Annotated in this window: 44 protein-coding genes, 1 other RNA gene, 1 pseudogene and 1 other annotated feature; of the genes and pseudogenes, 19 read left to right on the top strand and 27 right to left on the bottom strand. The window is 54.3% G+C overall.

The features are described from left to right. Positions 1–280: 280 nt before the first annotated feature. From clpB to rluD, 3 genes are all read right to left on the bottom strand, one after another. The gene (gene clpB, locus RT120_RS19680; RefSeq protein ID WP_312985275.1) at positions 281–2,854 is read right to left on the bottom strand and encodes an ATP-dependent chaperone ClpB; all 2,574 of its coding nucleotides are present in this window, start codon (positions 2,852–2,854) and stop codon (positions 281–283) included. 130 nt (positions 2,855–2,984) lie between these two features. Then, positions 2,985–3,716 (bottom strand): purine nucleoside phosphorylase YfiH, encoded by a 732-nt coding sequence (yfiH, locus tag RT120_RS19675; RefSeq protein WP_312985273.1) that lies wholly within the window; start codon positions 3,714–3,716, stop codon positions 2,985–2,987. After that, positions 3,713–4,693 carry a 23S rRNA pseudouridine(1911/1915/1917) synthase RluD gene (gene rluD, locus RT120_RS19670; protein ID WP_312985271.1) on the bottom strand — a complete coding sequence of 327 codons (981 nt, stop codon included), beginning with the start codon at positions 4,691–4,693 and terminating at the stop codon, positions 3,713–3,715. The genes yfiH and rluD overlap by 4 nt, the downstream gene beginning before the upstream one ends. A 136-nt stretch (positions 4,694–4,829) precedes the next feature. Here rluD and bamD point away from each other — a divergent pair, with 136 nt between their 5' ends. From bamD to pheA, 4 genes are all read left to right on the top strand, one after another. Further along, positions 4,830–5,567, top strand: a complete 738-nt coding sequence (bamD, locus tag RT120_RS19665) for an outer membrane protein assembly factor BamD (RefSeq protein ID WP_312985269.1) — start codon at positions 4,830–4,832, stop codon at positions 5,565–5,567. Positions 5,568–5,830: 263 nt separating this feature from the next. Continuing rightward, on the top strand, positions 5,831–6,163 hold the full coding sequence (gene raiA, locus RT120_RS19660) for a ribosome-associated translation inhibitor RaiA (RefSeq protein ID WP_125294798.1): 333 nt from the start codon (positions 5,831–5,833) through the stop codon (positions 6,161–6,163). Positions 6,164–6,260: 97 nt separating this feature from the next. Beyond that, positions 6,261–6,386: a sequence feature (Phe leader region), on the top strand. Next, entirely contained in the window at positions 6,262–6,309 is a 48-nt protein-coding gene (gene pheL / locus RT120_RS19655; protein WP_125294913.1) for a pheA operon leader peptide PheL, read from the top strand. It overlaps the preceding feature by 48 nt. 21 nt (positions 6,387–6,407) lie before the next feature. Beyond that, positions 6,408–7,568, top strand: a complete 1,161-nt coding sequence (pheA, locus tag RT120_RS19650) for a bifunctional chorismate mutase/prephenate dehydratase (RefSeq protein WP_312985267.1) — start codon at positions 6,408–6,410, stop codon at positions 7,566–7,568. A gap of 38 nt (positions 7,569–7,606) precedes the next feature. Here the strand turns inward: pheA and tyrA are convergent, their stop codons facing one another. Together tyrA and aroF are read right to left on the bottom strand one after the other, a co-directional pair. Then, positions 7,607–8,728: a bifunctional chorismate mutase/prephenate dehydrogenase gene (tyrA, locus tag RT120_RS19645; protein ID WP_312985266.1), complete on the bottom strand. Its 1,122-nt coding sequence runs from the start codon at positions 8,726–8,728 to the stop codon at positions 7,607–7,609. A 9-nt stretch (positions 8,729–8,737) separates the two neighbouring features. Continuing rightward, complete coding sequence (gene aroF / locus RT120_RS19640; protein ID WP_312985264.1) at positions 8,738–9,808, bottom strand: 3-deoxy-7-phosphoheptulonate synthase AroF; 1,071 nt, start codon at positions 9,806–9,808, stop codon at positions 8,738–8,740. A 220-nt stretch (positions 9,809–10,028) separates the two neighbouring features. Here aroF and RT120_RS19635 point away from each other — a divergent pair, with 220 nt between their 5' ends. The 4 genes from RT120_RS19635 to RT120_RS19620 all read left to right on the top strand — a co-directional run bounded on the left by RT120_RS19635 (position 10,029) and on the right by RT120_RS19620 (position 12,872). Further along, positions 10,029–10,460: a DUF2799 domain-containing protein gene (locus tag RT120_RS19635; protein ID WP_312985263.1), complete on the top strand. Its 432-nt coding sequence runs from the start codon at positions 10,029–10,031 to the stop codon at positions 10,458–10,460. A 173-nt stretch (positions 10,461–10,633) separates the two neighbouring features. Continuing rightward, positions 10,634–11,158, top strand: a complete 525-nt coding sequence (locus RT120_RS19630; protein ID WP_312985262.1) for a YfiR family protein — start codon at positions 10,634–10,636, stop codon at positions 11,156–11,158. Then, positions 11,151–12,371 carry a diguanylate cyclase DgcN gene (dgcN, locus tag RT120_RS19625; RefSeq protein ID WP_312985260.1) on the top strand — a complete coding sequence of 407 codons (1,221 nt, stop codon included), beginning with the start codon at positions 11,151–11,153 and terminating at the stop codon, positions 12,369–12,371. Before RT120_RS19630 ends, dgcN begins: the two co-directional genes overlap by 8 nt. An 18-nt stretch (positions 12,372–12,389) precedes the next feature. Next, positions 12,390–12,872: an OmpA family protein gene (locus RT120_RS19620; RefSeq protein ID WP_312985258.1), complete on the top strand. Its 483-nt coding sequence runs from the start codon at positions 12,390–12,392 to the stop codon at positions 12,870–12,872. 3 nt (positions 12,873–12,875) lie between these two features. On the opposite strand, the gene RT120_RS19615 is transcribed toward RT120_RS19620, so the two are convergent. From RT120_RS19615 to RT120_RS19605, 3 genes are all read right to left on the bottom strand, one after another. After that, positions 12,876–14,255, bottom strand: a complete 1,380-nt coding sequence (locus RT120_RS19615) for a PepSY-associated TM helix domain-containing protein (protein WP_312985257.1) — start codon at positions 14,253–14,255, stop codon at positions 12,876–12,878. A 60-nt stretch (positions 14,256–14,315) separates the two neighbouring features. Beyond that, positions 14,316–14,735: a DUF2946 domain-containing protein gene (locus RT120_RS19610; RefSeq protein ID WP_312985256.1), complete on the bottom strand. Its 420-nt coding sequence runs from the start codon at positions 14,733–14,735 to the stop codon at positions 14,316–14,318. A 152-nt stretch (positions 14,736–14,887) separates the two neighbouring features. Continuing rightward, positions 14,888–15,070 carry a hypothetical protein gene (locus RT120_RS19605; protein ID WP_312985254.1) on the bottom strand — a complete coding sequence of 61 codons (183 nt, stop codon included), beginning with the start codon at positions 15,068–15,070 and terminating at the stop codon, positions 14,888–14,890. A 148-nt stretch (positions 15,071–15,218) separates the two neighbouring features. On the opposite strand from RT120_RS19605, the gene RT120_RS19600 reads away from it, so the two are divergent. Continuing rightward, on the top strand, positions 15,219–15,521 hold the full coding sequence (locus RT120_RS19600) for a hypothetical protein (protein ID WP_312985252.1): 303 nt from the start codon (positions 15,219–15,221) through the stop codon (positions 15,519–15,521). Positions 15,522–15,600: 79 nt separating this feature from the next. On the opposite strand, the gene rplS is transcribed toward RT120_RS19600, so the two are convergent. From rplS to ffh, 5 genes are all read right to left on the bottom strand, one after another. Then, positions 15,601–15,948 (bottom strand): 50S ribosomal protein L19, encoded by a 348-nt coding sequence (gene rplS, locus RT120_RS19595; protein ID WP_002437770.1) that lies wholly within the window; start codon positions 15,946–15,948, stop codon positions 15,601–15,603. A gap of 115 nt (positions 15,949–16,063) precedes the next feature. Continuing rightward, positions 16,064–16,882: a tRNA (guanosine(37)-N1)-methyltransferase TrmD gene (gene trmD, locus RT120_RS19590; protein ID WP_312985250.1), complete on the bottom strand. Its 819-nt coding sequence runs from the start codon at positions 16,880–16,882 to the stop codon at positions 16,064–16,066. Between the two features lie 30 nt (positions 16,883–16,912). Then, positions 16,913–17,461 (bottom strand): ribosome maturation factor RimM, encoded by a 549-nt coding sequence (gene rimM / locus RT120_RS19585; protein WP_312985249.1) that lies wholly within the window; start codon positions 17,459–17,461, stop codon positions 16,913–16,915. An 18-nt stretch (positions 17,462–17,479) separates the two neighbouring features. Next, positions 17,480–17,728 carry a 30S ribosomal protein S16 gene (gene rpsP / locus RT120_RS19580; protein WP_002437767.1) on the bottom strand — a complete coding sequence of 83 codons (249 nt, stop codon included), beginning with the start codon at positions 17,726–17,728 and terminating at the stop codon, positions 17,480–17,482. A gap of 264 nt (positions 17,729–17,992) precedes the next feature. Continuing rightward, positions 17,993–19,354, bottom strand: coding sequence for a signal recognition particle protein (gene ffh, locus RT120_RS19575; protein WP_312985247.1), 1,362 nt, complete (start codon positions 19,352–19,354; stop codon positions 17,993–17,995). Between the two features lie 168 nt (positions 19,355–19,522). Between ffh and RT120_RS19570 the strand changes: the two genes are divergently transcribed. Both RT120_RS19570 and RT120_RS19565 read left to right on the top strand, forming a co-directional pair. Continuing rightward, the gene (locus tag RT120_RS19570; RefSeq protein WP_125294814.1) at positions 19,523–20,314 is read left to right on the top strand and encodes an inner membrane protein YpjD; all 792 of its coding nucleotides are present in this window, start codon (positions 19,523–19,525) and stop codon (positions 20,312–20,314) included. Between the two features lie 13 nt (positions 20,315–20,327). Continuing rightward, positions 20,328–21,614, top strand: coding sequence for an HlyC/CorC family transporter (locus tag RT120_RS19565; RefSeq protein ID WP_312985281.1), 1,287 nt, complete (start codon positions 20,328–20,330; stop codon positions 21,612–21,614). Positions 21,615–21,661: 47 nt separating this feature from the next. Here the strand turns inward: RT120_RS19565 and RT120_RS19560 are convergent. After that, positions 21,662–22,083, bottom strand: a pseudogene (locus RT120_RS19560) (transposase domain-containing protein); the annotation flags it as partial. A 115-nt stretch (positions 22,084–22,198) separates the two neighbouring features. Beyond that, positions 22,199–22,789: a nucleotide exchange factor GrpE gene (gene grpE, locus RT120_RS19555; RefSeq protein ID WP_312985245.1), complete on the bottom strand. Its 591-nt coding sequence runs from the start codon at positions 22,787–22,789 to the stop codon at positions 22,199–22,201. 120 nt (positions 22,790–22,909) lie between these two features. Here grpE and nadK point away from each other — a divergent pair, with 120 nt between their 5' ends. From nadK to RT120_RS19535, 4 genes are all read left to right on the top strand, one after another. Further along, the gene (nadK, locus tag RT120_RS19550; protein ID WP_125294817.1) at positions 22,910–23,788 is read left to right on the top strand and encodes an NAD(+) kinase; all 879 of its coding nucleotides are present in this window, start codon (positions 22,910–22,912) and stop codon (positions 23,786–23,788) included. Positions 23,789–23,873: 85 nt separating this feature from the next. Next, on the top strand, positions 23,874–25,535 hold the full coding sequence (gene recN / locus RT120_RS19545; RefSeq protein WP_312985243.1) for a DNA repair protein RecN: 1,662 nt from the start codon (positions 23,874–23,876) through the stop codon (positions 25,533–25,535). A gap of 219 nt (positions 25,536–25,754) precedes the next feature. Beyond that, entirely contained in the window at positions 25,755–26,093 is a 339-nt protein-coding gene (bamE, locus tag RT120_RS19540; RefSeq protein ID WP_312985279.1) for an outer membrane protein assembly factor BamE, read from the top strand. A gap of 48 nt (positions 26,094–26,141) precedes the next feature. Further along, complete coding sequence (locus RT120_RS19535) at positions 26,142–26,645, top strand: ClbS/DfsB family four-helix bundle protein (protein WP_312985242.1); 504 nt, start codon at positions 26,142–26,144, stop codon at positions 26,643–26,645. A gap of 5 nt (positions 26,646–26,650) precedes the next feature. On the opposite strand, the gene RT120_RS19530 is transcribed toward RT120_RS19535, so the two are convergent. Next, complete coding sequence (locus tag RT120_RS19530) at positions 26,651–26,941, bottom strand: RnfH family protein (protein WP_144130593.1); 291 nt, start codon at positions 26,939–26,941, stop codon at positions 26,651–26,653. Next, positions 26,931–27,368, bottom strand: a complete 438-nt coding sequence (locus RT120_RS19525; RefSeq protein WP_203124251.1) for a type II toxin-antitoxin system RatA family toxin — start codon at positions 27,366–27,368, stop codon at positions 26,931–26,933. Before RT120_RS19525 ends, RT120_RS19530 begins: the two co-directional genes overlap by 11 nt. A gap of 142 nt (positions 27,369–27,510) precedes the next feature. On the opposite strand from RT120_RS19525, the gene smpB reads away from it, so the two are divergent. Continuing rightward, complete coding sequence (gene smpB, locus RT120_RS19520) at positions 27,511–27,993, top strand: SsrA-binding protein SmpB (RefSeq protein WP_312985240.1); 483 nt, start codon at positions 27,511–27,513, stop codon at positions 27,991–27,993. A 35-nt stretch (positions 27,994–28,028) separates the two neighbouring features. On the opposite strand, the gene RT120_RS19515 is transcribed toward smpB, so the two are convergent. The 5 genes from RT120_RS19515 to RT120_RS19495 all read right to left on the bottom strand — a co-directional run bounded on the left by RT120_RS19515 (position 28,029) and on the right by RT120_RS19495 (position 45,066). After that, positions 28,029–29,198 (bottom strand): HlyD family efflux transporter periplasmic adaptor subunit, encoded by a 1,170-nt coding sequence (locus RT120_RS19515; protein WP_312985239.1) that lies wholly within the window; start codon positions 29,196–29,198, stop codon positions 28,029–28,031. 9 nt (positions 29,199–29,207) lie between these two features. After that, positions 29,208–31,340, bottom strand: a complete 2,133-nt coding sequence (locus RT120_RS19510; protein WP_312985237.1) for a type I secretion system permease/ATPase — start codon at positions 31,338–31,340, stop codon at positions 29,208–29,210. A 23-nt stretch (positions 31,341–31,363) separates the two neighbouring features. Continuing rightward, on the bottom strand, positions 31,364–32,719 hold the full coding sequence (locus RT120_RS19505; RefSeq protein ID WP_312985235.1) for a TolC family outer membrane protein: 1,356 nt from the start codon (positions 32,717–32,719) through the stop codon (positions 31,364–31,366). Between the two features lie 99 nt (positions 32,720–32,818). After that, positions 32,819–44,362: an Ig-like domain-containing protein gene (locus RT120_RS19500; RefSeq protein ID WP_312985277.1), complete on the bottom strand. Its 11,544-nt coding sequence runs from the start codon at positions 44,360–44,362 to the stop codon at positions 32,819–32,821. Between the two features lie 29 nt (positions 44,363–44,391). Next, on the bottom strand, positions 44,392–45,066 hold the full coding sequence (locus RT120_RS19495; protein ID WP_312985233.1) for a BapA prefix-like domain-containing protein: 675 nt from the start codon (positions 45,064–45,066) through the stop codon (positions 44,392–44,394). Positions 45,067–45,684: 618 nt separating this feature from the next. On the opposite strand from RT120_RS19495, the gene ssrA reads away from it, so the two are divergent. The 3 genes from ssrA (at position 45,685) to RT120_RS19480 (ending at position 48,530) form a co-directional block, all read left to right on the top strand. Further along, positions 45,685–46,048: a transfer-messenger RNA gene (gene ssrA, locus RT120_RS19490) on the top strand. Positions 46,049–46,232: 184 nt separating this feature from the next. Continuing rightward, the gene (locus RT120_RS19485) at positions 46,233–47,426 is read left to right on the top strand and encodes an integrase domain-containing protein (RefSeq protein WP_312141877.1); all 1,194 of its coding nucleotides are present in this window, start codon (positions 46,233–46,235) and stop codon (positions 47,424–47,426) included. 72 nt (positions 47,427–47,498) lie between these two features. Next, positions 47,499–48,530, top strand: a complete 1,032-nt coding sequence (locus tag RT120_RS19480; RefSeq protein ID WP_312985230.1) for a DNA cytosine methyltransferase — start codon at positions 47,499–47,501, stop codon at positions 48,528–48,530. A gap of 39 nt (positions 48,531–48,569) precedes the next feature. Here the strand turns inward: RT120_RS19480 and RT120_RS19475 are convergent, their stop codons facing one another. The 5 genes from RT120_RS19475 to RT120_RS19455 form a co-directional block, all read right to left on the bottom strand. Then, positions 48,570–49,298 carry an MAE_28990/MAE_18760 family HEPN-like nuclease gene (locus tag RT120_RS19475; protein WP_312141881.1) on the bottom strand — a complete coding sequence of 243 codons (729 nt, stop codon included), beginning with the start codon at positions 49,296–49,298 and terminating at the stop codon, positions 48,570–48,572. Between the two features lie 2 nt (positions 49,299–49,300). After that, the gene (locus RT120_RS19470) at positions 49,301–50,359 is read right to left on the bottom strand and encodes a DUF262 domain-containing protein (protein ID WP_312985227.1); all 1,059 of its coding nucleotides are present in this window, start codon (positions 50,357–50,359) and stop codon (positions 49,301–49,303) included. Between the two features lie 531 nt (positions 50,360–50,890). Beyond that, complete coding sequence (locus RT120_RS19465; protein ID WP_312985226.1) at positions 50,891–51,466, bottom strand: phage polarity suppression protein; 576 nt, start codon at positions 51,464–51,466, stop codon at positions 50,891–50,893. Between the two features lie 18 nt (positions 51,467–51,484). Next, positions 51,485–51,721 (bottom strand): ogr/Delta-like zinc finger family protein, encoded by a 237-nt coding sequence (locus RT120_RS19460; protein WP_002437740.1) that lies wholly within the window; start codon positions 51,719–51,721, stop codon positions 51,485–51,487. Between the two features lie 3 nt (positions 51,722–51,724). Beyond that, positions 51,725–52,474, bottom strand: a complete 750-nt coding sequence (locus tag RT120_RS19455; RefSeq protein WP_312985276.1) for a capsid protein — start codon at positions 52,472–52,474, stop codon at positions 51,725–51,727. Positions 52,475–52,672: the final 198 nt, after the last annotated feature.

The raw sequence follows: 52,672 nt of genomic DNA, 5'->3' as shown, positions 1-52,672 counted from the left end.
GGGTGCGTATATTACGACTTCCCGCTTCAGAGTCAAGCGTTAATTTTCGCTTTTCTCTGCCGAAATCCCCGAAGGAACCTCGCTGACCGGCCGGCTTATTCGCCGTTGTTCCGTGTCAGTGGAGGCGCATTATAGGGAGTAATCAGAATCTGACAAGCCTAAAATTCAAAAAATTTTCCGTTCGCTCACATTTCAAACAAAACCCATCTGAAATGGCTCATTTTGGTTGCTTTATAAACAAAACGGGCTCATGAGAGCCCGTTTTTGTGACTAACACCACTTATTGCACCGCAACGATGCGCTCATCTTTTACGGTCAGCTCAATCGGTTTACCCGGGATGAGCTCACCAGAAAGAATCTGCTGAGCAAGCGGGTTCTCGATTTGTTGCTGGATAGCCCGTTTAAGCGGACGCGCGCCGTAAACCGGGTCATAGCCATTTTCGCCAAGCAGCCGCAGCGCGTCTTCGGACATCTCAACCTGATACCCTCGCTCTTCCAGCCGTTTGTAAAGCCGTTGCAACTGGATCTGCGCAATCGAGGCGATATGTTTCTGGCCCAGCGGGTGGAATACCACCACTTCATCGATACGGTTAATGAATTCCGGTCTGAAGTTTTGGCTTACCACATTAAGGACCAGATCTTTCATATGGCTATAGTCGAGCTCGCCAAAGCGCTCCTGGATCAGATCCGACCCCAGGTTGGAGGTCATAATCACTACTGTATTACGGAAATCAACCGTACGCCCTTGCCCATCGGTAAGGCGTCCATCGTCCAATACCTGCAGCAGAATGTTGAACACATCCGGGTGTGCTTTTTCCACTTCATCCAGCAGGATGACGGAGTAAGGACGACGGCGCACCGCTTCGGTCAGGTAACCACCTTCTTCATAGCCGACATATCCCGGAGGCGCGCCAACTAAACGCGACACGGAGTGTTTCTCCATAAACTCGGACATATCGATACGCACCATCGCGTCATCGCTATCGAACATAAAGTTCGCCAGCGCCTTACACAGCTCCGTTTTCCCTACCCCGGTCGGACCAAGGAACAGGAACGAACCAATTGGGCGGTTAGGATCGGACAAACCGGCGCGGCTACGGCGAATGGCGTTAGAAACCGCTTCAACCGCTTCATCCTGGCCAATCACCCGCTGATGCAGGTCTTGCTCCATGCGCAGCAGTTTTTCCCGCTCGCTTTCCATCATTCGTGCAACCGGAATGCCGGTCCAGCGCGCCAGCACTTCTGCGATTTCTGCATCAGTGACTTTATTACGCAGCAGGCGCATGGTTTTGCCTTCGCTTTGCGTCGCGGCGGCCAGCTGTTTTTCAAGCTCAGGGATTTTCCCGTACTGCAATTCTGACATGCGGGCCAGATCGCCCACACGGCGCGCTTGCTCAATGGCGATTTTGGCCTGTTCCAGTTCCGCCTTGATAGTTTGAGTGCCGGAAAGTGAGGCTTTCTCCGCCTTCCACTCTTCTTCCAGTTCCGAATATTGACGTTCTTTATCAGAAAGCTCTTCATTCAGCATATCAAGACGCTTTTTGCTGGCCTCATCAGACTCTTTCAACAGCGCCTGCTGTTCCAGTTTCAGCTGAATGATGCGGCGGTCGAGCCGGTCCAGTTCTTCCGGTTTCGAGTCTATCTGCATACGAATGCTGGATGCTGCTTCATCGATCAGGTCGATGGCTTTATCCGGCAACTGCCGGTCAGCAATATAGCGGTGCGACAGCGTTGCCGCTGCCACGATCGCCGGGTCAGTGATCTGTACATGGTGGTGCAATTCATAGCGTTCTTTCAGACCTCGCAGGATCGCGATGGTATCTTCTACAGTTGGCTCGGCGACAAACACCTTCTGGAAACGGCGCTCCAGCGCGGCGTCTTTTTCAATGTACTGACGATACTCATCAAGCGTCGTCGCACCCACGCAGTGCAGTTCACCACGCGCCAGCGCGGGTTTCAGCATGTTCCCGGCGTCCATCGCACCATCGGCTTTACCTGCGCCGACCATGGTGTGCAATTCGTCAATAAACAGAATGACGTTACCTTCCTGCTTCGAGAGATCGCTAAGCACGCCTTTTAAGCGCTCTTCGAATTCACCACGGTACTTCGCCCCTGCCACCAGCGCGCCCATATCCAGCGCCAGTACGCGGCGGCCTTTTAAGCCTTCCGGGACTTCGCCATTGACGATGCGCTGTGCCAGCCCTTCGACGATAGCGGTTTTACCCACGCCGGGCTCGCCGATCAGGACCGGGTTGTTTTTAGTACGCCGCTGCAATACCTGGATAGTGCGGCGGATCTCTTCGTCACGGCCAATCACCGGGTCAAGCTTGCCCTGCTCGGCACGCTCGGTGAGATCGAGGGTGTATTTTTTCAAAGCCTGGCGCTGATCTTCAGCCCCCTGATCGTTCACGCTTTCACCTCCACGCATTTGCGTAATCGCCTGAGTAATATTCGCGGTATTGGCGCCCGCTGCCTTTAATAAGTCGGCGAGGGTGCCGCGCGATTCAAGCGCCGCCAGAACAAACAGTTCAGACGAAATAAAGTTGTCGCCCTGCTTTTGCGCCAGCTTGTCGCAAAGATTCAGGACGCGGACTAAATCCTGTGACGGCTGTACGTCGCCGCCGGTGCCTTCTACCTGCGGTAAACGGCTTAGCGCCTGATCGATATCAGTGCGCAACTTGCCGGCATTAATGCCCGCCGAGGTAAGTAAAGGACGAACGGAACCCCCTTCCTGATTCAGCAAGGCGCTCATAAGATGTAAGGGTTCGATGAATTGGTTGTCGTGCCCCAGTGCCAGCGACTGGGCATCGGCAAGAGCAAGCTGGAATTTATTGGTAAGACGATCCAGACGCATAACTCCTCCCATAAACAGGTCAAATTTGCTACTGGAGATTAAATGAGGTCATCCCTCAATTATTCAAGGTGAATGACCTGAATTATGTGAAAAGAAAACAACGCGTTCTGGATCGTCTTGATTCGCTAGGTTATATCAGCCAAATGAAACTTGCCATACGGCCCGTGATTCTGTCACGGCGGTATGAGAAAAAATCATCTTTTTCAGTAAAGGTACAGCGGTCGCCGCCATAGATTTTCATCACGCCAGCCGCCGTTAAACGCTGACGCGCAAGCTGATAGATATCGGCGAAATACTTTTCGTCTGCCGGACGAAACGCGCTGGCGGCCTGGCCGTCTTTAGCGATAAACGCATCACGTACATCATCGCCCACTTCAAATGCCTGAGGGCCAATCGCCGGGCCTAACCACGCCATGACGTTTTCTGGGCGATCGTTGAAACTCGCGAGGGTCGCTTCAAGCACCCCATCGCATAATCCCCGCCATCCCGCATGTGCGGCAGCCACTTCGCTGCCCGCCTGATTACAGAATAGCACCGGCAAACAGTCTGCGGTCATAACCGCACACACGGTACCCGGCGTATCGCTCCAGGAGGCATCGGCGCGTTTAGTGGCGTACGGTTCGCCGGTCAGGCGTAATACCGCATTGCCGTGCACCTGTTCCAGCCACACCGGTCTGGAAGGCATCTGTGCGGCAGCGAACAGCCGACGTCGATTTTCCTCGACGTCGTCCAGGTTGTCGCCGCAGTGCGCGCCCAGATTGAGCGAGTCATACGCCCCGGCGCTCACGCCGCCGATGCGGGTGCTGCTACAGGCCGCAACGCCCGGCGGCAACGGCCAGTCGGGGATGATCAGTTTTGTCATAACCAGTCAACGTCGTCTTTATGCGCTTCAAAGTCAGCACGCAGCGCATCGATGAGATCAACCATATCCTGTGGGATCGGCGCATGCCATTCCATCTGGATACCGGTAATCGGGTGGTACAGGCGCAGCATGGTAGCGTGCAGCGCCTGGCGGTCAAACTGACGCAGCGCCTGAATGAACGCCTCAGAGGCCCCTTTCGGCGGGCGCGGACGGCCGCCGTACAGCTGATCGCCCACTAGCGGATGAGTAATATGCGCCATATGTACGCGGATCTGGTGAGTACGACCGGTTTCCAGGCGTAAACGCAGACGGGTATGAATCCGAAAATGCTCCATAATCCGGTAGTGTGTGACGGCCGGTTTACCCATCGGATGAACCGACATATGGGTGCGTTTGGTCGGGTGGCGGCTGATGGGTTCTTCCACCGTTCCGCCCGCCGTCATATGGCCGATAGCCACCGCTTCATACTCACGGGTGATCTCGCGCAATTGCAGCGATTCCACCAGACGGGTTTGCGCCGGAATGGTTTTCGCCACCACCATCAAACCGGTAGTGTCTTTATCCAGACGGTGCACGATACCCGCGCGCGGCACGTCGGCAATCGGCGGATAATAGTGCAACAGCGCGTTAAGCACCGTGCCGTCAGGGTTGCCCGCGCCGGGATGCACCACGAAATCGCGCGGTTTGTTGATCACTAAAATATCGTCATCTTCATAAACGATATTCAGCGGGATATCCTGGGGTTCAAAGCGGGCGTCTTCTTCGATTTCTACATCGATAACCACGTTTTCGCCGCCGAACACTTTTTCTTTTGGCTTATCGCTAATCTTGCCGTTGAGCTGGACGCGCTGGTCTAAAATCCACTCTTTTATGCGCGATCGCGAATAATCAGGGAACATTTCGGCCAAAGCCTGATCTAAGCGTTGACCGAGTTGAGATTCGGACACCGTTGCAGTGAGTTGTACTCGTTGTGCCATATACTGCTTCTTCGTTTACGTTGGGATTTACGGCTTCGCCGTATAATATAGTGTGCTATTGTAGCTGGTCTTAACCGGGAGCAGGAACTGTCATTCTCCCGTACAAGTAAAACATTCTGAGGAAAGTCAAAACGTCATGACGCGCATGAAATATCTGGTGGCTGCCGCCACGTTGAGCCTGGCTTTGGCGGGTTGCTCCGGTTCTAAGGAAGAGGTCCCTGATAATCCGCCATCTGAAATTTACGCGACTGCTCAGCAAAAACTGCAGGACGGTAACTGGAAAGCGGCAATAACGCAACTGGAAGCGCTGGATAATCGTTATCCATTCGGGCCGTACTCCCAGCAGGTTCAGTTGGATCTGATCTATGCGTACTACAAAAACGCCGATCTTCCGCTGGCTCAGGCTTCCATCGATCGTTTTATGCGTCTGAACCCGACTCACCCGAACATTGACTACGTGATGTATATGCGCGGGCTGACCAACATGGCGCTGGATGACAGCGCGCTGCAAGGTTTCTTCGGCGTCGATCGTTCTGACCGCGACCCGCAACATGCGCGCGACGCTTTCCGCGATTTCGCGAAGCTGACCCGCGGCTATCCACAAAGCCAGTACGTCACTGATGCGACCAAACGCATGGTATTCCTGAAAGACCGTCTGGCGAAGTATGAGCTTTCCGTCGCACAGTACTATACCAAACGCGGCGCGTATGTTGCCGTGGTTAACCGTGTAGAAGGGATGCTGCGCGATTATCCGGATACCCAGGCCACTCGCGATGGCCTGAAGTTAATGGAAAACGCCTACCGCGAAATGCAGATGAATGCGCAGGCGGATAAAGTTGCCAAAATCATCGAAACCAATGGCAGCAACACCTGACCGTTATTAATGAAAAAAGGCAGCCTGGCTGCCTTTTTTTATGCCCGCAACCCGGAGATGCCGGGATTTAGCGCGAAGTCATCCCATCAAATATGGCCCGAAAACGGCTGTCCGACAAGTGAAAAATGCCCTCTTCCTGTCCTGCCTCACAAAACAGTTTCCTTGACAAAAAGTGACAAAATTACGTGATTTACATCACACATTTTGACACTCATGGCGTTATGCTGGAATCACCAAGACGGGAAAGACGAGAGGTAAAATTTATGACAATGAACATTACCAGCAAACAAATGGAAATCACCCCGGCTATTCGCCAGCATGTCACAGACCGTCTCGCTAAACTGGATAAATGGCAAACTCACTTAATTAATCCGCACATAATCTTATCCAGAGAACCTCAAGGCTTCGTCGCTGACGCCACCATGAATACGCCAAACGGCCATCTCGTCGCCAGCGCAAAACACGAAGATATGTATACGGCTATTAACGAACTCATTAACAAACTGGAGCGACAACTGAACAAAGTGCAGCACAAAGGGGAAGCGCGTCGCGCAGTACCTTCAGTTAAAGACGTTAGCTTCGCAGAAGAAGAGTAATCACTTACAGCCTAACAACGCGCCTCCGGGCGCGTTTTTTATTGACAGAGCGAAAACACTACGGGTAGTGTAATCCCTACATTTTCAAGGAACATGTTATGAAACAACTGCCGTTCTTCTTCGCATTCTTTTTTACCTTCCCCTGAACGGGAGGCTTTTCGTCATGTGATAAAGAATGCGAAGACGAACAAACAGGCCTCCCACATCGGGGGGCCTTTTTTATGACAATAAAAAAGGTAGCGTTATGACAGCGGAAAACCCTTTACTGGCTCTGCGGGATAAAATCAGTGCGTTGGATGAGAAGTTACTGGCACTATTAGCCGAGCGTCGTACCCTGGCGGTGGAAGTCGGCAAAGCCAAGCTCGCCACGCATCGCCCGGTGCGGGATATCGACCGCGAACGCGATCTGCTGGATAAGCTGATTACGCTGGGCAAAGCCCATCATCTTGATGCGCACTACATCACTCGCCTGTTTCAACTGATTATCGAAGATTCCGTGTTAACCCAGCAGGCGCTACTCCAGCAGCATCTGAATCAAACCAATCCGCACTCGGCGCGCGTGGCGTTTCTTGGCCCGAAAGGCTCTTACTCGCACCTGGCGGCGCGTCAGTATGCCGTTCGCCATTTTGAGCAGTTTATTGAAAGCGGTTGCGCAAAATTCCATGAAATTTTTAACCAAGTGGAAACCGGCCAGGCGGATTACGCAGTGGTACCACTTGAGAACACCAGTTCCGGCGCGATTAACGACGTTTACGACCTGCTCCAGCACACCAGCTTGTCTATTGTCGGTGAATTAACGATTCCTATCGATCACTGCGTACTGGTATCAGGCTCTACCGACCTTGAAAACATCGAAACCATTTACAGCCATCCGCAGCCTTTCCAGCAGTGCAGCCAGTTCCTGAACCGCTACCCGCACTGGAAAATTGAGTATTGCGAAAGCACGTCCGCCGCGATGGAAAAAGTGGCCCAGATGAAAACGCCGAAAGTGGCGGCATTAGGAAGCGAAGCTGGCGGCGCGTTGTATGGTTTGCAGGTACTGGAGCGCAATCTGGCAAACCAGACGCAAAACATCACCCGATTTGTCGTGCTGGCGCGTAAAGCAATTCATGTTTCCGATCAGGTACCGGCGAAAACCACCTTACTGATGGCCACAGGCCAGCAGGCTGGCGCCCTGGTGGAAGCATTACTGGTACTGCGTAATCACAATCTGATTATGACTCGCCTGGAATCACGACCGATTAACGGCAATCCGTGGGAAGAGATGTTCTACCTCGATGTGCAGGCCAATGTTCAACAAGAGGAAATGCAGCAGGCGCTGCGCGAACTTACTGAAATTACCCGTTCCATGAAAGTGCTGGGCTGCTATCCCAGTGAAAACGTGGTGCCGGTCGATCCGGCGTAACCCATAAAAAAGCCAGCGAGTTCGCTGGCTTTTTTAGTTCACTGGCGGCTGTCGTTCGCCTGGCGCAGCAGAGTACGGCTTTCGCTTTGAAAGCGTTGTGCATAATCGCCAAACCAGTGTTCAACTTTGCGGAAGCTGTCGATAAACGCCTGCTTATCGCCCTGCTCCAGTAAGCCAATTGCCTCGCCAAAGCGCTGGTAGTAACGCTTAATCAGCGCCAGATTATCTTCCGATGACATAATGATATCCGCATAAAGCTGCGGGTCCTGAGCGAACAGCCGCCCGACCATCGCCAGTTCCAGCCGATAAATGGGCGATGACAGCGCCAGCAGTTTTTCCAGCTGTACGTTCTCTTCAGCCAGATGCAGACCGTAGGCAAAGGTCGCGAAGTGACGCAGCGCCTGGATGAACGCCATATTCTGGTCATGTTCAACAGCGCTACTGCGATGCAGTCGCGCACCCCATACCTGAATCTGCTCCAGAAACCACTGGTACGCTTCCGGCTGACGCCCGTCACAGTAGACCACCACCTGTTTTGCCAGGCTGCCGCTGTCCGGGCCAAACATCGGGTGTAAGCCCAGCACCGGCCCACGATGGGCATTCAGCATTGCCTGTAACGGACCATTCTTCACTGACGCGAGATCGACGAGAATACAGTCATCCGGCAGACGCGGCAGTTTGGCGATAACCTGCTCGGTCACGTGGATTGGTACGCTGACGATCACCATCCCGGCGTCGGCAACGAGCGCCTCCGCCTGTGGCCAGTCGTACTGTTCAAGGATACGCACCTGGTAGCCAGACAGTTGCAGCATCTTTTCAAACAGACGTCCCATCTGCCCTGCTCCGCCGACGATCACCACCGGGCGCAACGCCGGATGCAGCGTTTTGAAGCCTTTGTCATTTTCATGGGCATAGGATTCACGCATCACCCGGCGCAGCACATCCTCAATCAGATCCGGCGAGACACCAAGCTGTTCGGCTTCCTGACGACGCGACGCCAGCATCGACGCCTCACGCTCTGGCACGTAGACCGGTAGGCCATAGCGGCTCTTGACTTCGCCGACTTCAGATACCAGTTCCAGACGGCGTGCCAGCAATCCCAGCAGCGCCTTATCCACTTCATCGATTTGATCGCGCAGTGCGGTCAATTCTGCAACCATAATCACCTCTTAAGCGAAACGCGCCGCGAGCGTACCGTTCAAATCGTTGTGGATTTCCTGCAATAGCGCGTCGGTGGTTTCCCAGTTGATACAGGCATCGGTCACGGAGACGCCGTATTTCATCTCACTGCGCGATTGCTCGGAGGACTGATTGCCTTCGAATAAATGGCTTTCAATCATTAGTCCGATAATCGAACGGTTGCCATCTTTAATCTGCGCGACGACCGATTCGGCGACGCCCGGCTGGCGGCGGTAGTCTTTGTTTGAATTACCATGGCTGCAATCTATCATCAGCGCCGGACGCAGTCCCGCCTGTTCCATCTCTTTTTCACATTGCGCTACATCCGCCGGGCTGTAGTTCGGCGCTTTGCCGCCGCGCAAAATCACGTGGCCATCCGGGTTACCCTGGGTCTGCAACAGACAAACCTGGCCCGCCTGGTTGATGCCGACAAAACGGTGAGACTGCTCAGCGGCGCGCATTGCATTAATTGCCGTCGCCAGGCTGCCATCGGTGCCGTTTTTAAAGCCCACCGGCATGGAAAGACCTGAAGCCATTTCACGGTGGGTTTGCGATTCGGTGGTACGCGCGCCGATCGCGGACCAGCTAAACAGATCGCCCAGGTACTGTGGACTGTTGGGATCGAGCGCCTCGGTCGCCAGCGGCAATCCCATATTAACCAGCTCTACCAGCAGGCTACGGGCGATTTTCAGCCCCGCTTCCACATCAAACGAGCCATCCATATGAGGATCGTTAATCAACCCTTTCCAGCCAACGGTGGTGCGGGGTTTTTCAAAATAGACGCGCATAACCAGATAAAGCGTATCGCTGACTTGTTCGGCAAGGGTTTTGAACCGACGAGCATATTCAATAGCCGCTTCGGGATCGTGGATCGAGCAAGGTCCACACACCACCAGCAAACGCGGATCGCGCCCGGCAATAATATTGGCAATCGTCTCGCGGGATTGTGCGATTTGCGCTTCCTGTTCCAGCGTCAGCGGGAATTCAGCTTTCAGTTGTTCCGGAGTAATCAGTACCTGTTCATCAGCGATATGAACGTTATTCAGCGCGTCTTTTTGCATGATTGCGACCCTTAAATTTGCTCGTTTGCGATAGTCTTTACCTCACTGAGGTAAACAGTACCTTATCATAAGCGGTAAAGATTTCAATCCACATTCCGTAAATTTATCGTTACAAATATAAATAACTGGCATTTTAAAGCGCCTTAATCCCGCCATATCTGTAATTAAATATTTACACATTGAATAATTAATCATCACAACATAAAAAAATAATCAGCTCATGCGCTTTTTGCGCTACGTTTTGCATAAGCGAAAAACCCATCTCAAGGATGCAGTAATGCGTCAGACAATAGTGATTCTCGGCATTTTGCTCTCCACCGGTTGCCAGATTGATCCCTACACCCATGCGCCAATCTGGAGTGAACGGAACTGGTATGAAATTGGCGTTGATGACGCGATGTCTGGTGGCCTGGCGAAAGATCAACCGCGGCTTGCCCTGGAATATGACGACGCGCAGATTGATGTAACCGCTTATAAGAAGGGTTATCTACGTGGTCAGCAACGTTTTTGCCAGGATGACTTTTTGTATGTTTGGGGATTGAGCGGCAGAAATTTTCCGGCGGCCTGCGAAAACCTTGAACAAACACCGCAATTACGCGCCCGCTGGAAAGAAGGTGATACAGGCGCTAGCGAAGATTCAATTTTAAATTGAATAGCTTAAAAATTTACTCACTGGTTTTTCCCTCTCAGCTATTGTGACGCGCCATTAAATGTAATCTGCCTTATCGCGTGTAGCTAATGACGAACCCAACGGTAGATGTTATTATCCCAGGATATATCCTGTAACAAGTATTCTGCGTCACCATTCTTGCTGGAACCCACAACATGCCTGTGCTGCACTTCCGAGCGTTTTGTTTTGTATTGATTATGGTGGCAATACCTTCGATAGCAGAACTGCCTTCACCTTCTGCAAATAATGATGAAGCCGTACAACGCATTGTTTCCGGTATTATTAGTTACACGCGGTGGCCCATGCTTTCTGCGCCTCCGCGTATATGCATTTTTAGCTCTTCCCGGCTGGCGCAATTAGTTAATGACAATATTACACCATCATCTTATACAGCGGTGATTGTCGAAAATAGCGAAGAGGCATTAACGTCACGGTGTGACGGCCTTTATTTTGGTAAAGAACGGCCTGAAGAACAGGCGAAATTAATCGAGGCCTATCAGCCACGCCCTTTATTATTAATTGCTGAGCAAAATACACAGTGCCTGATCGGCAGTTCGTTTTGCCTGAATATTAATGTCACACCGGTTAAATTCGCGGTAAATCTTGATTCATTGTCCCGTAGCGGTGTTCGGGTCAATCCAGACGTATTAATGCTCGCACGGAATAATAATCATGACTAAGGATCTCAACTCCATGCCACGGCCAACGTTCAAAAGAACGTTGCGACGCATCAGCATGATAAGCGTAGTGATTACCATGATTATTGCCTGGCTGCTGCTTTCCGTCTCATCCATGCTGACTCTGAAGCAATATGCCCAGAATAACCTCCGTTTACTGAGCGTTTCCATCAGCCATACGCTTGAGGCGGCTATGGTGTTTCGTGATGGCCCCGCAGCTTATGACACGCTCGCCGCCCTTGGCGAACAGGGACAATTCGCCAGCGCGCAGGCGGTAGACCGCAACGGGGAAATCATTGCTGACTGGTCGGGTACGGCAGATAACGACCGTGATGTAATGGGCGGCCTGGTCAGTAAATGGGTATTCCCGACGCCGGTTGTCCAACAAATTCATCACAATGGCAACGTGCTGGGCGAAATTCGCCTGACCGCCATGGATAATATTATTACCCATTTTGTCTGGACCTCGCTCGGCGTACTGACCGCCTGTCTTATCCTCGCCTCATTTATTTCTTTATCAATTACGCGGTATTTGCATAAGGGCATGGTTAACGCCCTTAACAATATTACTGAGGTCGCCCATGACGTGCAGACCAACCGTAATTTTTCCAGACGCGTATCCGCAGAGCGGATAGAGGAGTTCCATCGTTTCGGGCAGGACTTTAATACGCTACTGGACGAAATGGAAACCTGGCAGACGCAATTGCAGCGTAAGAATGCTTCGTTGCTGATTAGCGCCACTCACGACCCGCTGACTGGCCTTGCCAATCGCACCGCGTTTCGCCAGGCCGTTGAAAGCATGATGAATGACAGAAGCCGTAAAATTGATGCTGCGCTGCTGTTTATGGATGGTGACAACTTTAAATCCATCAATGACACCTGGGGCCATGCCGCAGGTGACCGTGTACTGATTGAGGCTGCCCAGCGTTTACGTAACTTCGCAGGCGATACGCACTGCGCCTATCGTCTGGGCGGCGATGAATTCGCCATTTTGCTGACCGACGTTCACTCCACTGATGAATTACTGGGGTGCATTAACCATTTGCGCCAGGTGCTATTGCCGCCAATTCTGTTGAACAATGGCGAAACGACCGTGTTGTCGATGAGCATCGGCTACGCGCTGGCGAAGTGTACGGCGACGCCAGAATCCCTGATGGAGATCGCCGACAAGAATATGTATCACGACAAAAGTAAGCGCCGCCTGGCGTTTGGATAACCACAAAGGAAGGTCATTATGTTGCCCCGCTTTTTCGCTCCTGCCGTTCTCGCTGCATTCCTGTTAACCGGCTGCCAGACGCCACAGGGAAAATTCACCCCTGAGCAGGTCGCTGCCATGCAGTCTTACGGCTTTAGCGAAAGTAACGGTGACTGGTCGCTGGGCTTATCAGATACCATTCTGTTCGATAAAAACCAGTATCAACTGCGTCCTGAAAGCTATCGTCAGATTGAAACCATGGCGGCGAAGCTTTCCTCCCATGGTTTGAAACACGCCCGCATGGACGGCCACACCGATAATTATGGCGAAGACAGCTATAACGAAGCGCTTTCCCTTAAACGGGCTAATATCGTGGCCGATGCGTGGGCAAAAGGTGCAGGGGTGCCGCGCAGCAATTTAACGACCCAGGGTTTGGGCAAGAAATACCCTGTTGCCAGCAATAAAACGGGTGAAGGACGTGCCGAAAACCGCCGCGTCGCGGTGGTCATCAGCACGCCCTGAATCTTAGTTGACGGCGGGTGTGGTTGCCTGACGGCGTTGCGCCCGCTTCCAGCGTAAGACATCAATCAGCAAAAACAGCAGGACGCTGAAGCCCATCACCGGCATGGCGTAGCCTAACGCGGCGGTAACGATCAGTGCGCTGATTCGCCCGACCATAGAGAGTTGCAGCCAGGCTTCGCACAGCGTTTGGGCAGGATTGCGGGATGCCACAGCAGGGCGCCGCAACCACCACTGGCGGTAACCCATAACAATCAGCACGCACAGCGCGGTGCCAAAGCCCACCAGCGCCAGCTGGTTAAGCAGCCCGAACAGCACGCCCATATGAAAATCCACACCCCAGCGGGTGAGCTTCGCCATTAACGGGAACTGGTTGAAGTCGGTCCTGTCGATCACCTGCATGGTTTCGCCATTTATCGCCACCGCGTCAACCTGCGTCGGCCAGCGGCGATCGATTTCTGTGACCGTCCAGGCCTGATTACTGTTACGCGGCGGCCGTATTTCCAGCAGGGTGGCCTGGATACCATTTTGCTGCGCAAGACCCATAACACGATCGAAATCAGCGCTATCAATCTCCTGTGTCGCCATCGCGCCATGGTGGCGCCCATGATGCTCGGCGTGAGGATCGGCCGCAGCCGCCTTGCCAGATATCACCGTGTTAACCTGCGGAGTCATCCACCCTAACGCGGCTCGCAACCTATCGACGTTGCCCCCCGCGTACTGCGACCAGGTTAACCCCGTTGCGGAGAAAAGCAGTAACCCTGCCAGCAAAACCAGGCCCAGCGTAATATGTAGCTGTCTTGCTGCCATAAACCGGCTGCGTTTTACTGGCTTACGCTTGCGCGCGGGCCTTGTCACCCACCACAGGACAATGCCGCCCAGCGCCGCAATCCACATCCATGACGCCGCCAGCTCGCTGTATATGCGCCCGACATCCCCTAGCAGTAGCGAGCGGTGCAAGTAATCGATACTCTGGCGCAGCGGGAGTATTCCGCTGGTGCCGTAAACGGTCAAATCGCCCGTTACCGCGAGCGTGACCGGATCGATAAATATCGCCCGATGCTCCGATACGCCCAACGACGGATCGCTGAACATCACCCGTGTGGTTTGGCCTGCTTCCAGCGCTGGCCTTACCGCATGTAAACGCAACGCGTGATGAGTCAACTGCTCCGTGACGTCAACCTGGCGAGCAATCGGCTGCGGCTCCCCTTCCCGGCTGCCGTTGAGTACCGATGAGTAAACGATGTTTTCCAGTTGAGGGGTCGCCACATATAACGTGCCCGACAGCGCGGCCACAAAAATAAACGGGCCGACAAATAATCCGATGGCGAAATGAAGCCGGCGCAATAGCGTGATCCACGCCTGGCGTTGAGTGCAGGTTGTCATACTTTTCCTTTTTATAAAGTACGGGTAGTCCCTCCGTTGGAGAGACGAAGTAGTTAAGGATTAAAAGGTAAAAGCAGACGCGACCGGCGGCGCACGGGGTACAGGCCGAAGCCAGATGAGGGAATGATAGACAATAACGACGGGGGGATAATTTACCCGCCCAATGTGACTTAACAGCGCATAGACCAGCGCCAGGGCAAGCAATAATATCCCCGGCACATGGCTTAACAGGACGCAATAGCCGCAGGCTTCTGCGTGATCGACCATTGTCAGTCCTGGCGAATGAGCGTGATCCGCCATGCCGCTATGCATGGACATATCGTGATGATGTTGGGAATGGGATGGCGGAGCGGCGTCAGTAATCCGGGTGTTATGGAGAGATATCGAAATCAGCGGCGCGACAACGATCAACAGCATGGCAAACAGCGCTGCCCATGCCGCTCGTTTCGTGTTGTGTGATTGCGCTAAACCGATCGTCACATCCCCTCCAGAAGAGAGGACATTGTAAATGATTTGCATCCAGAAGGTTAATGAAAACGTTCCTTCAAAACTTAAAAGCTGCTTTTAGAAAGCAGCTTTTTTACATTACGGTTTTATTACGCGGTTTAAATTTGCTTAAAGCAAAGCAGCCCTTAACGACAAACCTTTTTTGAACGGCTGATGCTGCCATCATTACAGACAAACTTACCGTCAGCAGTACAGTGCGAGACGCCGCCTTTTGATTTAGAACAGGGGTAGTTAGCCGCATTACTGAATGATGAGGTAGCCAATAAAGCTAAAAAAAGAGGGAGGAGAGTGAATGCCCGAACTTTCATCAATAGCGTTCCTTGTTAAAGTTATCCAACCAGAGCTGGCCAATTAACGCTTTTACTATTGCTCTTTATCAAAAAGCGTTCATGGCTCATTAACTCCATTTTTCATCGCATCCGCATAATGCTTCACTAACTCCGCAGTTTCCTTGCTGTGCCGCACAAACTCGCCAAGCGTATAAAGCCCATTCCTGCTGAGATCACCCCCTACCAGCAGACAGCCAGGCACAAAATAGATTTGTCCGGCCTGAAAGAGTTCGCAGGTAATATTTTTCAAACAGCGTTCATTTCTGGTAATAAATGCTCGTACCTACTCCTAAGATATTTTGTTCTGGGAAATAAACAAATTGCCATTCCAGTCGGTGCTGACGATGGTCAGATTCATCAAAAAAGTATTCGCGAGAACACGCTGTTTTTTGACTTTGCAGGCATAGTAGCCAATAAATACGATGAATAACCCGTAAAAAAACAAGGGGCTGGCATAACGCCAACCCCTTGTATTTGCACTAACTTATTGGATGTCGCTTAAGCGAATCTTAGTTCAGGCGCTCTTTAATACGAGCTGCCTTACCAGTACGCTCACGCAGGTAGTACAGTTTAGCTTTGCGAACGGCACCACGACGTTTAACAGCGATGCTGTCAACAACCGGTGAGTGAGTCTGGAATACACGCTCAACACCTTCGCCGTTGGAAATTTTACGAACAGTGAATGCAGAGTGCAGACCGCGGTTACGGATAGCGATAACCACGCCCTCAAATGCCTGCAGACGTTTTTTGGAACCTTCAACAACCCATACTTTCACTTCCACGGTGTCACCCGGACGGAAGGAAGGTACGTCCTGCTTCATCTGCTCTTGTTCAATTTGCTTGATAATGTTGCTCATAATTTAATCTCTTATCCTGGGTAAACTGATGTATCGGGGGCTTACGCCATCCCATCATGTTTATACACTTCGCCCTTCAGGTTGCCTCTTCGTTGGCTACCTTCATTCACCTCGGTTACTTACCTGAGTAAGTTCCTGAGGATTCATTCAGTTGCCGCTTCGATGCATCCTGAACGCTCTCGTGTATATGTTGCTGTTGCGCGTGTTCACTTTTGAACTCCGCCAGCAACCTTGCTTGCTCTTCAGTCAGAGCCAGGTTTTCCAAAAGTTCAGGTCTTCTAAGCCAGGTTCGACCCAGTTGCTGCTTCAAACGCCAGCGACGGATTTCAGCGTGGTTACCCGACAGCAATACTGCCGGTACGTCCATCCCTTCCAGTACTTCAGGACGGGTGTAGTGTGGGCAATCCAGCAACCCGTCAGCAAATGAATCTTCAATTGCTGATGCTTCGTGACCCAGCACCCCCGGAATAAACCGGGCGACCGAGTCAATCAGCGTCATTGCTGGTAACTCACCACCGCTGAGAACGTAATCGCCGATTGACCATTCTTCGTCAATTTCGGTTTGGATCACGCGCTCATCAATCCCTTCGTAACGGCCACAAACCAGAATTAACTTCTCGTTTGTCGCTAACTCACTGACGCCTTCTTGATCAAGCTTGCGTCCCTGAGGTGAAAGGTAGACTACCTTCGCGCCTTCGCCCGCCGCAGCTTTTGCGGCATGAATAGCATCCCGTAAGGGCTGCACCATCATTAACATCCCCGGTCCGCCGCCGTAAGGACGATCGTCCACGGTACGGTGCCGGTCATGAGTGAAATCACGCGGACTCCAGCTCTGGATGCTCAGCAGGCCATTTTTTACTGCCCGGCCAGTTACCCCGTAATCGGTAATTGCGCGGAACATCTCAGGAAACAGGCTAATTATGCCAATCCACATAGCGCCGTCTTTTACCGTATTCAGAAGTATTTAAAAACCAGGATCCCAATCTACTTCAATGGTTTGAGTAGCGAGATCGACTTTCTTGATAACCTGCCCATCGAGGAACGGAACCAACCGCTCCTTGATGCCGAACGCATCTTTCAGGTTTGCTTTGATGACGAGAACGTCATTCGACCCGGTTTCCATCATGTCAATGACTTTACCGAGCTGATATCCCTGTGTGGTCACTACCTGGCAACCGATAAGGTCTTTCCAGTAGTAGGTACCGTCTTCGAGACTGGGCAGTTGCGTTGAATCGACCACAATTTCGCAATTGGTAAGTAGATTCGCGGCATCCCGATCGTCAACGCCTTTCAGCTTGATGATCAGATCCTGATTGTGGTGCTTCCAGCTTTCCAGCTGTACTGGCTGCCACTGACCCGCCTTCTGGATAAACCAGGGCTGATAGTCAAAAATGCTTTCAGCGTCTTCGGTGGAGGAAAACACTCTGAGCCAACCACGGATCCCGTAGCAGGAGCCCATTTTCCCGAGAACAATTGGGTTAACAGGTGCCTTTGCGGTTTCTTGCTTGCTCATCATGACCACCGTGACAGATTAAGCTGCTTTTTTTGCTGCTTTGATCAGCGCGGAAACGCGATCGGAAACGGTAGCGCCCTGGCCAACCCAGTGCTCAATGCGGTCCAGATCCAGGCGGGTGCCTTCTTCTTTTTCGCTGGCGATCGGGTTGAAGAAACCAACGCGCTCAATGAAGCGACCGTTGCGTGCATTACGGCTGTCGGTCACGACAACCTGGTAGAACGGACGCTTTTTCGCGCCGTGACGTGCTAAACGAATAGTTACCATAACATCCTCTATAGTGAATAAAACACCAGGCCCCCTCGAGGGAAGGGGCCCGGTGTCATATTAAAAGCCCGAAAATTTTACTCATTTTCAGCTAAAAAGCAATCAGCAGATGAGATTCGGTGAGATTAAACGAGCTGAAGGGCTAAAGGCCGTCGGCGGTGCGGCCAGTTTGGCGACGGCGTGCGCGCAGCCGCCGGAGCATACACGCAGTACGTGACGGTGGCGAGCACACCCCGGCGTCAAAATGGCAAACAAGCCAGGCCGTTATCTTCCCGGGAAGCCTGGCGGCATCATCCCTTTCATCCCCCGCATCATCTTCGCCATCCCGCCCTTCTTCATTTTCTTCATCATGCGCTGCATGTCGTCGAACTGTTTCAGAAGGCGGTTAACGTCCTGCACCTGCATACCGCAACCGGCAGCGATGCGGCGCTTGCGGGAGCCTTTAATGATATCGGGGTTGGCGCGCTCTTTCAGCGTCATGGAGCTGATGATGGCTTCCATACGCACCAGCACTTTGTCATCCATCTGGGACTTCACGTTATCCGGGATCTGCCCCATGCCCGGCAGCTTGCCCATCAGGCTCGCCATGCCGCCCATGTTTTTCATCTGCTTGAGCTGCTCAAGGAAGTCGTTCAGGTCGAAGCCGTCGCCTTTCTTCAGCTTATTGGCAAGTTTCTCCGCCTGAGCGCGGTCAACCTTGCTTTCGATATCTTCGATCAGCGACAGCACATCGCCCATGCCGAGAATACGCGAGGCAATACGGTCCGGGTGGAACGGCTCCAGCGCTTCGGTTTTTTCGCCGACGCCGAGGAATTTGATCGGCTTACCGGTAATGTGGCGAATAGAAAGCGCCGCACCGCCACGGGCATCGCCGTCGACTTTAGTCAGCACCACCCCAGTCAGCGGCAGCGCTTCGTTGAACGCCTTCGCGGTGTTCGCCGCATCCTGACCGGTCATGGCGTCGACCACAAACAGGGTTTCTACCGGATTAATCGCGGCATGAACCTGTTTGATCTCGTCCATCATCGCTTCATCGACGTGCAAACGACCGGCGGTATCCACCAGCAGCACATCGTAGAATTTCAGTTTGGCTTCTTTCAGCGCCGCGTTAACGATATCGACCGGCTTCTGCGCCACATCGGACGGGAAGAAATCTACGTTAACCTGCTGCGCCAGGGTTTCCAGCTGTTTGATCGCCGCCGGGCGATACACGTCAGCAGAAACCACCATCACCTTTTTCTTGTGCTTTTCGCGCAAGAATTTCCCGAGCTTACCGACGCTGGTGGTTTTACCCGCACCCTGCAGGCCCGCCATCAGCACCACCGCAGGCGGTTGCGCCGCGAGGTTCAGCGACTGGTTCTCTTCGCCCATCGCCGAAACCAGTTCGTTACGGACGATTTTGACGAATTCCTGGCCTGGGGTCAGGCTTTTATTCACTTCATGACCAACCGCTTTTTCTTTCACGCGATTGATAAATTCACGCACTACCGGCAGCGCCACGTCGGCTTCCAGCAGCGCCATGCGCACTTCGCGCAGGGTTTCTTTGATGTTGTCTTCGGTCAGGCGTCCGCGGCCGCTGATATTGCGCAGCGTACGCGACAAACGATCGGTTAAATTATCAAACATGGTCTTTTGCCTAAGAGGTCACATTAAGGCCGCCACAGCGACTCTGATTCAGAATGGGTCGGAGTATAACACGATCGGTGTATTGAGTGTGTTCCAACGGTTGGAGCCTGAGTCACGTAACGGTATACTGATCCACTTTCCTTTCTGGCGAATGAACGACACCCTTATATGCCTTTTTTCGCACTACTTGCGCTCGTCGCTTACTCCATCAGCCTGGCGCTGATTATTCCTGGCCTGCTTCGAAAGAACAGCGCATGGCGCCGTATCGCCATTATTTCCGCAGTGATTGCGCTGATAAGCCACGGCCTTGCGCTGGAAGCGCGGATATTCCCGGCAGACGGCTCCGGTCAAAACCTCAGCCTGCTTAACGTCGGCTCTCTGGTGAGCCTGCTGATTTGTACCGTAATGACGATTGTCGCCTCGCGCAATCGCGGCTGGCTGCTGCTGCCTATCGTTTACGCCTTTGCGCTAATCAATCTGGCGTTCGCCAGCTTTATGCCCAACGAATTTATCACCCATCTCGAAACCACACCGGGGATGATGGTGCATATTGGGCTGTCGCTGTTTGCCTACGCCACGCTGATCATCGCCGCACTGTATGCGCTACAGCTGGCGTGGATCGATTATCAGCTTAAGCATAAAAAGCTGGCGTTCAATAATGAAATGCCGCCGCTTATGACCATTGAGCGTAAAATGTTCCACATCACCCAGGTGGGCGTGGTGCTGCTGACACTGACACTCTGCACTGGTCTGTTCTATATGCATAACCTGTTTAGCCTGGAAAATATCGACAAAGCCGTGCTGTCGATTATCGCCTGGTTTGTGTACATCATTTTACTCTGGGGCCATTTCCATGAAGGCTGGCGCGGGCGTCGCGTCGTATGGTTTAACGTGGCGGGTGCGGCCTTATTAACGCTGGCTTACTTCGGCAGCCGCGTTATACAGGAATTCGCTGGCTAACTAAGGATCTCTCCTGGAACATATCTCAACTACCACATTAATCGTCTCCCTGATCGTAATGGTCGTGGTTTCAGCCTACTTTTCAGGCTCGGAAACCGGCATGATGACGCTTAACCGCTACCGGTTGCGTCATCTTGCCAAACAGGGCAACCGCGCCGCCCGGCGCGTTGAAAAGCTGCTGCGCAAACCTGACCGCCTGATTAGCCTGGTGCTGATCGGCAACAACCTGGTCAATATTCTCGCCTCAGCCATCGCCACCATCGTCGGCATGCGTCTGTACGGTAACGCGGGTGTGGCTATTGCTACTGGCGTGCTCACCTTCGTGGTGCTGGTGTTCGCCGAAGTGCTGCCGAAAACCATCGCCGCGCTGTATCCCGAAAAGGTCGCTTTTCCCAGTAGCGTCCTGCTTGGCCCGCTGCAAATTATAATGATGCCGCTGGTCTGGCTACTGAATACCGTCACGCGCATTCTGATGCGCATGGTCGGGATTAAAGTGGATAACGTAGTAAGCACGGCGCTGAGCAAAGACGAGCTGCGCACCATCGTGAATGAATCCCGCTCGCAGATTTCCCGGCGCAATCAGGACATGCTGCTGTCGGTGCTGGATCTTGAAAAAGTCAGCGTCAACGACATCATGGTGCCGCGCAACGACATCGTCGGCATTGATATTAATGACGACTGGAAATCTATCGTGCGCCAGCTTACGCATTCGCCCCATGGCCGCATCGTGCTGTATAGGGACTCGCTGGACGACGCCATCAGCATGTTGCGGGTGCGCGAAGCGTACCGGTTGATGACCGAGAAGCAGGAGTTCACCAAAGAAACGCTGCTGCGCGCTGCCGATGAAATTTATTTCGTGCCGGAAGGTACGCCGCTCAGCACGCAGTTGATCAAATTCCAGCGTAATAAAAAGAAAGTTGGCCTGGTGGTGGATGAGTACGGCGATATCCAGGGACTGGTGACCGTAGAAGATATTCTGGAAGAGATCGTCGGAGACTTCACCACCTCTATGTCGCCCACCCTCGCGGAAGAAGTCACGCCGCAGAATGACGGGTCGGTGATTATCGAAGGCGGCGCCAACATTCGCGAAATCAACAAAGCGTTCAACTGGCATCTGCCGGAAGAGGAAGCACGCACCATCAACGGCATGCTGTTGGAGGTGCTGGAAGAGATACCTGCGAACGGTACCCGGGTGCGCATCGCCCAGTACGATGTCGATATTCTGGATGTACAGGAAAATATGATCCGTCAGGTGCGAGTCATTCCGGTCAAACCGTTACGCCAGAGCGTAGAAGAATAAAAAAACCCGCCAGTCGGCTAACACCGTTCACTTAAGATGTTTTGAGTAGGCGTGTCAGGGGTACGAAAGAGCGTGCCATCAACGGCAAACAGGCGCAGGCCGTGCCAGAGGTCATCCTTGTCTTCCTGCTGAGTCCAGTGGCTGGCCGTCAGGGTGAAGAGTTCGCGAAGCGGTTCATCGCTGAGCCGCTGACGGGCCTGGCCAATGGAGCTGGCGGCGAGGGTCTCCCCCTCCTGAGGACGAGGTCGAGTTATGTCACGACATCCGTGATGGGACGGTCGCGGTACAGGCCCATGCCCACAATCAGCCAGACCACGAGTTCTGCGGGAAGCTTACGTTTACGGATACTGGCTTTATTCGTGGAATCAAGAACCTGAGAAATCCACTCAAGCGGGATAGCACGCTGAAAACAGGAAAGTGAAGCGGGTTCAGCCCAGGTCTGTGTATCGTCAAGCCAGGTCGAAAGCATAAAAAAGCCCCATCAGAGAATTGATGAGGCTATTGTCACTTACCCGCCGGATCGTTCAACCGATCATTTTGCTTAACCGATCGGTGTTACGCACAAGGCGGGTTTTTCATTAGGGTCAGGCTTTCGCCTTCGCCACGGTCACCATCGCGGCGCGAATAGTGCGGCCATTCAGGGTGTAGCCTTTCTGCATCACCATCAGCACATTGCCTGGCGCGACGTCTTCTGACTCCACCATAGCAATCGCCTGATGTACGTTCGGATCGAGCGGAACGCCAGTATCGGCAATCACTTCCACACCGAACTTACGCACCACATCCAGCATGGATTTCAGGGTCAGCTCGATGCCTTCAATCATGGCGCTCATATCCGGGTTGGCTTTATCCGCCACTTCCAGCGCGCGATCCAGGCTGTCGATAACCGGCAGCAGTTCGTTGACGAATTTCTCAAGCGCAAATTTATGCGCTTTTTCAACATCCTGCTCGGTGCGGCGACGCATGTTGTCGACTTCGGCTTTAGAACGTAACACCGCGTCACGCTCGCGCTGTTGAACTTCCGCTAGCTGCGCCTGCAGGTTAGCAATCTGTTCATCGCGCGGATCCACCTGTTCAGCTGTTTCTGCGGTTTCCACGTCTACCGCCTCGTGCTGTTCCGTGATGACCTCTTCCGGGGCTTGCCCGTCAGGCGTTTTCTGTTCTTTACTACTCATGAAATTCTCCGCGTTTCTTAGCATTCAACTCGCTGGTTCGCTTATTATGGGGATCAGTTTACGGGTTTCAAGGGAACCGGGCAGATTGTCGCTGGCTAAATCACAAAGGATCACCAGAAAATGAATAAACATTTCAATTGCATTGGTATTGTTGGGCATCCCCGTCACCCAACCGCGCTCACCACGCATGAAATGCTCTGGCGATGGCTTAGTGAAAAAGGCTATGAAGTCATTATTGAGCAACAAATTGCGCATGAGCTCAAGCTTAAAGGCGTCAAAACTGGCACGCTGGCAGAAATAGGTCAACAGGCCGATCTCGCCGTCGTGGTCGGAGGGGACGGCAATATGCTGGGTGCAGCGCGGGTTCTGGCGCGTTATGACATCAAAGTCATCGGCATCAACCGCGGCAATCTCGGCTTCCTTACCGATCTGGACCCGGACAACGCCCAGCAGCAGTTGGCGGACGTGCTCGAGGGGCATTACATCGCAGAAAAACGCTTTTTGCTGGAAACCCAGGTATGCCAACAGGATTGCCAGAAGCGCATCAGTACCGCCATCAACGAAGTGGTGCTGCATCCCGGCAAAGTGGCGCATATGATCGAATTTGAAGTTTATATTGACGAGAAATTCGCGTTTTCCCAGCGCTCCGACGGGTTAATTATTTCCACGCCGACCGGCTCAACCGCCTATTCGCTTTCCGCAGGTGGGCCGATCCTGACGCCATCCTTAGACGCCATTACCTTAGTGCCGATGTTCCCGCACACGCTTTCCGCGCGCCCGCTGGTGATTAACAGCAGCAGTACCATCCGGCTGCGTTTTTCGCATATGAGTAGCGATCTGGAAGTGAGCTGCGACAGCCAAATCGCCTTGCCGATTCAGGAAGGCGAAGACGTTTTGATCCGCCGCTGCGACTATCACCTAAATCTTATCCATCCTAAAGATTACAGCTATTTCAACACGCTAAGCTCTAAGCTGGGGTGGTCAAAAAAATTATTCTGAAACCGCACTCCCCTCTTTACTGTATAAGGAACCCGTATATACTGTATGCATAAACAGCAATGTTCTTTTATACAGGAAAGCGGTTATGCTGGCACAACTGACCATCAGCAATTTCGCTATTGTTCGTGAACTTGAAATCGACTTTCATGGCGGGATGACCGCCATTACGGGTGAAACCGGCGCGGGTAAATCCATAGCGATTGACGCGCTGGGCCTGTGCCTGGGCGGCCGCGCAGAAGCCGATATGGTGCGCGCAGGCGCATCGCGCGCTGATCTGTGCGCCCGTTTCTCGTTAAAAGACACGCCTGCCGCCCTGCGCTGGCTGGAAGAAAACCAGCTTGAAGACGGAAGTGAGTGCCTGCTTCGCCGCGTTATCAGCAGCGATGGGCGCTCGCGCGGCTTTATCAACGGCACCGCGGTTCCTTTGTCTCAGTTGCGCGAACTCGGTCAGTTGCTGATTCAAATCCATGGTCAGCATGCCCATCAACTGCTGCTTAAGCCTGAGCATCAACGCACGCTGCTGGACGGCTACGCCGGTGAGCATGCGCTTACTCAGCAAATGGCCCAGCACTATCGCCAGTGGCATCAAAGCTGCCGCGATCTGGCGACCCACCGGCAACAGAGCCAGGATCGCGCCGCGCGCGCCGAACTGCTGCAATATCAATTAAAAGAGCTAAATGAATTCGCCCCGCAGCCGGGCGAGTATGAGCAGATTGATGCGGAATACAAACGGCTGGCAAATAGCGGCCAGTTGCTCTCTTCCGGGCAACAGGCGCTCCAACTGATTGCCGATGGTGAAGACGCCAATATTCAAAGCCAGCTTTACTCGGCCCGCCAGCTGCTTGTTGAGCTGGTCGGCATGGATGAAAAGCTGTCCGGCGTACTGGATATGCTGGAAGAAGCGGCGATTCAGTTAACCGAAGCCGGTGATGAACTGCGCCACTACTGCGATCGCCTGGATATGGACCCGAATCGCCTGTATGAACTGGAGCAACGCCTTTCCCGCCAAATCAACCTGGCGCGTAAGCACCGTATCGCGCCAGAAGCGCTGCCCGCCTTTCATCAAAGCCTGTTGGATGAGCAAGCCCTGCTTGATGGCCAGGCCGATTCGCTGGAAGCCTTAACGGAAGCGGTGGCCGTGCATCATAAGCTGGCGCTGGAAACCGCTAAAAAACTGCATGACAGCCGCCGCGCCTACGCCAGCGAGCTGAGCCAGTTAATTACTGAAAGTATGCACTTACTTTCCATGCCGCATGGCCGCTTGAGCATTGAAGTCGTGTTTGAAGAAAACCACCTGACCGCCGATGGCGCTGACCGGATCGATTTCCGCGTTACCACCAACCCAGGCCAGCCATTACAGCCCCTGGCGAAAGTGGCATCCGGTGGCGAACTTTCCCGTATCGCGCTGGCGATTCAGGTGATCACTGCCCGTAAGATGGAAACCCCGGCGCTGATTTTCGATGAAGTGGACGTGGGCATCAGCGGCCCGACGGCAGCGATTGTCGGCAAAATGCTGCGTCAGCTTGGCGAATCCACCCAAGTCATGTGCGTTACCCATCTTCCGCAGGTGGCGGGCTGTGGGCATCAGCATTTCTTTGTCAGCAAAGAAACTGACGGCGCGATGACGGAAACCCACATGCAGCCGTTGGATAAACGCGCTCGCTTGCAGGAACTGGCGCGTTTGCTGGGCGGCAGTGAAGTGACCCGCAATACTCTGGCGAACGCCCGCGAACTGTTAGCCGCTTGATTCATTTACCGGCGGCGCGCGAGACAATGGCGCGCCGCTGGTTAAATTGTCGCCAACTGTTTCAGTGAAAATCCGTTATAACGACTTTTCACTAACTTTTTTCCACTCTCGCGGTCATAGTGAAGCGCCTAAGGTTTTAAACTGGCTGAAGGTTTATTATCATCGGCAAATTATCCATGAGCCACAAACTGCTCGGGCCCGAAAAGGAATCACATGACTATGCGCTGTAAAACGCTGACTGCTGCTGCGGCGGCCCTTCTGATGCTGACCGCTGGTTGTTCCACTCTGGAACGAGTGGTGTACCGCCCGGACATCAACCAGGGTAACTACCTGACCACCAACGACGTATCGAAAATTCGCGTCGGGATGACACAACAGCAGGTTGCGTATGCACTTGGCACCCCAATGATGAGCGACCCGTTCGGCACCAATACCTGGTTCTACGTGTTCCGTCAGCAACCGGGCCATGAAAACGTCACTCAGCAAACGCTGACCCTGACCTTTAACAGCAGCGGTGTGCTGACCAATATTGATAACAAACCCGCGCTAACCAAATAACGCGTTAAAAAGGTGCCAGATGGCGCCTTTTTTTATGGGATGAACATCGTGTCTGTACCGGAGAATAAACAGCAGTTGCTGGCGGCGATGAATAAAAACTGGGATGCGTTACAGAAAAAACTCAGCCGTGTTCCCGCCGACCAGGTTTTTATCGCGCAACTCGACGGCCACGCCAGCGGCACACAAATGAGCGTGGCGAATCTGGTGAGCTACTTAATCGGCTGGGGAGAACAGGTGCTGTACTGGCATCAGCAGGAACGCGCCGGGCAAAATATCGATTTCCCCGCAAGCGGTTATAAATGGAATGAACTCGGCAAACTGGCACAAAAATACTATGCCGATTACGCCACTCTCACCTCATGGCCCGCGTTACTTGAAAAGCACGCACAAACCCATCAAAAGCTGGTTGAACTGATAGAAAGCTATAGCGATGAGGCGCTATACGGCGTTGCCTGGTACAACAGTTGGACGCGGGGACGCATGATCCAGTTCAATACGGTGTCGCCGTATAAAAATGCCGCCACGCGATTGAACGCCATACTCAAAAAGTGATGGCGCTATTTCTTCGCTGCCTTTTCCGCACGCTGACGGCGCAACTCTTTCGGGTCGGCGATTAACGGACGGTAAATTTCCACCCGGTCACCATCGGAGAGTACGTCGGTGAGTTTTACCGGCCTGCTGTAAATACCCACCTTATTTTTCGCCAGATCGATATCGGTGCGCAGCGCCAGCAGACCCGAAGCATGAATCGCCTGCTCGACCGTAGCGCCCTCTTCCAGCGTCACGCGCCGCAGATACTGCTTTTCCGGCAGCGCGTAAGCCACTTCAACGGCGATCTTAGCTGGCACTGTAAACCTCTTTTGCCCGGGCTGAAAACGCCTGAACCATACTGCCTGCCAGCTCTTTAAACACCCGGCCAAACGCCAGTTCAATCAGCTTGCTGGTAAATTCGAAATCAAGCTGGAACTCGATGCGGCACGCTTCGGGGCTGAGCGGGGTAAATTTCCAGCCGCCCATCAGGCGCTTAAACGGCCCGTCCACCAGATGCATTAAAATGCTCTGGTTGCTGGTCAGGGTATTACGGGTGGTGAACGTTTTGCTGATCCCTGCTTTCGAGACTTCCACCGCCGCGGTCATTTGCGTCGCGGAGGATTCAAGTACCCTGCTGCCCACGCAGCCTGGTAAAAATTCGGGATAGGACTTCACATCATTCACTAATTGGTACATCTGCTCGGCGCTGTATGGTACCAGGGCAGTGCGGCTAATCTGAGGCATAGCGTTTCCTGTCGTTCTGCAACCTGCCAAGAATAGCATTTATCCTGGGTGAAACAAAAACTCTCAGGCCTAAGACGTGCTACTATAACGGCTTTCCGCCCCTCAGGATGGGGTGCCTTTTTTACGGATACTGAGTGCCATTATGACGAAGAAAAAAGCACACAAACCGGGTTCTGCCACTATCGCGCTGAATAAACGCGCCCGTCACGAATACTTCATTGAAGACGAATTTGAAGCTGGCCTCGCCCTTCAGGGCTGGGAAGTAAAATCCTTACGCGCCGGAAAGGCTAACATCGGTGATAGTTATGTGATCCTCAAAGATGGCGAAGCCTATCTGTTTGGTGCGAACTTTACGCCGCTGAACGTCGCGTCAAGCCATGTGGTCTGCGACCCGACGCGTACCCGTAAGCTGCTATTGAATCAGCGCGAACTTGATAATCTGTATGGTCGTATTAACCGCGATGGCTACACCGTGGTCGCTCTGTCGCTGTACTGGAAGAACGCCTGGTGCAAAGTCAAAATCGGCGTGGCGAAAGGTAAAAAACAGCACGACAAGCGCTCGGATGTCAAAGAGCGTGAATGGCAGGTAGATAAAGCCCGCATTATGAAAAACGCGGGCCGCTAATTTCCTGAATCCCAACCCTACGGTTGGGATTTTTATTACCGCTCCCTTAACGCCTCTTTCACCTTGTTCAGCGGCTTGATTAAGTAATCAAGCACCGTTTTCTGCCCGGTCTTAATCTCCACGCTCGCCACCATCCCCGGCAAAATCGGGAAGCGTTTGCCGCTGCGGTTTTCCAGCTCCGCATGATCGGTACGCACATATACTCGGTAGTAAAACTGATCGCGCTGCACTTCGTCCTGAAGAGTATCCGGCGACACGATTTCCACTCTGCCATCCAGGTTGCCATAGATAGACGAATCATAGGCCGTGATTTTGACCGTCGCGGGCAGGCCGGGTCGGATATAAGCGATATCGCGCGGGTTAATGCGCGTTTCGATCAGTAGCTTGTCCTCCAGCGGCACAATCTCCATCAATTTGCCGCCCGGCTGAAGTACGCCGCCCACGGTGGTCACCTGGATGTCTTTCACCACCCCGCGCACCGGCGAATAGAGCGTGGCGCGATCCAGCTGATCGGCTTTACCCGCCATCGCCTGGATCTGGGCATCCAGATCGGCATCGTTCTTCACCTGCTCTTCCCTGGCGCGCACCGCGTACTGGTTACGCGCTTCGTCGATCTTACCGCGCAGCTCGGCCACCTGACGTTGCAGACGGATCACTTCCACCTGGCCCGCTGCCCCTTTCGCTACCAGCGGCTGGGTCATGCGGATTTCGGCATTGATCAGCTCCAGCGTCTTTTGCAGGTTGGAAACCGTCTCATTGAGATTACGCCGCCGCGATTCATAAAGCTGACGTTCGCGCACCACCAGGTTTGGCTCGCGCATCGACTCCTCGCTGAATTTCAACGGCTCGCCGGTGAGTTCGGCGCGCAGCCGCTCGCTGGAAGCCCGCAACGCTCTGGCCCGCGCCGCCGCTTCGCCGTAGTTGGACTGAAAACGGGTCGGGTCGAGCCGTGCCAGCATCTGGCCCTGCTCGACGATATCCCCCTCTTGCACCAGCAGCGCATTGACAATCCCGCCGTCGAGGCTCTCTATCACCTGCGCATGGCTGGACGGCGTCACTTTACCGGTGCCGACGGTCACTTCATCCAGCATGGCGAACCACGCCCAGACAAAAAACACCACCAGGCCAATCAGCGACAGCCAGATCACCGACGAGTAAAAGCGCCCCTGACGCGCCAGATCTTCCTCAAGCGTAAGTTGACTCATCCTGTTTCCTTAAGCGATGGACGCCACATTGCTGTTACGTTGGGCAGTTTTGAGGATCTGATCGCGCGGCCCGTCCGCCACTACCTGGCCGTTATCCATTACGATCACCCGGTCCACCAGCGCCAGCAGTGCCGGGCGATGAGTGACCAGCACCAGGGTGCGGCCCGTCAGCCACTGGTGCAGTTGGCGGATAATCAGGTTTTCCAGTTGCTCATCCATGTTCGCCGTGGGTTCGTCCATCAGCACGATTTGCGGATTACGGACGATCAGCCGGCTCAGCAGCACCATTTGCCGCTGGCCGCCGGAAAGCCCGCGCCCGCCTTCGTTAATCAGCCGGTCAAGGCTGGCGGCGTCCTGCTGCACCATATTGAGCGCCCCGCTGATGCGCAGCGCCTGCAACAGCTCCGCCTCGGTGGCGTGCGGGTGACCGAGCATCAGGTTCTGGCGCAGGGTGCCGAAAAACAGCCTGGAATCCTGCGACAGGTAGCCCACCTGGCGGCGCACGTCGTTAGGGTCGATATGCGCCAAATCCACGCCATCGATAATCACTTTGCCTTTTCCCGGCTGCGCCTGGCCGCTGAGCAATTTCAGCAGCGTCGATTTACCGGCGCCGACTTTGCCTAAAATCGCTACCCGCTCGCCGGGTTTGATCTCCAGCTTGCCGATGGACAGCGCGCGGTCGCCCTTTTCTTCGTCGTAGCTGTATTGCGCATTCTGGAACTGGTAATGCCCGGCCAGCACCGGGCAATGCGCCATCTTGCGGGAGGCTTCGCGATCCAGCGGTTTTTTCAGCAGTTCGTTCAGCCCGCTCATGGCGGTTTTGGCGTGTTGCCAGCGGGAGAACACCATGGTCAGTTGCATCAGCGGCGCGAGGGTGCGCGACGAGAGCAGACTGCACGCCACCAGCGTCCCGGTAGTGATTTGCCCGTCAAGCACCAGATAGCTGCCGAACACCAGCATTCCGGCGTAGGTGATTTGCTGCACGGTGGAGGCCCAGCCGCTCAGGCGCGCGCCCCAGATGCGCTGCTTCATGCCGATGCTGGTGCCTACATGGTGGGTATGTTCCCACTGGCGCTGAAAGTACGGTTCCGCCTGTAATGCCTTGATGTCCTCCACCCCCTCGATGGATTCCACCAGCACCGCATTGCGGATCGCGCTCTCGCGCATCCCTTCTTTGGCAAGCTTCGCCATCGGCCACTGGATCAGAATCCCTGGGATCACAATCAGCGGGATCGCCAGTAACGGGATCGCCACCAGCGGCCCACCCACCAGTGCCATAATGCCGAGAAACAGCAGCACGAACGGAATATCCATCGCCGCCCCCACAGTGGTGGAGGTCAGCAGTTCGCGCACCTGATCGATTTCCCGCAACTGTGAAATAAACGATCCGGTGGATTTCGGGCGGGCATCGTTTTTGATCGCCATCGCCCTGGCGAAAAACAGCGACGAGACCTGCAAATCGATATGCTTGCCCATAATGTCCGACACGTGGGTGCGCGCCAGGCGGATAAAGAATTCCAGCAGCGCCGCCATCAGCACCCCGAAGAACAGCACCCACAGGGTTGGGAAGGACTGCGCCGGGATCACCCGGTCGTAAACCTGCATTGAAAACAAAATCCCCCCCAGCGCCAGCACATTGCCCACCACCGATGCCAGCGAGATTTCCGCCAGCTTGCGGCCTGCGTGACGGAAATGCCGCCAGAACCAGTGCGGCTCCCAGGCCTGGGCGAACTCATCAATACGCGGGTCGTGGCTGCGGGCGGCAATACCGATCATCACCACCTGATCCTGTAACCGTTCCAGCAGCGTTTCCAGCGCCTCTTCGCGCACCAGATCGCCGCCATTGCTCACCCAGTAACTGGCAAGGCCGTCGCCGTCCAGCGCCTCAATAAGCACCAGGTTGCCGTCCTGGCCTGGCACAATCACCGGCAAATTTTGCGGGCTCCAGCGCATCCGGTCGCGGGGCATCATTTGAATTTGTAATCCCATTAACCCTGCCATGCGGGAAAGCCGCTGGGAAAGCGGCAAGTTTTCAAACCAGCGCATTTGCTGGCGGACGGCAGGGGCATCGCTGGTCAGGCCAAAACGCCCTGCGGCGCGGGTCATGGCGGCTATCCAGGATGCGGTATCGGGCTGTTCCATACTGACTCCTTCACATGCGCTGCCTATAGCGACGGCAGGCTGTCTCCTGTTAAACGGGTGCGCTCGATGCCCAACATATCGAGCAAATTATCTACCGCTCCGGCGTAGCGCACGGCGGCATCCCAGGCGTCATACCGGGCGACGATGGTGGCGCTTTCCGCCGAAAACACATCCTGCTCAACGCTCAGCAAATCATTCAGGCTGCGCTTGCTTAACTGGTACTCGTCGCGGTACACCCCGCGCGCCTGGCCTGCGCTTAACAGTTGCAGCTCACCGGCCTGCTGGCGCTGCTGCGCGCCGGTTAAATCCGCCCAGGCGGTGGCGGCCTTTTGGTTGACGTCAAGCTTGCTGGCTTCTACCTGGGCGCGGGCGTTGGCCCGGTCGCCTTCGGCGGCATCCACCCTGGCGCTCACCGCGCCGCCCTGATACAGCGGCGCATCCACCACCAGCTGCACTTCATCATCCCAGTAGTCGCCATTGTCGTTCTGATAACGGGTACGCCCCGCCTGTACCGAAATAGTCGGGTAGTGCTGCGCCCTGGCCTGGCGGATGCGCTCTTCCGACGCCAGTTGCTTCGCCTGGGCGCTACGTACCGCGTTGTTCTGGTCGTAAGGCAGAGATTTGAGCGAGATTTTTTGCTTCATCAGATCATCAGGCAGGTCTGGCAGGTTGTCGGAGATCACCCCGGTCAGCACGCTGAGCGACGCCTGCGCCGAACGCATCTGCGCCTGATATTGTTCGTAGGTGGCGTTCATGGCGGCGATGCGCGTGCTGGCCTGCAACACGTCGGACTGGGAGCTCAGCCCCGCCCCGGCGCGCAGTTTTGCCATTTCGCGGACCGACTCCAGCGAACTGCGGTTGCGCTCAGCCGCTTTCGCCAGCGCCTGGTAGCGCTTGACCTGCAAATAGGATTGCAACGTTTCCATGCCGACCTGATTCAGGGTGGTGTACAGATCGTACTGATAAGCGGTCGACAGGTTTTCCTGTTCATCAATGCTGCCGCCGGTTTTGCCAAAATCCCATAGTAGCTGTTTCAGGTTGAGGCCCGCCGCCGCGTTGCTGTTCAGCGAACCCGCAGAGTCGGTACGGTGAGTACGTCCGGCATTGCCGGTGAGCGCAATTTGCGGAAACCAGGCGCTTTCCGCTTCGGAGAGATTGGCTTTCCCGACCTGTATTTGCGCCGAGGCCTGGGCGATTTTAGGGTTGCGGGCAAAGGCGCGCAGAATCGCTTCTTTAATGGTCAGCTGCGCCTGGAAGGCTTCGGTTGGCGCGGTTTGCCAGCGAAAGTCCTCTTGCGCCGCTGCGTTTGCCGCACTGCACAGCGCGACGGCGACCAGCAGCGCCGTCACCGTGCGTCGATACACCGGTTTTATCGTCATCGAATTCCACCTTGTAAAGCCGCCCGCAGGCGGCTGGTGATATTGTTAGAAATCATTCCCTCATCCCTGAGTTCCCGGCGTCCCTGCCTGTGTCGCCCGTTAAACCACGTTGACGTGTAACCCGTGTTGCACCAGCACATCCCCCAGGGTGTTGGACTGCGAGCTGTTGTGGTAAACATCAAACTGCACGCCGTCCACGTCTCGCTGCCCGCTGACCTGCCAGATATCTCCCTGCCCTTTCACCAGGTTCACCTGGTCGCCGTTACTGCCTTTGATCAGCAGATCGTCTTCCGGTTTGTCGGTGATGGTCAGCGCCTCGTTAAGATCGAGGGTGAGGGTATTGGTGCCGGACTGGCCCAAATCGAAAATTTCGATGTTGTGCAATTTGCCGGTCAGTGCGGTGAGGTCGAGAGTCATATTGATGCCGTCGAGCATCAGGGTATCGGTGCCCGCCCCCGCGTCGATAGACGTGAAGCCCAGCGTCGACAGGTGGATGGTGTCGTTACCCTCGCTGCCCTGAAGCGTCTCCCCGCTCTGGTACGTTCCGTCGGCCAGATCAATACTCACGCCGCCAATAGAGAAGCTGTTGAGTTCGCTTTCGGTGGGGGTTTGCGGTTCTGCAAATCCTGCCGCATCATCCCTCGCCACGGTAGCGGTTTGCTGTTCCTGAGTCGCCGCTGGTTCCTGCTGAACATCGGCGGTTACCGCCAGCAGCGAGAAGGTTTCCGCATCGGCCTGGGTCACGGTGAAGCCCGCTGGCGGCTCGGTGGAGATGAGATTGCCGCCCAGCCCTACATTCAGATAGCCCGTGTTGCCCGCCACATCGGTGGAGTAGATCGTCAACACGCTGGACAGCGACAGCAGTTGCAGAATATTCAGCCCCAGACCAAGATTCGCCGACCAGTTGCCGTTGGCATCGGTGATCGCTGTGGTGGTCACGGTGTTATTCAGCAGCGACAAGTGGACGACCGCGCCTGCGCCCAGATTACGGGAGCCACCGTTGAGGGTGAGCCCTTTCGTGAGCAAGGTCAGCAAGTTGAGCGATTGCAGCGCGTTAAAGGTCAGCTCCGGCGTGGTCAGTTTCACGGTCACGTCGGTGCTGGTGCGGGTCACGTTGCCGACGATGTCGGTGACCGCTACGCCCACTTTCAGCGCCCCGTTGGTCAGGCCGTTGAGAATGTTACTGCTCAACGCCAGCGACCAGGTGCCGTCCGGGTTCACCGTGGCGTTGTATGGCGTATTGCCGAGGGTGACGACCACGCTTGCGCCCCCGCCTGCGCCCGTGATCCGCCCGGTGAGGATCTGCCCGGAACTGGCTTCGCTCACGTTCAGGTAGCTGTCGTTGCCAAACAGCGAGGTCAGCGAGAGGGTCGGCAGAAGATGGGTAACGATGTTCAGCAACCCGCTGGTATTGGCGCTGTTGCCTGCGGCGTTGGTCAACGAGGCATTCACCGTCAGCGTGCCGTCCAGCAGTTGGCCGAGATCGGTTTGCGAAACCGGGATCGACCATTTACCGTCCGCGCCTACCGTGGCCTGGTAGGTTTTGCCGCCCAACAGGAGGTTAACCTGTGCGCCAATGGCGTTGGTGCTGCTACCGGTGATGACTTTCGCGCTCAGGATATCGGAGGCGTTCAGGCCGCCATCGCCAAACAGCGGGTCGAGGATAATCGACGGCAGCGCGGCGATGGACACCAGCAGGTTTTGCGTGCCCTGCGCCACGTTGCCCACCACGTCCTGGGCTGTCACCGAGATCAACTGGCTACCGTCCTGCAATCCCTGCAACAGCGCGCCCGGCAGCGACAACTGCCAACTGCCGTCCGCGGCAATGGTGGTGCGCAGCGCCAGCGGCCCAACGTTGACGGTAACCTGCGTGCCCGCCGCCAGATGGGTGGAACTGCCGCTGAGGATCTGGTTGGTCAGCAGGTCCGTCAGGCTCAGGCTGCCATCGCCGAACGGCGTATTGACGGTCAGCGTCGGTACGCCGTTGATAATGCTGTTCAGCACTTTATTGCCTGTCGCCACATTGCCTGCGGCATCCTGCACCGTCGCGGTAACGTTCAGCGCGCCATCCGGCAGCAGACGCAGTACGTCCGGCTGCACCTGCACTGACCAGACGCCATTATTGATAGTGGCTTCCAGCGGCGCGGAATTGCCGATCCTGACCAGCACCGTCCCGCTGGCGAGGTTAGCCACCGTTCCGCTAATGGTCTGGGCAACGCCGGTTTCCAGCGCGTTCAGCAAACCGTCACCGAACACGCTATCCACAATCACCGTCGGCAGATTAGCCAACCCGATGGTGATCGGCGCGCTGCCGGGCACTTGGCTGGTATTGCCGTTCGGGGTGGTAATGGTCACCGTTGGGGTAAATACGCCATCCGACAAGAGCGCCAGTTGAGCCGGACCGACGTTGATAGTAAACGCCCCGTCGCTGGCGACGACGCCCGCAAAGGTTCTGCCGCCAATCTCCACCGAGACGCTGGAGCCTGCCGGAGCATTCCCCACCAGCCCGCTGATGGTTTGGGTCGCCAGCGCGTCTACCGCGTTAAGCAGCCCATCGCCAAACATCGTCAGGGTATTTAGGACCGGTTGCAGCAGATCGAGACGCAGCGTGTTGTCCACTTCGGCGACGTTGCCGTTCTGGTCAGTCGCCGTAATGCTGACCGGAACCGTACCGCTGCCCACGGTTTGCAGAATATCGCGAACCTCTGGTGTTAACGCCACCGACCAGCGGCCATCCTCGCCGACCGTGGTGGTTAACAGCGGCGCATCGCCGATGCTGATATTGAGCGTCTGGCCCGCCAGCCCGGTCGCCGTACCGCTCACCAGCCCGGACAGCAAGTCAGGGATGCTGAGCGTGCCGTCGCCGAACAGCGGATCGAGCGCCAGGGACGGCAGATTACGCAGCGCCACGGTCAGATCGGTGGTGTTCGATACCACGTTGCCAAAGATATCGGTGACCGCCACGTGAAGCGCCGCCGTGCCGTCCGGCAGATTCGCCAGCACGTCCTGTGGCAGGGTCACGGCCCACTGGGTCCCGTTCAGCACAGCCCGATAAGTTTGCCCTGCCAGCGTAACCACCACATCCGCGACGTTTTCCACCGTGGACAGCGTCCCGGTCACCAGTTGATCGGTAGTGCTGTCCAGTACGTTGATAATATTGTCGCCAGCCGCAATCACATCGCCGATCACCGGCAGATCGCTGAGCGCCAGACGCACGTCGACGATCTCATTGGTGGTGTTGCCGTTGGCGTCGGTCACGTTCAGTTGCAGCGAAACCGTATCGGTAAGGATCTGCGTCCAGAGATCGGGCGGGAAGTCGATGGCAAAGCGGCCATCCGGCCCAACGGAGACCACCGGCAGCGTGATATCGGTGCCCAGTAACGTCGCCTCTACCGTTGCACCGCGATAATCCCCGGAGATGGTGCCCGTCAGGGTCTGGGTCAACAGCGATTCGGCAACGTTCAGGATGCCGTCTCCACCGATCAGATCTTCTACCAGCACGCCCAGGCCACGGTTAAGCGCCACGTTGAGCGCCACGTTATTGGTGGAGGTGTTGCCTGCCGCATCGGTGGAGGTAATGGAAATCACCTGTGCGCCGTCGAACAGCGACGTGAGATCCAGATCCGCCGAGTTAATCGTCCAGCGACCGTCTGCGTCAACCAGCGCTTCCGCGACCAGCGGCCCGACGCGCACCGTCACCGTTTCGCCCACGTCGCCACGGCCACTCAGCAGCACGCCAGGGATCGCCGTCGCCGTCGTCAGCAATGCAGGCACGCCCAGGGTGTCTACCACCAGCAGCGGCGCGTCTTTATCGACGGTAATTGGGCGCACTTCGGTGTCCGGGTTGCCCGCCGCATCGGTCATTGAGGCGGTGACATCCAGTGAGCCGTTCGGCAGCGCCGCGACCTGGGCGGGCGTCAGGGTAACGCTCCAGTTGCCTGCGCTGTCTACAGTGCTGTACAAGGTTTGTCCGTTCAGGGTGACCGTGACGGTACGGCCCTGTTCGCCAACCGCAGTACCGGCGATCGTCAACGGCTGATTGCTTTCGCTGGCGCTGATCACGTCATCGCCTGAGATTGGGTTAATAATCACCGTTGGCGGCGTGGTATCGACAATCACGCTGGTGTTGCCGACAGTGACCGGCTCGGCAACGGTAGTACCAATCACGGTATAGTCGGTCTGCGCCGCAAATACCGCCGACGGCACGGCGAGCGTCCAGTCCCCATTGGCGTCAATCACGGCGTTGCCGACCTCAACGCCGTTAACGGTAACGGTCACTTCCTGCCCGGCCTCAAAGCCGGTGGTCCGCCCGGAAATGGCTATTGTCTCGCCGCTCAGTTCGCTGGCGTTCAGGTAGCCATCCGTTCCCGGCGGGTTAAGGGTGACGCTGTATTCCGGCGGCTGGGTATTGATTGTAATTTCGATGGGATCGGATGCCGCCGGATTCTGGGCCCGATCGCTGACCGCCGCCGCAATGGTGGTAACGCCCGTCGTTAGCAGCGCCATTTGCTGCGGCGTCAGTTGCAATGACCAGCCGCCGCCAGGCTGCACGGTGGTGGTGTATTGCTGATCCCCCAGCGTCACCGTCACGGTTTGCCCTGCTTCCACATTGGTGGTGGTGCCGCGAAGGGTCTGGAGCTGCTGACTTTCGGCAAAGCTTAATTCGCCTTCGCCAAAGGGAAGCTCAACGGTGATGGTCGGCGGAATGATAGCAATGTTCACCGGTACGGTGGCGCTGCTGGTGTTGTCCGCGCCATCGGTAATGGTCACTACTACGCTTTGCGGGCCGTTCGGCACGCCATCCAGGCTATCCGGGCCAAGATTGAGCGTCCAGGTATTGCCGGACACGTCCGCCGTGAACGGTACGCCGCCAATGGTAACGATGACCGTGGTGTCTTCCGGCACGCCGGTAGTCAACGAGCCGCTCAGTTGGGTATTGCCATCCGACTCCGCCACGTTCACGTAGCCATCGCCAAAAATAGGGGTGTTGATGGCGACGGTGGGCGGCGTCAGCGCGGCGGTAAACGGCACCTCAAGCGGCGCCTGGTTGCCGTACTGATCCTCGGCAATCACGGTGATGGAGTGCGGGCCATTTGCCAGCGACTGCAACGCGCCCGCTGGCAGCGGTACGCTCCAGGCACCTTCCGGCGTTACGTTAGCCACATAGCGGGTGCCGTTCACATCAATGGTTACGGTGACGTACTGATTCGGCCCGGTGACGCCGGTAGTGCCGCTCAGGGTCAGTGGACCAGCGGCTTCGGCGATGTTCAGGAAATCATCATCGCCGAACAGGCTGGTGATCTGCGGCGTCGGCAACGCGGTCTGCACCTGATAACCAATGGTTTCGGTACTGGTGTTCAGCGCCGCATCGGTGACCAGCACGGTCATGATCGGCGTATCTCCCGCCGCCAGGCCAGTAAAGGCGCGGGTAGGCAGCGTCACGTTCCATTCCCCACGGGCGTTCACCGTACCGGTAAAATTATCGCCATTAAACGTCAGGGTGACGGTCTGGCCAGGTCCGGTGACACCCGTAGAACCCCGGATCACCTGCGGCGTCTGGGTTTCGGCGTAATTCAACACGCCGTCACCAAACGGGGTCATAAAGGTCGCGACTGGCAGGGTGTTGATCACCACGCCAAAACTGCTGTTGCCAGGGGAGGTATTGCCCGCCACATCGGTCACCACCACCGTCACCGGTAGCGTGCCATCCGGCAGCGCGTTTAGCTGTTCCGGCGTCAGCGGCAACGTCCAGCTACCGTCCGGGTTCACCATAGCAATCTGCGCCGGGCCGTTGTTAATGCTGACGGTCACGAGGGCGATTTCTTCCGCCGCCAGGCCCGTGTCGCCGCCCAGCGCCCCGCCCGCGTCCGCCTCATCGCTGTTCAGGGTGCCGTCGGTAAACGGCGGAGTCAGGGTCGGTACCGGCAGCGAGTCGGTGCGCACGTCGAAGTTTTGCGTCACGCTGGAGGCGTTATCTGCCTTGTCAGTTAGCGTGACGGTCAGGGGGTAAGAGCCATTTTCCAGGTTCTGAAGCAGCTCAGGCGGTAATTGCACAGTCCAGTTGCCCCGATCGTCCACTACGCCCTGGATCGGATCGAGGTCGCCAATCGTCACGACGACCGTTTGCCCGCTGCCGGTAAGTCCCGTGTTACCTGAAATAATCTGAGCGACGCCAGCCTCAGCTTGATTAAGATATAAATCATCCCCAAACAGCGCCAAAGGCAGCTCCGCTTGCGGGGCATCCAGCAGCAGTTCGACATTAACGCTGGTGCTGGCCTGGTTACCGAAAGCATCGGTGCCGCGGGCGGAAAGAAGATACTGACCGCTTACAAACGCATTAAGTTGATCGGCATCGATCGGCAATGTCCAGACGCCATCTGTCACCGTGGCATTTCCCAGCAGAGTGTCGCCAAGGTAAATGCCTACCTGCGCCCCATTATCAAAGCCAGTTGACGTCCCGGTGATGTCACCGCCTTCTGCCGCTTCAATGATGCCAATTAAATTATTGGTGAATACCGCGTCCAGCGTCAGGGTCGGTAGCACCGTGCCGACCTCAAGCGGCAGGGATTCACGGGTTTCGTTGCCTTGCGGATCGGTCACCACCACTTGCAGGTCATTCACGCCCTGATCGAGCGCTTTAAGATCCTGCGACGGCAGCGTCAGTTGCCAGTTGCCGTCGATCCCCGCCTGGGTGGTAAGGGTGTTGCCGTTGAGGGTCAGCGACACGGTTGATCCCGCTGTGGTCGTGCCAGTGAGCAGTTGATCGACGCCCGCTTCGGCGAGGTTCAGGCGGCCATCGGCGTAGAATCCTGTTTCATTGATGATGACGTCAGGGCCGGTGGTATCAACGGTTATCGGATAGCTAATCGCCGCTTCATTCAGCGCCGGATCGAATGCGGTGACCACCAGGTTATAGCCCCGATCGGCGAGCGCCTGAAGATCGGCAGGCTGGAGAGTGACCTGCCATTTGCCATCCTGGCCAATGGTCGCGGTGTAATTCCCGTCGCCCAGGGTGATGTTTACCAGCGTGCCCTGCGGCAGATTCCGCGATCCGCCGGTAAGGGTCAGTGGCAGATCCTGCTCCCGGGCGTTGATCACATCGTCCCCGGCCACGACGTCCACCGTCAGGCTCGGCTGGTTCTCCGGGCTGGCGATGAAATTAACGGTACGGGTAGTGCTGGCCGGGTTGCCCGCCGCATCCGTGACCGTAACGGCGATCGCCTGCGGGCCGTCGGCCACCCGCGCCAGATCGTCCGCCGGGACGTCTACCGTCCAACTGCCATCAGCCAGCACGGTGGTGCGATACTCTACGCCATTCAGCGTCAGCACCACTTCCCGGCCCTCTTCGACAAAGGTCGTGGTGCCGGAAAGCGTCACCCGTTCTTGCGCTTCGTTGGCGTTGATGTAGTCATCGCCGGACACCGGATCCAGCGTCAGGGTTGGCGCGCTCAGCGGATCGGTATTCAGCGTCAGGGTAGCGGTGTCGGTGGCGCTATTGCCTACCGGATCGCTCGCCGTCACGGTCACCGTGACCGGGCCATCTGGCAGATTGCTCAGCGCATTGGCCGGAAGGGTCACGCTCCAGATATTGCCTTCCTGGATCAAAGCGCTGTATTTCTGGCCGTTGAGATCGACAATCACATACTGCGCCCGCTCAGGATCAAACGGCCCGGCGGTCCCGCTGATAATGATTTCCTGCTTCGCTTCGGCAATGTTAACGGAGTTATCGCCCGCGATGGGGCCGATGGTCAGGGTCGGCGGCGTAGTATCCACTTCCAGGCTACTTTCCAGGGTATTGCTGTTGCCTGCGGCATCGGTCGCGGTGACCACCAGCGCATTCGGGCCTTCAGCCAGATCGGCCAGCGCGGTATCGGGGACAGCAACGCTCCAGTTGCCGTTGGCGTCTACGGTGGCAGTCAGGATTGCTGTTCCCAGCGTGACGGTGACGGTTTGCCCTGCCCCACTGACCCCGGTGGTGCCGCTCAGCGACCCGCCGCCCAGTTCGCTACCGCTGACGATGCCGTCGGTAAACGGCGTATTGAGCGTCGGCTCCGGCGTCTGGTGCGTCAGCACATTGAAGCTGTGCGAGGTAGAAATCGGATTGCCGTCGGTATCCATGCCCGACACGGTGAGCGTGGCGGTGCCATCTGCCAGCGCAGCGGCATCTGCCTGCGGGATCAGCGCGCTCCAGGTGCCCCCCACAGCCACCGTCGCCGGGTACTGTTTGCCGTTCAGGGTCACGGTCAACACGGTGCCTTCAGCGATATTCACACTGCGCCCGGCGATCTCAAATCCATCGGCCAGATCGGCAACGCCGAGAATATTATCGCCGGTGATCGGATCGAGGGTCAGCGAGCTGGTGTCGAGGTTGATGGTGAAGGTGCGATCCTGGCTGGCCTCGTTGCCCGCCGCATCGGTGACCGTCACGGTCAGGGTTTGCTCGCCATCGGCCAGCGCGCCAATCGCCACTTGCGGGACCGTCACGCTCCAGCGCCCGGCCGCATCCACAAAACCGGTCCAGCTATCGCCGTTAATGGTCACCGTGACTTCACGCCCGGCTTCGACGTTCAGGGTGTAGCCGGTGATAGTGACATCCGCGCGTACTTCGCCGGCATCAATGATGTTGTTATTGGTCACCGGATCGATAACAACCTGCGGCTGCTGCTGCGGATCGGTATCCACGGTGATCACATGGTTAATGGTGGTCGGGTTACCCGCGCTATCGGTGACGGTAACGGTAATGGCAACCGGGCCGCTCGGTAACGCCTGGAGAGTTTCGGTAGGGATCGGCAGCTCCCAGCCGCCACCCGTACCGATAACGGTTTGGTAAGTCACGCCGTTGATCGCGACAGTGACCGGTTGCCCACCTTCTGCGCCCGGTGCGGTGCCGCTGAGCAGTTGCTGCACGCTCGCCTCCGCCACGTTGAGGATATCGTCACCGGTAAATGGCAATACGGTCACCGTCGGCGGCGTGACATCCACGGTAAAGCTTTCGCCGATTGGCACCACGTTGCCTGCCGCGTCGGTGACGGTCACCACCATCGCGACCGGCGAATCCGCCTCGGTCAGGCCGGTTAGCGCGCCTGCGGGCAGGCTCACGCTCCAGCTACCGTCGGCCGCCACCTGGCCGCGATAGGTGTTGCCGTTGAGGGTGATTTCAACCTGCTGTCCGCCGCCTGCGATACCGGTACTGCCGGTGATTTCATGGGACTGACCGCGTTCCGCCAGGTTGAGCACCCCATCGATAAATGGCGCGTCCAGGCTGGGGTCAGGTAAGTTTTCAATCATCACATTCAGCAGATGGCTGTCGCTAACGGGCGTGTTATCCGGGGAGGTCGCCGTGGCGGTGATGGTGAGTTCGCCATCCGCCAGTTCGGTTAAGACTTCAGGACCAACGGTGACGCTCCAGGTGCCATCCGGCCCGATGGTGGTGTCAAACAGCGTACCGCCGAAATTCACCTCGATGGCGGTCCCTGCCGGCAGGCCGGCGCTGGTGCCTCGCACCACCAATTCTTCGGTGCTTTCCGCCTGGTTGAGATAATCGTCATCGGCGATAATGCTGATCGCCACCGCGCTCAGGTTCTTGTCCACCACAAAACTGTGCTGCTGAGTCGCAGGCTGACCATAGGCGTCCGTTACCGCGACTTGCAGGGTGTTGGTGCCGTCAGCCAGTTTTTGCAGATCGGCGGCGGTCATCTGGATGCGCCAGTTGCCGTCTGCGTCTACCTGGGTTGTGAATTCCTGGTTACCCAGCACCACGACGATTTTGCTACCAGCCTCGACGTTTTCTGTCGAGCCGGTCAGCCACTGATCGGTTTTGACTTCAGCGGCGCTCAGGGCGTTATTGGCGGTGAACGGATCGACGCTCAGCAACGGCTGCGCGGTTTTCACCGACACGACGCCGGTGGCCTGTTGGCTGTTGCCCGCGCTGTCGGTGAGCGTCACGGTATAGTTGTTATCGCCTTCGAGCAGCGAGCTCAGGCTACCGGCAGGCAGCCGGACGCTCCAGGTTCCATCACTGTTGACCGTGGTGGTGAAGCGCTGGTTGTTGATATCCACCACCACTTCCCGGCCATTTTGCTCAGGCGTGGTGACGCCCGAAAGCGTCTGCGCCGCGCTGAGTTCCCCGCCGCTCAGTTTGCCGTCGCCCGAGAACGGCAACAGGCTGAGGATGGGCGGCGTTATGTCGACAATGGCGTTACCCGCCAGCGTGACGCTGTTGCCTGCGGCGTCAATGGCGTTGACGTTCAGCGACACGGTGCCTTCGCGCAGGTTCTGGAGATCTGCGGCCGGTACCTCAAGCGTCCAGCGCCCATCCACATCGACCACCGCGCTGTAGCTCTTGTCGCCAAGCTGTACCGCCACCTGCTGCCCCGTGCCCGTGACGCCGGTGCTGCCGGTGAGGGTTTGGTTGGCGGTAATTTCCTGCGCGTTGAGATAACCATCGCCGAACGGCAGGTCAAGCGTCGGTTTCGGCAAATAGTTCATTATGACATTCAGGTCACGTGAGTCGCTGGCGCTGCCAATGCCATAGGTCACTGTGGCGGTGACCGGCGTGACGCCATCCGGCAGCGAAGCCAGATCTTCCGGTGGGATCACGGCGCTCCAGTTGCCTGCGCCATCCACCAGCGCGGCGTAATCTTTACCGTTAAAATTCACCGTTACCGCGACGTCCGGCCCGGTGACGGTAGTCACGCCACGCACTTCCAGCGGTTGGGTCGATTCCGCTGCGCTCAGATAATCATCGGTAGAAAGAATGGCAATGGCGATGGCGTCCTGAGACGGGTCGATCACCAGAGTTTCAGTGGCTTGCGCCAGCGGCGTGCCGTCATTGTTCTGGCACTGCACGGTAATGGTTTCTGCTGGCGGCGTTAGCGCCTGCAAGTCACCTGCGGGCACCGTTACCTGGAAGCTGCCGTCGCCGGCAACCCGGGTGTAATAGGCATGGGTGCCAAGTGTGACCACCACCAGTTGGCCTGCGTCGATATTCGCCGTCCAGCCCGTTACGACCTGGTTTAGCGCGAGTTCTGCCCCGTTGATCTGGTTATCGCCGGTAATAGGTTCCAGTTGGATAATCGGCTGGGTGGTATTGACGATAAAGCTTTGCTCAGCCGTGGCGGTGTTGCCTGCCAGATCCGTCACGCTGATTTCCAGGGTGTAAACCTGATCTTCCTGTAACGTTTGTAGAACCTCAGACGGGATTAACGCGCTCCAGCTACCGTCTTCAGCAACAATCGCCTCGAACTGGTTTTCGCCAAGGGTGATGGTGACCGTTTGCCCGGCATCTTCCGGCGAGCTAAACCCGGAGATGAGTTTCCCGCTGTCGACCTGCGCCTGATCGAGGACGTTGCCGGGAGAGAACTCAGCCAGATCAAGCTCGGGTGGGATGGTATCGACTGTCAGGGTGATATCTTCGGAGATGGGATTGCCATTGCTGTCGACGAAGGAGACATTCAGGTTAGCGTCACCTTGTGGAAGCGCCTGTAATACCGCACCTGGAATGGTGACCGTCCAGGTGCCGTCCGCCGCAATAACGGTGTTCCAGCTGTTATTGCCGAGGGTGACGGTGAGCGTGCGACCCGCATTACTGGCATCCGTCGTGCCGCTAAGGATTTGATCGGTATTGCTGTCGGCGAGGTTGATAACGTTATCTTCGGTGAACGGCGCGATGTTTAGCGTGGATGGCGTAGGGTTTTCGCCGCCTGGCGAAGGAGTGTCGCCACTACCGTTGTCACCGCCGACGGTGCCATCATCATCGCTGCCAGCGCCACTGTCTTCACCGCCATTGCCAGAACCGCCGTTTTCACCGCCCGTTCCACCGTCTCCACCGCCGTTACTGCCGTCGCTATCGTTACTGCCGCCGCCCCCCCACCGCCGCCACCGCTTGCCGCGATGGCCACACCGGCAATACCACCCACCGCAGCCAGGCCGCCCAGGATGGCCGCCGTTGACAGGCCTTCACCTCCGATTAGCGCGCCCAGCGACGTATCCGCCATCACCGGGACAATCGCTTCCGCCGCGGCAGGACCGGCTTCAGTTGCAAAAGGGAAAACCGCATGGTGGGTACCGTACTGGTCTTCGAAAATCAGTTCGCTGTGCAACCCGTCGGCATCGAGGTGGAAAAAGTTTTGATAGCGAACCGTTGAACCGTCGCGCATATGGACAATCAGGTCATCACCCTGACGCTCATAAAAATTAACGGATTCCGGCGAGGCATTAATTCTAACCACGCTGGATTGCGTGATATTCACCACACGATCGCCGGGCCCGGAATATTGGGTAACCAGATCGCCAGTTTTGCGATTTAGAATATCAACAGATTCTGAACGGTTATTTTCTAAAGCCATGCGGCTATCTCCCGAATAAAGACAACAGTCAACCCGGCGGAGTGAATGCATCACACCCGCTAAAGATTGATGCCGCTTCGTTTAAAGCAGCATCAAATATTTGCCTGGTATAAGTGTTTAAGAGAAAGATAACTTACTGAAATTAATTATTTTTTATCATTCGGCGCGTTTGGCGGTAGGTAATAGGCACCATTAAACATATAAACAACCTTTGTGAATTAGGCAAAAAAAAATGCAACAATTATGCGGTGGAAAAAATACGCACCTGTGCTAGCGATAAATAAACCACTGTTATAAAAGAGAGTAGGGAAATTAATCTGCCAGGTAATCTTCATTAATATCGTAACGACAAGTGATTATTTAAAAATAGAAGCATGAAAAATATATAATGCATAATAAATAATAAGAGCATTCCTGGTCACTAATACACATTATCCGTTTCGAAATATTTCAAATATAGCCTACTCAATTACACCTTCGTTTATCTGTATGATTATTAGCCGAAAAAGGCGTGCAATACTCATACATGGCGCTGCGTCGGATAACCCATGCAAAAGTCGTAGTGATATGGACTGGCATGGCGAAGCCAAAATCTGTTATACTTAGCCCAACACTTTTGGGGCTGATTCTGGATTCGACGGGATTCGCGAAACCCAAGGTGCATGCCGAGGGGCGGTTGGCCTCGTAAAAAGCCGCAAAAAAATAGTCGCAAACGACGAAAACTACGCTTTAGCAGCTTAATAACCTGCTCTGAGCCCTCTCTCCCTAGCTTCCGCTCTTAAGACGGGGATCAAAGAGAGGTCAAACCCAAAAGAGATCGCGTGGATGCCCTGCCTGGGGTTGAAGCGTTAAAACTAATCAGGCTAGTCTGGTAGTGGCGTGTCGGTCCGCAGGTGCCAGGCGAATGTAAAGACTGACTAAGCATGTAGTACCGAGGATGTAGGAATTTCGGACGCGGGTTCAACTCCCGCCAGCTCCACCAAATTATGATCCGGATACTTCCGGTGAAGTACAGAAAGCCCGCACGGTACAAGCCCTGCGGGCTTTTTTGTGTCTGTCATTGTCCGAGAACATCCAGCTAAATCCGGTGATTATTGGTATACGTTTAGGTATACGGTAGGATGTATACCTAAACGCGTATACCAATTCATGAAGGAGCGGCCACAGTGGCACGGACAACACGCCCCCTGACCAACACCGAAGTTCTGCGCGCTAAAGCGTTAGAGAAGGATCTAACGCTGCATGATGGCGATGGCCTTTTCCTGATAGTGAAAACCAGCGGGAAAAAGCTCTGGCGTTTTCGTTATCAACGTCCGGCGACAAAACAGCGGACAATGATGGGGCTCGGTGCCTTCCCCGCCCTTTCACTTGCCGATGCCCGAGGGTTAAGAGCGGATTACCTTGCCTTGTTAGCTAATGGTATCGACCCTCAAGTTCAAGCTGAAGTTGCAGAGGAAGAGCTGCAAATCGCTCTGGACAGTATTTTTTCGACTGTCGCTGCTAACTGGTTCCAACTCAAAAGCAAAAGCGTTACCCCTGATTACGCAAAAGACATTTGGCGCTCACTGGAGAAAGATGTATTCCCTGCTATCGGTGAGATCCCTGTTCAGCAAATCAAAGCCCGTGCATTGGTTGAAGCGCTTGAACCAATCAAAGCACGTGGAGCACTTGAGACAGTTCGCCGGCTGGTGCAGCGCATTAACGAAATAATGATTTATGCCGTCAACACTGGTCTGATTGATGCGAATCCAGCATCAGGTGTTGGAATGGCCTTTGAGAAGCCCAAAAAACAAAACATGCCGACACTTCGGCCAGAAGAATTACCAAAGCTAATGCGTTCTCTCGTAATGTCAAATTTGTCTGTCCCGACGCGCTGTCTCATTGAATGGCAGCTCCTGACCCTTGTGCGCCCTTCTGAAGCCTCCGGTACTCGGTGGGCAGAGCTCGATCTCGAAGCAAAGCTATGGACAATTCCAGCAGAGCGGATGAAGGCAAAACGCGAGCACATTGTTCCTTTATCGCCTCAAGCACTTGAGTTACTGGAAGTAATGAAACCTATCAGTGCCCATCGTGTACACGTATTCCCTAGCAGGAATGATCCGAAGCAACCAATGAATAGCCAAACGGCGAATGCTGCACTGAAACGTATTGGGTATAATGGAAAGCTCGTTGCTCATGGTTTACGTTCTATAGCAAGTACCGCGATGAATGAAGCTTGCTTTAACGCAGATGTTATTGAGGCTTGTTTAGCTCATTCAGACAAAAATGAGGTACGTAGAGCCTACAACCGTAGCACATACCTTGAACAACGTGCTGAAGTTATGAAATGGTGGGGAAGCAAAGTCAAAGGAATGATGTGAATAACTAATCATCAATGTTGCTTATGAAAGCTGTTATAATATGCATAAATTGAAAATAGATAGAGAATTATTTTGAAAATCAAAGCAGTAGATTTATTTTGCGGAGCCGGGGGGCTAACCCATGGGTTAAAGCAATCAGGCATTGATGTAGTGGCAGGTTATGATATTGAAGAAACCTGCCGTTTTGCGTTTGAATTTAATAATAACGCAGTTTTTATCAATCAAGACATAACTGTTTTGAAGGGTGAACAGATCCTTAGTCATTTTAAAGATTCAGATGTAACGATTTTAGCTGGATGCGCTCCCTGTCAGCCGTTTTCAACATATGGAAGAACGAAAAACAAGAAAAAAGATGACAAATGGGCATTATTATATTCTTTTTCACGGTTAATTGATGAAACGCAACCCTCTATCGTTACTATGGAGAATGTGCCTGGCTTGATGGCTCAAGACGTATTTAAAGATTTCATTAACAATCTTGAAGGCCATGGATATAATGTTTGTTATAAGATCATTTTTTGCCCAGATTATGGAATGCCGCAAACGCGTAAACGTTTAGTTTTATTAGCATCCAAATTAGGCTCTATCTCTATTATTGATCCGACTCATAACAAAAAAAATTATGTTACTGTTAAGGATGCAATATTTGATCTTCCATCATTAAGTGCTGGAGAATGTGACAAACACGATCCACTTCATAAATGTTCTACTCTTAGCCCTTTGAACATGGAGCGTATTAAAGCCTCAAAACCCGGAGGTGATTGGCATGATTGGCCGTTACACTTGAGAGCACCTTGTCACTTAAAAGAGTCTGGAAAATTTTATAAAAGTGTTTATGGCAGGATGTCATGGAATGAACCAAGTCCAACAATAACCACACAGTGCTATGGTTTTGGTAATGGACGTTTTGGTCATCCAGAACAAAACAGGGCAATCTCCTTAAGAGAAGCTGCGATACTGCAAAGCTTTCCGAAAGATTATTTATTTTTCGATAAAGAATCTACTTTGGACATTGCATCAACAGCAAGAATGATAGGTAATGCGGTGCCGGTAAGGTTAGGCGAAATCATTGGAAAAAGTATTCTCAAGCACCTTTCAAATTAAACATGGCGTGCAATTGCACGCCATGGGCTCGTATAGTTTCTAAGCGACTGCTCTGTACAATGTTCTATTTAAATAGTCATCAAAACCATTGATTACTGCCTCTAAATAATTTCTAGTAATTTCAATTAGTTGATTAATACTAGTTAGTGTCAAATCATCGCCGCATTCTGAAAAAGAAATTTCACCATGTGCTAGCTTATTTCGGGTGTAAGTAATTAATTGAATCACACCTCTATTGTCCTTTACTGGACGTTTCACTGCGGTGTTAATAGCTCGAGGGATATTTAAAGTAAATCCCATTCGCTGAGCCAAAAGTCTTATATTTTCATTATCCCAATTCCCTCCACCACCTTTAGGAATAGTTAATTCAAAAGGAACATTATCAATAAAATAATTACAAAGATTAATTGCCTTTTCCAGACGACTTTCTGGCACTAAAATATCATGAGTACCTGCTATATATCGTATCCATAATTGCCTAATTTCATCTTTGAGGATACCTATACCATTTTCTCTTACATCATTTTGAATCTGCTTCTCCACAGCTTTAATTAATAATGTAATCGTTGATTCCACAAGATTATACAAATGAATATAAACATTTGCATATATTGTTTTCTGCAACATGGGTGTTATAACATAAACAGAGTTATTTAGCTGGAGATTAGTTGAGCCGCTAGATAATCCACTTTCCATAAATACCAAAAATGAATAATAAGTGTTGATTTCATCAACCCTGTCGCTGAACGTTGTTCTCACTATCTCCATGATTAATTTCCATATTTATTGGTTACGAATGCGATTCTTCCTAGCAATTTCTTCTTAGCATTCGCTCCATCGGAACGCACTTCAGCATTAAACTCGTCACTGCTAGCCCATTCAGTATTAATATCTGTTCTAGTTTTAAATTGTGGATTTTTCTCTAAAAAATGATATGTTCCAATAGCAATTGCTTCGTAACGAGACCTTGGTGTTGTAGTAGCCTTCTCTGTTTTACGGAAACCTATTGGGAAGTTATTGTCAATGAACTCCATTGTTTCATAAAACCTTTGTTTATAAGCATCAATTAACAATGGCTTTGCCCGAAACTCTTCGTTCATTTTCTTGATATATCTAAAAACAAATCTAGACACATCATCTGCATATTCATCCAACCCATCACCGTAAGCAAAAAACCTTGAAACCAATTCTTCTTGTTCTCTTTGATCTTTCTGTTTTTTTGATACTGGAGCTATTTTTTTAAAAAGTTCGGAGTTTGCTAACTCAATTACCATATTCATAAACTCACCGCGAAGTGCACCACGGCGTACCTCTGCAGGGTTTGCTACTTTGCTGCCTGTATTTATTCTTTCGAAAAGATCAAATCTTGACTCTTCATCAGCATATGAATTTAAAGTAATTCCACGTAACGAGCGATTTAATATTTTCCTACGCCTTGACGCGGGAAAATCATTGAAACACATCCCGTTTGCGGCTGGTATTTTCTCAAGATTTTGCAAGACAAAATCGTTATAGAGAAAATCCCTTATAGTTCTCAATCGTTGAGAACCATCCACTATTTCCAACTTCCCAGTATCTGGATCTTCCCAAAAGAAAACAAATGGAATAGGTAAACCTATAATAATAGATTCTAAAAATTTAGATTTGCGGTCATCCTCCCATGTAAATGCTCGCTGATAATCAGGAACAATATATTCCTCATTCTTCATTTTCATTGCCAAAATTTCCAATGTAAATTCTGACACAAAGTATTCTATTCTCTTAGAGCTTTTAAGTATTTGACTCTCAGCTAAATCAACATCTATTTCCACTGCATTTTTTTTGCTCATCCTTTATATCCTTTCTACAAGCCGTTGCACCACCCAGCAGCATTTTGACAATTAATATTTACTATATCTCAAGCTCATCCCAAAAAGTACCCTCAATCAGCTTACGAATACCATAAACATCAGTTTATCATTCAGCACTATGTTACTTCCTTAATCTGATACCAGACCAGCCACCGCGCACTGTCCCGCCCGCCTGCCCGCTCCACTAAAGGGGCATCACTAGCCTTTAGATACCTTTCATAATTTCTTCATCGCATCAGCTACTTGATGCGATGACTGCGTTACAAATACTCAATCCTTTAACATCCTTATTTTCTAGAAAAAATTTAAATGTAATTATCAGCGCGCAATGCTTTCCCCGCCTCGCCTGCCCGCTTAAGGGGGCGGTTTTAATGCAGATGCATGAACCGGCTCAGGCCGCGCCGTTACTGGTACGGGAAGGGGTGAAAAGGGTGCATAAACGCATGCAAAACCATGCACCCTGTGGATGCATGGCTTAATTCAGGAAAAACAGCGGGTTTTCGGGGATTTTCAGGCGGGGCGTTGCGCGGTCATTTCTGCACACCGGCGCGCATAAATCCGGTGCTGAACGGGCGTATATTTTTGCTGATTATCCACCCGCGAAGCCGCGTCGGGCCTGTGTCCGGCGGCGGTTAAAATGTCATTATCCTGCGCGCAATAATTAATTTCTTTTTCTTCGCTCAGCCAGTTGTTCAGGGCTTCACGAAAATAACCGGCAGCACGGTCGAGGGCACGGTGTCTGACCAGCTCCGGCTGGCCGTTCAGTGTCTTTAATTCCGGGGCCAGCACGGCGGCAAGCGTTGCGCCGTGCTGCTGCATAAATCCGTCAAGGCCGTTCTGCATACTGACGCGCTGTAATGCTTCATGCGAGCGGATATAGCGACCGGCCGCCTGGTTAATCTGCCATTTTTTCACGTCGATACTTTCACGCAGTTCCGCAAGTCTCACCGGGCACTTGTCACTGTCACCGGTCAGATGCTGATACAGCGCCTGCTCTGCCTGTGCCAGTTCAGCTTTAAGCATAAGCCAGGCGGCTTTGTCTGTCTGACAGGCTTCAGAGGCCTGTTGTGTGGTTAATGTGGTCACGGTTGTTTTCCTGTCAGATTACTGCGTGGCGGATGGTCGCTGCGTTCTGGCCCTGCCGGACTCAGCTTTAATAAAATCATCCGCCTCACCCCCTTCTGACGGTGGGCGGATAATACTGTCGATGGATTCCATCGAACGGAAACTTGCTGAACAGAGCAGATTGGTGCACTGGTAATAGCGGTGTTTCACACTTTCCGACAGATAGCGGCTGGTACGGGCATGCGCCGCCTGTTTGCAGAACGGGCAGTGGATCATGATTTACTCCTTCATCCCGTTACCGGCTTTTTTTGCGGCCAGTGACTGCGCGAGTTTCAGACGGCTGACCGGGCTGTCGTAGAGCTTCATATCCACGCCGGTCAGCGCCGGGCGGTGCATGCCGGTGACGGACAGCACCGGCTCCTGGTCCAAGTCAAACTGATACATGACCGTCCTTCTCATCAGGCTTTCCCCGAGTTCACGGGCAGCGGTGGCGTGTGCCGCCGTGTCTCCCCGCAGCTCCAGCGAACGGACACGCAGCACAAAAGCACGTACCAGCGCTGTGTCAATGCCGGTCTGCGCACAGGCCCATTCCCCGTCTGCATAGGTAGTGAATGCCGTGTTGTGGTTGGCCGTGTATTTATCGGCAGTGCCACATGCAGCGAGCATCGCGCGGGATTTATCGTCCTCCAGTTCAGCAATCAGGGCGGTGAATTCCTCTGCCAGCTCGCGGCTGGCGATACGCTGACTGTGTTCGGCTTTCATTTCCGGGGTGATGTTGCCGCGCAGGCTGCGAAACCGGCTGCGCCAGCTCTGCTCCGCCTCGGTGCTTTCATCCAGTGCGGCCTGCCGCTCCTGTTCGCTGCGACGAATGGCCGCCTCAATGTCATACAGCTTTTTCATGCCCGCCATATGCGCGTCGCGGGCCTGCGTGAATGCATCCAGTGCAACGGCCACGCGCTGTTCGTTTTCCTTCTGCTGGTTTTCGCTCATTGATTTCATGGCGGTGGCAATAATTTCTGCTGGCTTAATCATTTCAGGTTCTCCGTGTGTTCAACCTGAATAAATTCTGCCGCGCCCCAGACAACAAGACGATTCATTCCAGTTGTGGCAGGTCTGGCACAAAGAGAGGCAAACCCGGCTCGCCAGAAAGAGGTCGCAGGAAAACCGTACTTACCGTTTGTTTTTTTACTTATAACTGTTCACTCTGTTCACCAGAAATAAAAGAAT

It is taken from the genome of Atlantibacter sp., from assembly GCF_032062175.1.
Taxonomy (GTDB): Bacteria; Pseudomonadota; Gammaproteobacteria; order Enterobacterales; family Enterobacteriaceae; genus Atlantibacter.
The sequence above is the reverse complement of the archived record's forward strand: the minus strand, read 5'-3'. Positions and strand labels throughout refer to the sequence as shown.

Excerpts from the sequence above, each read along its gene's own strand:
- clpB (WP_312985275.1), bottom strand. The coding sequence starts at position 2,854 with ATGCGTCTGGATCGTCTTACCAATAAATTCCAGCTTGCTCTTGCCGAT.
- yfiH (WP_312985273.1), bottom strand. The coding sequence starts at position 3,716 with ATGACAAAACTGATCATCCCCGACTGGCCGTTGCCGCCGGGCGTTGCG.
- rluD (WP_312985271.1), bottom strand. The coding sequence starts at position 4,693 with ATGGCACAACGAGTACAACTCACTGCAACGGTGTCCGAATCTCAACTC.
- bamD (WP_312985269.1), top strand. The coding sequence starts at position 4,830 with ATGACGCGCATGAAATATCTGGTGGCTGCCGCCACGTTGAGCCTGGCT.
- raiA (WP_125294798.1), top strand. The coding sequence starts at position 5,831 with ATGACAATGAACATTACCAGCAAACAAATGGAAATCACCCCGGCTATT.
- pheA (WP_312985267.1), top strand. The coding sequence starts at position 6,408 with ATGACAGCGGAAAACCCTTTACTGGCTCTGCGGGATAAAATCAGTGCG.
- tyrA (WP_312985266.1), bottom strand. The coding sequence starts at position 8,728 with ATGGTTGCAGAATTGACCGCACTGCGCGATCAAATCGATGAAGTGGAT.
- aroF (WP_312985264.1), bottom strand. The coding sequence starts at position 9,808 with ATGCAAAAAGACGCGCTGAATAACGTTCATATCGCTGATGAACAGGTA.
- RT120_RS19635 (WP_312985263.1), top strand. The coding sequence starts at position 10,029 with ATGCGCTTTTTGCGCTACGTTTTGCATAAGCGAAAAACCCATCTCAAG.
- RT120_RS19630 (WP_312985262.1), top strand. The coding sequence starts at position 10,634 with ATGCCTGTGCTGCACTTCCGAGCGTTTTGTTTTGTATTGATTATGGTG.
- dgcN (WP_312985260.1), top strand. The coding sequence starts at position 11,151 with ATGACTAAGGATCTCAACTCCATGCCACGGCCAACGTTCAAAAGAACG.
- RT120_RS19620 (WP_312985258.1), top strand. The coding sequence starts at position 12,390 with ATGTTGCCCCGCTTTTTCGCTCCTGCCGTTCTCGCTGCATTCCTGTTA.
- RT120_RS19615 (WP_312985257.1), bottom strand. The coding sequence starts at position 14,255 with ATGACAACCTGCACTCAACGCCAGGCGTGGATCACGCTATTGCGCCGG.
- RT120_RS19605 (WP_312985254.1), bottom strand. The coding sequence starts at position 15,070 with ATGAAAGTTCGGGCATTCACTCTCCTCCCTCTTTTTTTAGCTTTATTG.
- rplS (WP_002437770.1), bottom strand. The coding sequence starts at position 15,948 with ATGAGCAACATTATCAAGCAAATTGAACAAGAGCAGATGAAGCAGGAC.
- trmD (WP_312985250.1), bottom strand. The coding sequence starts at position 16,882 with ATGTGGATTGGCATAATTAGCCTGTTTCCTGAGATGTTCCGCGCAATT.
- rimM (WP_312985249.1), bottom strand. The coding sequence starts at position 17,461 with ATGAGCAAGCAAGAAACCGCAAAGGCACCTGTTAACCCAATTGTTCTC.
- rpsP (WP_002437767.1), bottom strand. The coding sequence starts at position 17,728 with ATGGTAACTATTCGTTTAGCACGTCACGGCGCGAAAAAGCGTCCGTTC.
- ffh (WP_312985247.1), bottom strand. The coding sequence starts at position 19,354 with ATGTTTGATAATTTAACCGATCGTTTGTCGCGTACGCTGCGCAATATC.
- RT120_RS19570 (WP_125294814.1), top strand. The coding sequence starts at position 19,523 with ATGCCTTTTTTCGCACTACTTGCGCTCGTCGCTTACTCCATCAGCCTG.
- grpE (WP_312985245.1), bottom strand. The coding sequence starts at position 22,789 with ATGAGTAGTAAAGAACAGAAAACGCCTGACGGGCAAGCCCCGGAAGAG.
- nadK (WP_125294817.1), top strand. The coding sequence starts at position 22,910 with ATGAATAAACATTTCAATTGCATTGGTATTGTTGGGCATCCCCGTCAC.
- recN (WP_312985243.1), top strand. The coding sequence starts at position 23,874 with ATGCTGGCACAACTGACCATCAGCAATTTCGCTATTGTTCGTGAACTT.
- bamE (WP_312985279.1), top strand. The coding sequence starts at position 25,755 with ATGCGCTGTAAAACGCTGACTGCTGCTGCGGCGGCCCTTCTGATGCTG.
- RT120_RS19525 (WP_203124251.1), bottom strand. The coding sequence starts at position 27,368 with ATGCCTCAGATTAGCCGCACTGCCCTGGTACCATACAGCGCCGAGCAG.
- smpB (WP_312985240.1), top strand. The coding sequence starts at position 27,511 with ATGACGAAGAAAAAAGCACACAAACCGGGTTCTGCCACTATCGCGCTG.
- RT120_RS19515 (WP_312985239.1), bottom strand. The coding sequence starts at position 29,198 with ATGAGTCAACTTACGCTTGAGGAAGATCTGGCGCGTCAGGGGCGCTTT.
- RT120_RS19510 (WP_312985237.1), bottom strand. The coding sequence starts at position 31,340 with ATGGAACAGCCCGATACCGCATCCTGGATAGCCGCCATGACCCGCGCC.
- RT120_RS19505 (WP_312985235.1), bottom strand. The coding sequence starts at position 32,719 with ATGACGATAAAACCGGTGTATCGACGCACGGTGACGGCGCTGCTGGTC.
- RT120_RS19495 (WP_312985233.1), bottom strand. The coding sequence starts at position 45,066 with ATGGCTTTAGAAAATAACCGTTCAGAATCTGTTGATATTCTAAATCGC.
- RT120_RS19475 (WP_312141881.1), bottom strand. The coding sequence starts at position 49,298 with ATGGAGATAGTGAGAACAACGTTCAGCGACAGGGTTGATGAAATCAAC.
- RT120_RS19470 (WP_312985227.1), bottom strand. The coding sequence starts at position 50,359 with ATGAGCAAAAAAAATGCAGTGGAAATAGATGTTGATTTAGCTGAGAGT.
- RT120_RS19460 (WP_002437740.1), bottom strand. The coding sequence starts at position 51,721 with ATGATCCACTGCCCGTTCTGCAAACAGGCGGCGCATGCCCGTACCAGC.